We start from the raw sequence: 57,387 nt of genomic DNA, 5'->3' as shown, positions 1-57,387 counted from the left end.
CCCGGTGCTGGGCTTCTTGAACGAGAAGTTGGACGAATTGGGTACCTATTCCGCTCGCTTTCCCGCAAACATCCGGTCGAAGTCCTAGTCCTAAACGTGTCACCCCAACAATAGGGAAGAATTGAACGAACCCAGACAATATTCCGTTTTCATCCAACACGGCTCGATACTGCTCAGCTCGAATTTGTGGGTCAGCGAATTCAGCTTGTTCATGAAGCATAGTCTTCCAAGGAGACCAATTGTATAAATCGTATGGAGGCGAATACTTCCAAGTGCAAAGTTCACGGCAATTCGCTTCCGTTAGGGGAACGACGCGCCACGGTAAGTTTGCATGTATCTTTTTGTTCGTAGTTATCATCCTTTCATCTATTGGTTGGAGGTTCAAATGGATTGGTATAGTCATATTCCAATTGGCACAATAACTCTATTTTCTATGCTCGTGTTGGGACTAACCCTATTCAGAATCTCGTTGAAAACAAAATGGCCGATTGTGCTGCTTGTTTCCTTCGTGATTGCGTGTGTATCTAGATTATTTTTATCCCAGAAGTGGGCGGAGAGCTTGCAACCTATGCTCATTATTGTAACGGAAGCGATCTTTATTCACTACATATTTCGCCTGCGCAAACTGCATGCGCTCATGGTAGCGTTTCTCGGCTCTCTTGGCTATACGATTTATTTGGCCATTGTTCTATTTATCATGCCGCTCATTACGCATATTTCTCTGGTTACTTATTTTGAGGGGCTTGATTCCTCTTATCGTGCTTTGAAAATGGTTGCCGCATCGCTTTCGTACCTCACAGCTTTGGTACTGGTTAAGAAACGCTTAGGTTTTACCGTTCGAATCGAGTTAAGCTCGAAAAGTGCTTGGCTTCCACAGAAAAATGTCCTGCTGCATGTGTTTCTCTTGGCATTTGTACTGTTCTCATTGACTTATTATGGGGTTACGTTGAAAATAACCTTCATATTCTATTTCACAGCAGGCTTAAGCCTACTACTAGGATGGATCATTTATCTCCTGTATCGGAAGGAAATGGAAGACATTTAACCGAGATTACCTTTCATCATAAAGGCAAGATTTGGGGTACAATGATTATATAGACTTAATAGGAATAGGAGGTCACCCTAAATGACCCAAGTTACGATTCGTGAAGCGGTAATGCAAGATATTCCGCAGTTGAAAACGTTGATGCTCGCTTATATTGTGGACTTCTACCAGTATCGACAACCCGAGGATGAGAAATTGAACGGATTGATTCACCAGCTGCTTGAGCAGAAGGAAGGTATTCAATTCGTAGCGGAGACGGAAGAGGGGACGCTGGTTGGCTTTGCGACCTTATATTTTACCTTCAGTACTTTGCGTGCTTCCAAAATAGCGATTATGAACGACCTATTCGTCATCGAGGCTGAGCGTGGTCAGGGTGCGGCAGCGAAACTATTTGCTGCTTGCAAAGGATATGCCGCGAGAAATGGATATGCCAATTTAACATGGACAACAGCCAAAGATAACTTCCGCGCCCAAGCATTTTACGATAAAATGGGTGGAGATCGCAGTGATTGGCAGACGTACTCCGTTAATCCAACGAGTGGAATTGGCGATTAATCGAATGACGAAAGATGGTGGCATGAAACTGTGGAAAATATCGTAAGTCAGACTTGGCTGCTAGGACAGCTTGGCGATGCGAACATCGTGATTGCGGATTGCCGCTTTGCGCTAGGACAACCAGAATCAGGCAGACAGAATTATGAGAAAGACCATATAACAGGCGCTGTGTATGTAGACTTGGAGAAAGACTTATCCGGTGCCAAAATGGCGCACGGAGGCCGGCATCCGCTCCCTGATCTAGGAGCCTTCTCTATCCTCGTGGGCAACCTCGGGATCGATGGTACGAAGACCGTCGTGGCTTACGACGATCAAGGCGGAGCCATGGCTTCGCGACTATGGTGGATGCTGAAATTCCTCGGTCACTCCGAGGTATACGTATTAGACCAAGGGTATACAGCATGGAAAGCTGCTGGCTACCCGGTTACCGATGAAGTGTCCACGGTGTTCCCGCGGACCTTCTCACCGAAGGTGCATCGCGCCATGCTTGCGAGCATGGACGAGGTCAAGGACAAGCTCGGCCGTCCAGGCACCGTGCTCGTTGACTCGCGCGAGGAGCGTCGCTACCTCGGCTTGGAAGAGCCGATCGATGCGGTGGCTGGCCACATCCCGAGCGCGCGCAACTTCTTCTGGAAAGGCGTTCTCGGTGAGAACGGCGCCTGGTTGTCAGCTGCGGAGCAGGAGCAGCACTTTGCCGCGCTGCGCGATGCCGATGAAATCATCGTCTATTGCGGCTCCGGCGTGACGGCGTGCCCGAACGTGCTGGGCCTTAGCGAAGCGGGCTTCGATAACGTGAAGCTCTATAGCGGGAGCTGGAGCGATTGGATCTCGTATGAGGACAATCCGATTGCGAAGGGCGAAGAGTAAGAATTGGGAAGCCGCGTCGCACGCGGGTTTGAGGGCTGTGACAGGTTGCCGAGAGGTGGGCTGTTGCGGCCCTCTTTTGGTTTGTAGAGTAATATACATGATCAGAGAATGATCATGTATCCGCTTCTACGTTGGAGAGTGCGTATGAAGATAACCGTGGAGTCAATGCCAGATGACGATGATATTACTTCTTGACGAACAGCCTATTCACATTCTAATATTCAATTAATGAATTGAATATGAAAGGACGAACGATCATGGAATTTGTACCCGAGGCAACCACTTCCGCAAAAGAATTTAAAAATGAACTGTTTCAGCAGTTAGCCCGGGTGGGGAAGTGCCTATCCAGCGACAAGCGGCTTGAAATCTTGAGTTTGCTTGCTCAGGGGCCTAAGTCGGTAGAGAAGCTGGCCCAAGTCACGGAGATGAGTGTGGCTAACGTATCTCGCCATCTGCAGGTTTTGCTCGATGCCAGACTAGTGAAGTTTAGCAAGAAAGGTACATATGTCATCTATTCGTTGGCTGACCCTTCCATTGGCGCGTTTTTGTTTGCTTTGTGGCAGATAGGCGAGAGTCAGCTTGCGGAGGTTGCGCGGATTAGACAGGAATTTTTACACCACTATGAGGATGTGAGGACGCTTTCTTTGGAGGAAGCGAAGGCGAAGATAGAGGCCGGAGAGATCATCCTGCTCGATGTACGATCGAGGGACGAATATGAGGCTGGTCATCTCGCGGGGGCCATTTCCGTACCGATGGAGGAGTTGGAACCGTATCTTCACAATCTGTCTAGGCCCGTTGAAGTTGTGGTGTATTGCAGAGGCCCCTACTGCATCAGTTCGACACAGGCCGTTGCCAAGTTGCAGCGGGAGGGGATCACGGCATACAAGCTGGAGGGGGGAGAGCATGAATGGCTGAAGGAAGCGAATTGATTAAAGAATACATTCATTCTCCTGAGAGACAGCAGCAGCTCTATCGGAGATCACTAACGATCGTGATCATCGCCCAACTATTCGGCGGAGCGGGACTCGCGGCAGGCGTCACGGTCGGAGCGCTGCTTGCTCAGGATATGCTCGGGACGGATAGCTTAGCTGGGGTTCCTTCGGCGCTGTTGACGCTAGGCGCGGCCTCGTCGGCATTGCTTGTCGGAAGACTTTCACAACGTTTCGGCCGTCGAGTAGGCCTAACCGCTGGCTTTCTTGCAGGGGGGATCGGCGCGATCGGAGTCGTATTTGCAGCCATCGCTAATAATCTTCCGCTTTTGTTCGCTTCGATGCTGATCTATGGCGCCGGCACGTCGACCAACCTGCAGGCGCGTTATGCGGGAACCGACTTAGCTCAGCCTAAGCAGCGTGCGAGAGCCGTCAGCTTAGCCATGGTATTCACGACGTTTGGCGCAGTTGCGGGGCCGAATCTGGTGGGGGTCATGGGACGATTCGCGACATCTGTCGGCGCTCCTGCTCTTTCGGGCCCGTTTATGCTAGGCGCGGTCGCTTTTATTCTCGCGGGACTGGTGTTGTGGGCGTTGCTTCGTCCAGATCCGTATCTCGTAGCTAAAGCCATCGCCGAAGCGCAAGAAGCGAATTCATCCAAAGCGATGGTTGATGCGAATCTCATGGCGCCAGCTGTCCGTAACCGGGGAATCATCATCGGGACGACCGTGATGGTCTTGACGCAGGTCGTGATGGTCGCCATCATGACGATGACGCCGATACATATGAAGCATCACGGACATGGGTTGAGCGCGGTGGGCATGGTGATCGGCATTCATGTCGCGGCGATGTTTCTACCTTCCTTGATAACGGGAGTTCTCGTGGACAAGGTCGGGCGTACGTTCATGTCCTGTGCAGCGGGTTTCACGCTGCTGCTCGCGGGATTGCTTGCCGCATGGGCGCCGGCCGATTCGATGGTCTGGCTCATCGTCGCTCTGGCACTGCTTGGACTCGGCTGGAACTTCGGCCTGATCAGCGGCACCGCGCAGATCATCGATGCGACATCCCCAGCCACACGTGCCAAGACACAAGGAACCGTGGATGTCCTGGTATCATTGGCGGGGGCATCGGGGGGAGCGTTGTCGGGCATGGTCGTCGCCAATTCCAGCTTTGCCGTCCTCTCTCTGGCGGGCGGGTTCCTGTCTCTGCTGTTGATCCCGGTTATGATCTGGTTGCGCAGGGATCGGTCGATAGATCAAAACGAGAAGAGATTAGCACAGTGATCTAGTGTTATAATCACGCTAGACTGACGGAATTAGAAGGGTGATTAGTATGAGTGTAATTCGTTTGGAGAACGTCACAAAGAAATATGAAGATTCACTGATCTTTCGCGATATCTATTTTCGCGTGACCCAAGGAGAGCGTATCGGCCTAATCGGGCGGAACGGTGCCGGTAAGTCGACGGTTTTTAAGCTGATTATGGGTAAAGAAGAGCCAACGTCCGGAAAAGTGGAAATAGATCCGCAAGTTAAAGTAGGGTACTTCTCCCAATTCTCGGAAATGCGAGGAAGCCTGTCCCTTCAGCAAGAGCTGGAAATGTGCTTCGAGCAGGTTGTACTTATCGAACGGGAGCTGCAGGAAGTTGGAGAAAAGCTGGGATTGGTCACCGAAGACAGTGAAATGGATCGGCTGTTGACGAGGCAGGCGGAGCTATTCGAACAAATGGAGCATTTGGACGGCTGGAACGTATCTGTCGAGATTAACACTGTTCTTACGAAGCTGGGATTCAATGAGAGGTCGCGCAATCAGCCTATCGATGAGTTGTCCGGAGGTTGGAGAAACCGTGCTGCGCTCGCCAAGATGCTAATCGAGCTGCCTGATGTTGTCTTGCTCGACGAACCGACGAATTACTTGGATATGGAAGGTATAGCGTGGTTGGAGCAATGGTTGTATCGGTTCAAAGGTGCTATGATTCTGGTGTCACATGACAGGCAATTTATTGACAAAGTAGTCACGCGAACGATCGAGATCGAGAACTATCATTTTCAGGAATATGAAGGGAATTACACCGACTATATCCGCAAAAAGAAGATGCGCAAGAAGGAATTGGACCGCCAGTTCGAGTGGGAGGAAGAGCTTCTTCTCATGGAGTCAGAAGCCATTGATAGCCGTGCAAGCAAGAAATCTTCAAAAGACCGTCTGTCCCGCCAATTGGCGGATAACAAAAAGCGGATAGAGCCGCACCCCGTAAATGTTCTAATCACTGATATTTATGAGAAACTGCGCTTTCCGGACAAGCTATGCGAAGTCAAGAAAATCGGGCAGACCTACGATGATCGGCTGATCTTTCAGAACGTCAGCTTCGACATTCAGAAGGAAGACCGCTTAGTCATCGTTGGTCCAAACGGAAGCGGGAAGTCCACGCTCATTAAGGTGCTTACGGGTCAGGAGAAGCCTGAATCCGGCGAGGTGATCTGGGAGAAGGGCGTCAGCTACGCTTACTTCAACCGGATGTGGGAGGAGCTCAATCCTAAGGATACCGTTAGCCACGCAGTGAATACGTACGGTTTGGGATTGGATGCCCCCCGGAAAAAGGTGAACAAATTTCTAGCCATGCTGCAATTTTCGGAGATGGATCTAAGCAAGTTCATCGGGAACCTATCCGGCGGACAGAAGGCCAGGGTCGCGCTAGCGAAATGCCTTCTCTCCGGTGCCGCGGTCATTATATTGGATGAGCCAACCAACCATCTGGATTTAACTAGCATTCAGGTTATGGAGCAGGCGTTGATCCATTTCCCTGGTGCCGTAATTACGGTAAGCCATGATCGGTTCTTTATTGACAAAATCGGGACGAAAATGCTGGTTTTCGACCCGATATTAGGAGTAAGCGAGCAGAATCTATAGGAAAGACGTTTCTCATTTGGAAGGTGAGAAGTAAAAGATGAAAGACCGCGTCGGACGCGGGGTTGAGGGCTGTAACAGGTTGCGATGAGTGCCTGTTGCGGCCCTCTTGTGCGCTTAGCAGCGCAACCGACTAAGGAGTGAAAGTTTCCAACATACCGAGAGGTGGGAGAAGTGCATAGCCTTGATCTTATATTACACTAGTGTTATATTACATATATGAAATATATAAAAGGAGGTAAATAATGAGTCGTCTTTCCAACGTGGAATTTATGCTGCTGCAGATTATTTCGGAATCCAAACAAGCGTCGGGGTACCAAATCAATAAGTTGATAGAGCTTAGAGGCTACAGGGAATGGGCGAATATAGGTACTACTTCTATATACGCCGGTTTGCAGAAGCTGAAAGACAAACAATTGATCCGATCCGAAGATGCCGGCCATAAGTCCGGCAAAGGACCTTTGCCGTCCACGTATGTCATGATGGAGGCCGGTATAGAAGCATTGAAAGATGAAATCATCATAAGCCTAACTTCTGCGCGGGAACGGGATAACCGTTTCGATCTTGGGCTCGCTGGTCTCCCTTTTATAGGGAAAAATGAAGCCGTGGAAGCGCTGCGGAAACGGCAGAGCTTTCTTGATGAGACATTGAGGAACCTAGGGCAGAAATATGAAGCGCAAGGCGGCTATCAATTGCCGTTGCATGTTAGAGCTCTTTTTCTTCACCCGATGAGTCTCATCGAGAATGAACAGACATTTGTCGCAAATCTGATCAACGAAATAACAGAGGAACTGGAGGGACATGCCCATGATGATTGAAGGTTTTACTCTTTTTCAAGGAGAACACTGCGAGACGACAGCGATGGGTAATCTCCTTCAACATGAAGGTGTTCGTCTATCCGAGCCGATGTTATTCGGTATTGGGCAAGGTTTGGGATTCATTTATTGGGATTCGAAGGGAATGGATTTCCCTTTTATTGGGGGTAGGTCGAAACCTGATGAAGTGTCTGCTTGCATAGCATCTCGGTTCAATTTGAACATCAAAGTGCAAGAGACCTCATCTGTTCCAAAAGCATGGCAGAACGTACAAAACTACATAGATCGGGGAATTCCTGTTGGCCTTAAATTGGATTCGTATTATTTAGATTACTTTACGAACAAAATACACTTTGCAGCCCACTATGCGGTGATATATGGAATGGATGATGAATTCGCCTATATGGCAGACACAAGCCAACAAGGCGGACTCGTTACGACGCGATTATCCAATTTGACTTTGGCAAGAAACGCAAAGGGACCCATGAGCTCCAGAAATCGCTCCTTTACGATAGAGCAAACGAGTGCCCTTCCACCGCTTGTACCGGCCATACGTTCATCTCTTATCAACAATGCTCATGACTATTTGAATCCGCCTATCCGCAATATGGGGAATAAAGGAATAAAAAAAATGAGCGATGAAATCCTGAATTGGCCTTCTAGAAGCAAGGATTTAGAGAAAGATCTGTGTTTGACTGCTTTATTGATGGAAAGAGCGGGTACCGGCGGCGCCTTATTTCGAAACCTTTATAGAGATTTTCTAAAAGAATGCGTTGATATGTTTGGTGATTCTAAATTAGAGCAGGCATACTTTCTGTTTGCGGAAATCGCGCCGATGTGGAGTGGTGTTTCGGCGTCAATTGACAAAGCGGGAAGAACTGGAAATCTACAGGAGCTAAATCTTGCATCCGAGCTTTTGGTCGACATTGCGGAAAGAGAACGAGTAGCCATGGAGTTTTTATTGACAATTTAACTTTATAATTGATTCGCAACTCAGAATGAAAAAAGATGACTCCTAATAAAAGGGATCATCTTTTTCAGGTTTATTCATGCATCCTCAACTACCGTACCATGGTCCTCCCGGTCGTACGTTTCTTTTCACCAATGATAAGCTCTGCGAACAACAAATTGGGTATCCAACAAATCCAGGCGATAACGAAGAAAGTATCGTTCGTATCGGTCAGTCCCAGAAATAACGCAGCCAGCGCGGTATATATCCGTAGGGTGATTGCTGCGCAGCTAAGCGCGTAATTTCGTACCATCCAGCGGCCATGATCAGCCGTATCGCGATCGACGATGATGCTCTTTAGACTGCGGAAGAGAGTGTAAAGCCATAGGACTGACAGCGATCCGAAGCCAAGTTGCGCGAACCAACCGCCATTCGCATAAAAAGCTAAGTACAGACCAGTTAAGCCCCCGATTGTAATCATGGTGGAGTACATATAGCCGATCAAACGGTGAATGTTTGGTGCATGATGGCGAAGCTTCTTGATGAATTGAAGCCAGCCTATAGCAAGTGCTATTCCAGCCGAGATGGCATGCGCCCAGAGGATGTTGTACCACAAATCGGGCAAACTGCCTTTTCCCGTTACGAGCGGCTGCTTATGGAGGTCGTCAGGCGTTCCGTACATGACCAAGGCATAAGCGCCAATTGCCAAAGCCAAAAATGCCAACAATCCAAATGCCCAAGCGCGAATTTTAATTCGTCGTACTCCCATTATTCATCCCTCGCATTCGGTCTTTTTTATCGTTGAGTTGATTCTATCATCAAGGTGACCACTTCCAAAAGCGACCTCAGACGGAGTGATGACCCCACCCAAAGTCGGGGATGGAGCTGCCGTGAAGCCCTTCTATTACTTTACCTTGACAAAATAACTTAACACATGTTAATTTATTTACTAAAGTTAATTATAGTTATAGGAGACAACTCATGGATCGGTCAGCTATTTCTTTAAGGGAATTAAAAAAGGCTAGAACCAAAGTGGCATTGTATGAAGCCAGTTTGTCACTGATCGGAGACAAGATGTTTCGAGACATGATGCTGGATGATATTTGCCGGAAGGCGGAAATATCTCGGGTTACATTCTTTAAGTTTTTTCAAAAAAAGGAAGACTTGCTCGTTTATTTTATGCGTGTTTGGTTAACGGAGCGTATCATTGAGATCGATGCGGAGGGTAAACGCGGGTTCTCGGTTATCCAGTATGTGCTCCATAAAGTGGCGGAAGAGGCCGAGGAAAGAGCGGGATTAATGCCAAGTTTGATATCTTTTCTGGCAGAAATGAACATGCATCCTTGCATGCCGGAACTCAGCGAAGCGGAGGTTCATTTGCTGTTCCCTGGTTATGAAGAAGTTGGCGCGCAGACACCTGACATGTATAAACTGTTTCATCGTTGCATGACCGAGGCGGATACGGATGGAAAGCTAAGAAAAGAATTTACGGTGGAAACAGCGGTAAAGGTGTTGTTTACTGTGTTTTACGGAGCATTTTTGACCGCTCAACTATATGGTTCTAAGGATATTAAGGGCTTTTATAACACCCATCTACAATTGCTTGAAAATAGGTAAAAGGAGCGATGAATGCATGAGTAAAGTAATTCCGGGCAGGTTTACGGCGCAGATGGACGGTTCTTTCGTTGTCTTTATCATTGGGATGAGAGTTAACAAATTATGGGCTCTACATAAGTGGCTGCCTGTGGCCAAGGCCATGAATCCGATGCTCCAGGAATTGTATCGCAACCCTGAATTAGGTTTTGTAGATGCCAGCTTTCATCTCTCTTGGCGAGGCGTGACCCTTATTCAATATTGGAAAACGTTTGAGCAATTAGAGCACTATGCTAGGCATGGTGCAACCCATTTAGAAGCGTGGCGTCATTTTAATAAAACGGTTGGAACGGACGGTGCGGTCGGGATTTACCATGAAACCTATCTGATTCCTGAAGGGAATTACGAATGTGTGTATAACAACATGCCTGTCTTCGGTCTTGCAAAGGCTGGAAGTCACGTCCCCGCAGTCGGAAAACGAGAAACGGCAAGCAGAAGGCTGGGGCGGGATGGAGAGCCTGCTGTTCCAACGCCTTCTAATCCGGCATAAGTGATTGCAGTGTGGTTGAGTGGAGGCCGCGATAATCCCAATAGTTAATTTTTTAAGGACTGTGATAGGCCGCCTTCGGGTAGGCTGTTGCAGTTCTTTTTGTCATGGAGGTAATGATTCCTATGTTGGTTGTTAGGGGATATTCCCCTCTCTAGTAAAATTTTGTAGAATCTTGACCTAATTTGTCATCCGAATATGCTAAAATAATAGAAATGTGTGGAAATAATAGGCAGAGGGGCTTCATTTCATGAAAAGCAAAAGTGGCATATTCGTTATTGGTTGTTTAGGCTTTATCGTGATATTGGTATTAATTGCAATTATTAGTGCAGCTATGATTTGGAGTCATCGAAATACGGCTATTGCTCTTGATGAGCAAATTAAATCGCAGCATGTCGCGAATAAGTCGAATTACGATAATATGTGGAAACGATTTAAAGAAATGGCGCAAGTGACGGATATGCAAGCGGATGATATCAAAAAAGTGTATACCGATCTCATTGCTGGTCGTTACAACGATACACAGGTGCTTTTCAAAGTGGTACAGGAACAAAATCCCCAAATGAGCAAGGATTTGTACACGAAACTTCAAAACGAAATTAGTTCCGCGCGTACAGAGTTTGACCGTAATCAAAAGAAAATTGCTGATATAGTCCGTGAATATAATACGCATATTCGAAAACATATCGTTATGAATGCTATTTTCCATTTTCAAACGATGGATGCAGAAAAATTCATCATTACGTCCGATCGAACGACCGATGCTTATCAAACAGGCAAAGATAATGAAGTGAAGTTGAGGTAGCAGATGGTTTATTGGGCAGCGTTCTTTCTTGTTCTGATTGTCGGATTCGCTATAGAGCTTTTGATGGGCCGAAGGTGGGGACGGTTCGTGGGTGTCACGATTATCGCTGTGTTCCTATTCGGCAGTGTGATCGGCATAGATTACTATTTCCGCACCATGGATAGAGAGGTTTGGTCGGGTACAGTTACCGGGTGGGAACACAAAGAGGAATGGGATGAGTGGATTCCGGGCAAGGAAGAATGCACAACGGATAGCAACGGTCGTAAGAACTGCACCAAGGAGCGCGGACATTGGGAGCACCACGAGGCGAAAAACAAAATTAAAACCTCAGACGATGGTTGGATATCTGTGAGCGAATCACTGGATAGGAAGACTCGCTTTAACGATCGATATCCGAACACAACGACGGAGCTTTCCAAACATTTTCCGCTCGGTACGCCATCGGCCTCTAAGCATACTTACACCAATAAGGTGAAAGGATCCTACAGTCTTTTTAAGCATAGCGAGATTGATCCAAAAGATTACCCAGATCTACCAAGCTATCCGGGATATGTGACGAATTATATCAAGGTTGATCGAATTGTCGGTCATGTTCCGAATCAAGACAATGCATTGGATGTTCTTGCTGCTTGGAATTCAAAGCTGAATAAAGATGTGCCAGATCCAGACCAACCTGGGAAAACGAAATCATGGAAACAGGTTAACCTCATCTTTGTTAACGTTGGTGTAGATAAGCCAAAAGAATACGGCTATGCTCTTCAAGATAATTGGCAAAACGGCAATAAGAACGATTTCATTGTTAGCTTCAGCCCAGCACCGGATGGAACCATGAAGTGGGCTTATGCATTCTCTTGGAGCGAGGTCGATATACTGAAGCTTGAGGTTCAAGATATATGGGGGAGCAGAGCCTAACTAAGGATTTTGTCCCGATTATTGATCATGTCGCTCAAATGGTGGCAGATAAGTTCGAACGAAAGCACTTCGCGGAATTTAATTATTTGCAGTACGAACTAAGCGATATTTCGACCATCATTATTTGGGTTCTCGAGCTGCTCCTGCTTAGCATATATGGCTATAAATCCGTCAGATCTTACATTCGTAGTCGAAATTCACATCATAATACATTTGAGTATTAGTTACATCGTGTACAAGTGGGTTTAGTTCGAGGATACCTGGTTGTGAATCGCGAGGAGAAAAGAACGTGAGCCATTATGGGGCGCGGGTTTGCGGGCTGTGAGAGTTTGCCTTTGGGTAGGCTGCAGCAGCCTTTTTTTATGTTACTAAAGTCTTGAATTTCAAGACTCGTTGAATAGCAAAAGAACCCCATAGAAGGGGTTCGAATAAGGGCTATGGTGAAATCATGCGGCCTGATCATTGCATGTCTAAATCCTCTTTTTCGGGTTAATGGGACGACCCTTCTTTAGCTCTAACTCCTCGTTATGGATCAAACGATCTTGCTTGATGAAGAGGAACGGGATGAAAATACAGCCAATAATTAGGAGTGCTCGTTTCACGTTCCAACGTCTAATGACAAAAGCGTGCACCGCCGTTAAGATGTAAAGCACGAACATCACGCCGTGAAACATGCCGCCGACAAACACGAGTTGAGGCTGGTCCAAAAAGTATTTAAACGGCATGGCTATAAACAGTAGGAAAAGATAAGAAATACCCTCAATATAGCTTGTTAGACGCAAACGCCCTAAGGAAGTGGTAAGTATAATAATCGCTCCAATCTCGTTTTCAACGTTTGAATTAATTTATCAGGTCAAATCGAGCTCCAATATGACAGGACAATGATCGCTACCCAATATATCGCAGTCGATTTTTGCATCAGTGATCTTAGGACCTAGTCTCGTAGAAGCAAGGAAATAGTCGATTCTCCATCCCACATTCCGCGCTCTTACGCCTGGCATATTAGACCACCAAGAGTAGACATCTGTCCGATCAGGGTAGAGATGACGGAACGTATCAATAAATCCCGCATCCAACAATTCCGTCATTTTACCGCGTTCCTGAGGGGTAAAGCCCGAATTATTGAGATTCCCTTTTGCATTCTTGATGTCAATTTCATGATGGGCCACATTCAAATCGCCACAAACGATAACTAGCTTTTGGGCGTCCAATTGCAAGAGGTAGCTTCTAAAGCGATCTTCCCACTCCACTCGGTAATCCAGCCTAGAGAGATCACGTTTCGCATTGGGTGTATAGACGGTCACGAGGTAGAAATTGTCGAACTCCAACGTGAGTATCCGACCCTCAGGCTCTTCGTTCTCCTCCATACCATATCTCACCGAGAGAGGTTGAATTCTTGTAAAAACGGCGGTGCCGGAATACCCTTTTTTAACTGCATAATTCCAATATTGCGTATAGGCTTCGCCCAGTTCTAGGTTAATTTGCCCTTCCTGCAGCTTCGTCTCTTGAAGACAGAATATATCTGCCTCCGTTTGCCCGAAATAATCAACAAACCCTTTATTTACACATGCTCTCAACCCATTAACGTTCCAGGATACAAGTTTCATCTTCATCTTTTCCCCTTGCTGCTTACAGTCATATATAATTCAGTGTACCATAAGTTCATCGGCGTCGGCGATTTATGAAGATCTGAGAAATCTTACTACTCTCAATACTCACTACATACCCATACCCATACCCATACTCATGCCCACCTACTCATTACTCATTACTCACTACTCACTACTCACTACTCATTACTCATTACTCACTACTCACTACTCACTACTCACTACTCACTACTCACTACTCATTACTCATTACTCACTACATACTACATACTACATACTACATACTCATGCCCATTACCCATGCTCGTACTAATGCTCATACTCATACTCTTTCTCTTTCTCATACCCGTACACACTCCTTATATACTCTAGCACACTATCACTTACAACTTTTACTATCTAAAATCAACTCCCACATCCCCTTCCATTCGCACCTCCACTACCACCATTGGATTATATACAACAGAAACTCCGATTCCTATACGAAATCGGCCATTTGATTGGACAAAATCCACTCAAATGCTCAGAAATCGAGGTCTTGAGTCAAATTCAGACGGTTCCATTGGAAATATCCAATGCAGCAGCCCATCCCGCTCTCAATTTTGGGAAACCACTGTATTTAATCCAATAGAATGGACGTGAAGGTGGGAAAGAGGATTCTAATGAAGAATGAGGATGCGTAGGAGGAAGCGGGGAACAAATGTGCAATGAAGACTGGAATGAGGATTGTAATAAAGATGCATATGAAGAAGTGAGAAATCTAGATGTGTAAGAGAAAATGGGGATATAGGTAGGTATGGGAAGCATTGAAATCAGAAAGCAGGGAATGGGCGAGAAGAAGGGCTCATGAGAATGTAAAGAATGAAAGTGGGAGATGAAATGGTATCTGAAATCGGATATGCCAAGTCACTTCTCCCTATATGTGCTCCAACGAACCCTCTTTCAGTTCATAATAACGAATGTCCTTCCCTCTAGCGATAGGAGACAGACATCCCTTCTGTACCAGGGAGCGCAGCCACTTGCGCGCTGTTCGAAAATCAACGTCCAGATGGTCGGTGACATCTTTTGGACGAATCCACCTGTTTAGCCTCCAAGCTAAACGCAGCACTTCTTTTTCCATAACAGCGGCTGAAATTGCGGCTGAATTCGTTGTGACATTTCGGATCATGCAAGGACCGATGACCATTTGCAGGAGCATCCGGCATACCTCGGGACGATTCTGTATATCATCGAAGGAGAAATGCATCATTTTCCAACCCATAGCGGTTAGAAAGGTTTCGCGATTCAGCGAGTAACTAAACTTCTCGCGATCCATATCTTTGACATGACTCTGGAAACCGTCACATTCAATACCAAAACGGCCAAAGGGTGTTATGTAAGCGAAATCGATAAATTGGGACTTGCGATTCCAATCATAGATTTCATACTCCGGATGCAAGTGGTCGAGATGACCAAACAGAGGATACAGACATTCTGGAGAAAAAGCTTTTCTGCGAATAAATGTCCCCGAATGAGGCGCCCCTTTCTTTCTCCGCTTCGGAGAGCGGCGTGACAATCAATGAACGTTTGGTGCATAAGTTCAAAATTCAATAGCGAATACCTCCCCTGAAAAAGTAAAAAAACGCCCTTCGCCAAAAGGCTAAAGGACGTTCTTCGTCTACGATTATTATACCAAATAAGCATAATATAAGAAAATAGCATACCTATCTATCAGCATTATTGATTTATTTTTTCACTCGCATGCATGATATACTGTATTTATCCGATTAAGTTCATAGGTTTAATATTTAAATAGAAGGCGAGGTTTTCTTATGACGAAAATTTATAGCAATTTGACAGAGTTAATCGGTAATACGCCGCTGCTTGAGCTCTGGAATTATAATAATCGGCATGGACTTGATGCCAAGGTTGTCGCGAAGTTGGAGTATTTTAACCCGGCTGGCAGTGTAAAAGATCGTATCGGATTCGCTATGATTAAAGAGGCTGAAAAATCCGGTAAGATCAATAAAGAAACTGTCATTATTGAGCCTACCAGCGGAAACACAGGAATCGCTCTTGCTTTTGCGGCGGCTGCACTAGGGTATCGGTTAATCATTATATTGCCTGATTCTTTTAGTATTGAACGTAGGAAATTATTAAAGGCCCTGGGTGCAGAACTCGTGCTCACGCCATCCTCTGAAGGAATGTTAGGGGCAATTAAAAAAGCAGAGGAATTGGCTGCAAAGATGCCAAACTCATTTATACCTCAGCAATTTAGTAATCCAGCGAATCCGGAGATTCACAGAAACACCACTGCCGAAGAAATATGGAAAGATACAGACGGTAAAGTCGATATTTTCATCGCGGGAGTTGGTACGGGAGGGACGATCACGGGTGTAGGTGAGATACTGAAACAGAGAAATCCATCTGTCCAAGTGATAGCCGTGGAGCCATCCGATTCACCTATTTTGTCAGGTGGCAGTCGTGGCGTTCATCATATTCAGGGTATCGGTGCCGGGTTTGTTCCAGATAATTTCCACAGATCAATTGTAGATGAAATATTTACTGTGACCAATGAAGATGCTGTAACGGCGGCCCGTGAACTGGCCAAAACAGAAGGTCTGCTGGTCGGCATTTCATCCGGCGCGGCAGCTTACGCAGCAAGAGAAATTGCGAAACGACCTGAGAATAAAGGGAAGACCATCGTTGTTATCCTGCCAGATACCGGTGAGCGGTATTTGTCTACGAATCTATTTGATGAGTGATAGGTTAAAACGCAAAAGAAAGACCAGGAATCCGCGGTGGATCTCTGGTCTTTCTCTGCTACACGGCTTATAGGCACTTGCCTTAATGCGTTGCGGTCACGAACGTTTCTTTATCCGTTTCTATCACGAGCTTCTCTTTGCTCATGGCAAAAGCGGCAGCTAAAGCGAGCACTGCAGGGATAAGTCCCCACGCAAAAGTGGCCACGATGGAGGAGGAGAGTCCTTCTGATATTTTCCCAAGCACTTGCTCCGGAATTTGAGTGCGAGTAGCCGGATCAAGCAGAGCGTGCGGATCCTTAAAGTCTAGACCCTGCGGCATTGCGGATTGGCCGCTCCCTGTAAAGGCATCCGATAAATGCCGGGTTAACGAATGGCTTTGAATAATGCCGAAGACGGTGATTCCGATCGTCATGCCGAGTGAGCGAAGGAAATTCAGCGTTGAGTTCGCTGCCCCTCGTTGACTGGCAGGTACGGAATGTATAGCAGCGTTACTTAACACGGAAAATGAAGCGCCAATTCCCAAGCCGACTAATATCATATAGAAAGTGATAATCAAACGCGATGAATCTGGTGTCAACGTAATTAACAGTCCCATACCTGCCACAAGCAGAATGAGGGTGGAGATCAGGATGGCTCGATATGAAAATTTACTAATGAGGAAACCGCCTGCGGTAGCTGTAACGACAGTGCCGAGCATCATAGGCAGAAGTACGAGGCCTGAGTTCGTTGCACTTCCTCCGAGAACACCTTGAATGAAGATCGGAATATAGACAGATGCCGTAATGAAGGCTGCTCCGCTTAACATCGCGATCGCATTGCTTGCCGAATAGAGGCGATCCCGGAACATCCGGAAGGAGATAATCGGTTCCTCTGCTCGTGTCTCCACATAGAGGAAACTAACAGTGAGAAGAGTAAAGCCAGTAAATAAACCAATAATCTGAGCGGAGTTCCACGCGAATTGTTTACCGCCAAGCTCCATGGCGAACATTAGGCAGACGATGGCACTTACAAGCGAGAATGCGCCGGCCCAGTCAATACGCTGTTTAGCATGCTGGCGGGATTCCTTATAGAAGATGGCAATCATCAGGAAGGCAATCAGTCCTAGTGGTAAATTAATGTAGAAAATCCATTCCCATTTGATATAGTCGGTCATATAAGCGCCAAGGAGCGGCCCGAAGATGCTGGACATACCGAAAACTGCTCCAAACAATCCCATTAGCTTGCCTCTACTTTCCGGTTTAACCGCATCGAACATGATCGTAAAAGCGATGGGTACCAAAGCACCGCCGCCAATGCCTTGTATGGCCCGGTATAAGCTTAACTGCACGATCGAGGTGGCTGTTCCACAAAGAGCGGATCCAAGCATAAACACCAGGATACCAAAGATGAAAAAACGTTTGCGCCCATACATATCCGATAGTTTACCGAAAATCGGCATCCCTGCCATTTCAGCGACCATGTAAGCCGAAGTTACCCAAACGAATTTATCGAGTCCTCCGAGGTCTGCGATAATGGAGCCCATAGCTGTCGCGACGATGGTATTGTCCATCGAAGCCATTAGAATAGCTAGCAGTAATCCGGCTATAACAATGCCGGTTTGATTCGTTGATTTCGTCATGTGATCATTTCCCTTCTTCAATCCTTAATTTGTATAATTTGATTATAAACAAACAACCCTGACAAGTGTCTGTCAGGGTTGAAACCATGTGTTGAAAAGAATTTTATCTAGAAGCAATCTATGAAATCGCCTTATGCTCCGGAAAGAACATTCGGTAAAGCAATAAATGAATAGTTTGCAAAAATAAATAGATTGGTATGGAATAAGTGAGCTGATACCCATGTTTGTAATGAAAAATACCAACGAGTACGCTAAGCCACTCGACTCCTATGCCCATAGACGTCCAGAGTAAGATGTAGGGTATCGTGTAAAAACCACGAACACCCCATTTTTTGTAAAAATAAATAAATATATAACCAAATGGTGCATACATCGTATAGGAGAAAATATCAAAAAGCTGATAACGGGATTCGTCACCTACATCGTACAAATCAAAGGGGGGGACAGCGATGGTGTGATCAAACATGAGACCAAAAACGACCCCAATCAATAAATTAAACAAGCTCTGTGTTAAGGTAAACTTTTTTGGTAATATCCAAATCGCAAGGATCCCTACGACAATCATCGCAATGACGAACCATTCATTTCCGTTAAATCTATTATCGTAAATGGTTACGTCGTTCATAGTGATTTCTCCTTTTGCTGTAGATGAATTAATAAGCGGCCAAACCAATAAGTTATAATCATTAGTGAGATGATTAATAGGCACTCATAGAAGATATTCCATCTCTCATAGGTTATTGCACCATTGAATCTTAGGAATTGGCCTATGCACATGATAAAAGAGAATGTATACAGAGATATGCCTATTTTTGTGCTTCGTTTCAACGTAGTCAGATAGACATTAGCAAAAGTGAGAAGGGTTATTGAAAAGGTGAAGTCCCTATGTAAAATAACCGAAAGGAATTCAGGCACCTTTTTGCTCAGATGGAAAACTCCTACAGTGTCACTTAAAATCGTTAATTTGTTAATGTCCACGATAGCTAAGAGCATGTAAAGCAGCACGTTCGTAATGACAGACAATTTATTGGGCAGGTAGGCGAATATATGGATACTAAACCAAACAAAAATCAGGCAAATGACGAGTATCAAGGCAGGGCTCCTTTGCGACAAAATAATCGAATAGCGTAAGTAGATGCAAATAAGTATCGTCTCCTATTTTTACCTTTATTGAGTTGTTTAAACCTTCCTCTTAGGAGGGACAGCTGACCTCTAAGCAAAAAAAATAAAGATTGCCTCCTACCCGGCCATTCTGGTCAGGTGGTTGGCAATCTTTTTCAGATCGGACAAAATCCCGGAGTCTGGGCGTATAACTGCTGCGTGAAGCGGGGATCCAGCTTGGCAAGTTCAGCAAAATAGTTGCTTATCGCGTGGTTAGCGGAGACGGAGCCCCCTTGATAAGTTAATTCAACCCCATTTTTCACATGAATATAGTGGTAAACCTTATCCGTTCGAGGGGATCTATAGATGAAAGGCGGAAGCAAAGGGACGAGGTCGTTGGTATTATAAATCCGATAGTGAGGCCCGGTCCTGCGGTTGAAAAGACTAGCGAATGCCTGATTTCCAACACGAGGTGAGGCATAAGTATACACGGAAGGATTTCTAAATTTAGTGTTTGTGGAAATATCGGCGGCGCATAAAGCAGCGAGAGCTCCTCCAAGACTGTGCCCTGTGATGTACAACGTTTTCTCGGAGGAAAGTTTGTTTAGCGCGGTCACAATCGATTTGCGAGCTGAACGGTAAATGTCGAGAAATCCTTCGTGTACGAGGCACTGCTCTTTTGTGTAAGGAAACTGGGTTTGTCTGGCAATGGCATCGGAGATCCAATCGGATGTTGTATGCGTGCCTCGAAATACGATGACAATTTGAGCATCGGATTCGGCAATAAAGCCGAAAAACTCTTTTTCACTCAGGATGGAAGTTGCCTTGAAGGAAGAAACCATCCGGTAGTTGTGTGGCATAATCACGCTTTCGGGACCATTTTCAAGTAGGATATAGCTTTGGCTGCACATAGCTGCTAGAAAGATTGCCGTCCGTGTATCTAATGAGTTGCTGAGCATAAGTCCATTCCTCCATACACACAGGATCCGTTCTCCTATATATATGAAAATAGTGGACAGCTGTCCTCCGACAATCGCCTATTTTCTAGGAGGCTTTCAGCAGGCTGATCCTATCAGGTATAATAGGCGAAGGAAGGTGGAGATACACGTGTTAAAACGCTTTTTTTCGTATTATCGGCCCTATAAGCACTTATTTATTTTGGATTTTACCTGTGCAGTCGTGGCTGGGCTCCTAGAACTGGGTTTCCCACTTGCTGTTAATCAGGTCGTCGATAAATTGCTTCCTGCCGGGAATTGGATTTGGATTCTTTGGGCTTGCGCGGGTTTGCTTGCAGTCTATGGACTCAACACGGTGCTAAATTTCATAGTCACATATTGGGGACATAAGCTAGGGATTAATATCGAAACGGATATGCGGAAAAAGATGTTTGATCATCTGCAGAAGCTCTCATTTCGGTTCTATGACAATAACAAAACGGGTCAATTGATGTCCCGTATGGCAAACGATCTACTAGAAATTGGTGAAGTTGCGCATCATGGCCCAGAGGACTTATTCATTGCGGTAATGACGCTGATCGGTGCACTCCTGCTTATGCTTCATATTAATACGAAGTTGGCGCTCCTCACCTTCGTTATTGTCCCATTCTTGCTATGGATAGCGGTGTATTTTAATCAAAAAATGACGAAGACGTTCCGTCGAATGATGGGCGACCTTGCCGATATTAACGCAAGAGTAGAAGACAATATTGGTGGGATTCGTGTTGTTCAAGCTTTCGCAAATGAGTCCTATGAGAAGAAGCTGTTTGAGGATAACAATGGAAGGTTCCGGTTGACAAAGCTGCTTTCCTATAAAATCATGGCGTGGAATGTTTCGCTGAGTTACATTTTGATGCGTCTGGTAACGGTTTTCGTTCTTATTTGCGGCACATGGTTCGTGATTGACAAGCAGATTTCCTATGGAGAATTTATTGCTTTCGTACTCTTAACGAACGTTTTTCTGGGTCCCATTCAGAAAATCAATAATGTCATTGAGAGCTACCCCAAGGGAATTGCCGGCTTTAAAAGGTATGTTGAAGTCATTGATACGGAGCCTGAGGTAGCTGATCTGCCGAATGCCATGAAGGTTAGTCATCTCAATGGTCAAATTACGTTCGACTCGGTGTCATTCGGCTATGGGGAAGAAGCCCGTGTATTGAATGATATCAGCTTATCTATTCGAGCTGGAGAAACCGTTGCTTTCGTAGGTCCATCAGGCGCAGGGAAGACCACGATCTGCAGCTTGCTGCCCCGATTCTACGATGTGAGTGCGGGCAGCATTTCCATTGATGGCCTCGATATTCGCAGCATCCAGCTGGAGTCGCTGCGCCGTCAGATCGGCATCGTGCAGCAGGATGTGTTCCTGTTCTCCGGCACCTTGCGGGAGAACATCGCGTACGGCAAGCTTGGCGCGACGGATGAGGAGATCTGGGAAGCTGCGCGGCGCGCGCAGCTAGCAGGTTATATCCAATTGCAGCCGAAGGGGCTGGATACGGTTGTAGGTGAGCGCGGCGTCAAGCTCTCGGGCGGTCAGAAGCAGCGCCTCGCGATCGCGCGGATGTTCTTGAAGAATCCGCCGATTCTCATCCTCGATGAGGCGACGTCGGCACTCGACACGGAGACAGAGGCGGCGATTCAGCAGTCGCTGGCCGAGCTGTCGCGTGGCCGCACGACGCTAGTCATTGCCCACCGGCTGGCGACGATCAAGAATGCTGATCGTATTGTCGTCGTGACGGAGCAAGGCATTACCGAGCAGGGCGGACATGAGGAGCTCATCGCAGTGGGCGGTGTGTACAGCCGCTTACACCAAGCGCAGTTCAGCTCATGATCCCGGGCTGCAGCAAGCTAGCTTAGGCTGGTTCGCTGCAGCCTCTTTTTTTTCCAAAGATAGGATAGAACTTCCAAATGAATCGTGATAAACTATGGAAATGGTTATCTACCAACGGTGAATAATAGAACGAGGTGACGATAGTTGAAATCGATATTTCGGTGGCTGTTGCTTGGGTTATTTACACTCGTGTGCATCTTCTTTCTGAGCAATATCCGTAACGCCTTCTTATCTATGCAGCCGGATCAGATTCGGGTCGCAATAGGTCCAGGCACAAGCATTCAGAAAATAAGTGAGCAGTTGCCTGGCAGTCAAGTACTAAATGAAAAAGCAGGCTTATTGTCTGTTCCTTATGGAAAGTCTTGGGACTATATCGGAAAGACAGTGTCGATCAAAGGCATATTTGGTGCGACCGCTGTTCCACTGGAGCATCCCATTATTTCCTGGCGTTATTATGGCTTTTCGATAAAAGAGCAAATTAAAGGTTTCGCGCATGGTGATTTTGGCAAATTCCGCAGTCCTTTTAATAGGAAAGAGGTGGCTGTTCTTGGGGAGCTCCCCAACATGCTTCTTCGGACATGCACTTATTTCATTCCTGGTTTACTGCTCGCGATTGTGCTAAGTGTGCTATTTGCGATGACAGCATCCATGTTCCGCCGATTAGGTGCCTTGATGGATGGAATGCATGGCTTGCTTGTTGGCTTGCCTGATTTTTTCTTAATCGTTCTCATCCAATTGGGGGCGGTCTATGCGACGAAATATTTGGGACACTTTGTGCTGCTCATTGTTCAAGTCGGTGATAAGACGCCTTTCCTCATTCCGTTTCTCACGATCGCGCTGATTCCCTCGGTCACCATTTACGGCACACTTCGCATCGCGATCGCGCGTGAGCTGGGACAGGATTATGTCGTTACCGCACTAGCCAAAGGGTTAACCCGCAGAGAGGTGCTTATCTCTCACGTTATGCGAAATGTCATGGCTGATTTGCTGGCGATCTTGCCCAAAGCGACCACACTGGCACTGGCCAGTATGGCTGTTGCAGAAGCTATCTGCGGAATCTCCGGTTTGGGTGGATTTATCGTCTCCCCAGCATTACAGAGTGTCTCCTCCATGTCGGCTATCTGTATGGCACTTGCGCTAGTCGCCATGGCTTTTCATGTATTCTACGCATTGCTGCGCAAGAAGTTTATTGTTCAGACAGGGGAGGTGGTTTGACGATGATGAAACGCTCATCAACTGCTTACTACTGTTCGATTGCCATCATCGTGCTCATCCTGCTTGTGATGATATTCGGCACTTGGCTGATGCCCCATGGGATTGCACCGGAAGACAAGATTAATATGCTCCAATATCAAGAAGACGGTAAAACGAGATACAGTATTCCGCCATACGCGCCGAACAGCACCTTCCTGTTGGGCACCGATCATAGGGGCTTTGATGTGCTGAGTTTATTGCTGAATGGGTTGAAATATACATTAGGCACGGCGCTAGCGTTGACCTTGTTTCGCTTTGTGTTTGCCCTCCCATGGGGATTTTGGAGCGGGAGCACTGGCAGAGGAGGGGGCATTCTTCGCTCCATGCAGTGGGTCGTTTCCTCTATGCCTGCGTTTATATTCTTGTTCCCGCCTTTAGCAGGCATGTACTTTGGGCTGCGGCTTGATCAGGGGTTGAAGGCAGACCCGCATTACCAGCTGTTGTTCTCGGTTACTTTTGTTAGTCTAGTCACATTCATTGGGATATTCCCATTAGCCCATCAGATAGCAGATCGGACACGTTATTATAATGAACGACTATTTATTGAAGCTTCACGTTTGATGGGCGGTTCTGTGTTCCATCGAACGATGCGACATTTGGTTCCCTGTATGAGAAATGAAATGTTGTTCATCTTCCTTAGCGAGTTCATGCAGGTGCTCTTCTTGTTAGGGCAGTTGGCTGTATTTAATATTGTACTTGGCGGGGTTGAGACAATTGGTGATAGTGATGCAGGCTATTCAATCGCCATCACAACATCGGGTGAATGGTTATCGCTAATCGCCTATGGCTCTAGGTACATTAGACTGCATCCATGGATTATTCTGAGTGCAGGAACCAGCTTCGCAGGACTTTTTCTGGCGCTGCAGTTTTTCTTGAATCAGCTCAAACGCCGCTACGGCAGTGAACGTCAATTAATGTGAAGCAAAAAAGGTCGGGGTTCCATCCTGAGGATGGGCTCCGACCTTTTTCCATATGAATTATCGACGTAATGAGCTGAGTTGGATGTCCAATCTAGCTGCTACGCCAGCAGGCGCTGCGTCACTACGAGGTCCACCAAAATTAAAAGCGATGATGACGATGTCATTACGACCCTGTCTCAAGAAGCGACGTACGTTGAAGGTGCGACCAGTGTTGTAGAATGGAGGGGTATTCTGCGGTGCATCATAGACCACTGGCACTCCGTTAATGATCACAACAGCGTAATTGTCGACCGACAAGAAGAGGGATGCGGCGAGAATGGCTCTCCGCTGCGAGAGCGAGAATCGTGTCGAAATGACGGCATTCTCAGCGCTCAGATTGCCGGAGTACCACACATAGTTGGCGTTAGTAACCGGTACCCATGCTGGATTACGAGGGATAATCTGGGCGTTGAACCAAGAGTTATCGGTTCCGATCGAGATGATACGCTGGCTCAGGAAGCGGCCTGCTCCCAATCTGTTGTGTTTCTTCAATTGGGCATGGTACATCAGCAGGGCTTTCGTTTTTGGTAAGCCTGAACATCTAGGTAGTCTAACAATTTTAGTGGGTCTCCCTGCGATACGTTGTTTCTTAATCATCTAACCATCTCCTATCAAGTTATGAATATACTTGCTTAGTATTCTATGTTTGATAGAGAGATTTGCGAGGGTGAAAGCTGATAGAGTTCTAGAGAAATAGCCCCAAATTTGCACCTTTGACATAAAAAACGTAAATTAAATGTTATTATAACACATAATATATGTTAAAATAATGAAAAAACATGAGGGGGACACCTACGTGGATGACAAAAATGATAAAACCAAAAGACTCTCCGTTTACTTACCGGAGAAAGTAAAGTTGGATCTGGAGCAAATGGCCGACGAAACGGGTCTGTCGATGACACAGTTAATTGTGATGGCCACGCACGGCTTGCTAGCCAACTACTCCGCGCAGGGTGGCGCTATTTTCGCTGATTTATTGGCAGCCAGACAACGAATTCTCCACGAAGTGAAGGATAAGCATCAGCTTATAAACGAAGAAAAAGTGAAAATGCAAGAATACTACGGTGCCCGAGCGGAGGAGTATGAACGGATTTACCATCGGGAGGACGGGGAGTTCCAACAAGAGCTTGGTCTCTTAAGCGAAATGGTGAAGAAGCAGGTGGAAGGTCGCAACGTTCTTGAGGTAGCCTGTGGGACCGGGTATTGGACCGAAATTGCTGCGAGTACGGCTAAGCACATTGTAGGTGTTGATATTCGTCCTGAAGTGCTGCAAATTGCTAAGTCGAAGCCTTGGCCAGCTTCCAATGCAGCATTTGTTCTGGGGGATGCGTACCAGCTCTCCGAAGTGACAGGGGCATTCGATTTTGGTCTAGCCAACTTCTGGTTCTCGCATATTCCGAAGAATCGAATCGAGTCATTTCTGCAGAGTTTCCACCAACGTTTAGGCACAGGTGCTCGCGTCTTTATCGCCGATAATGTTTACGTACCCGGGAGAGGCGGAGAGTTGATAACAAATGAACATAGTGAGGATACCTACAAAAGACGCGAGTTGGCTGACGGATCCATGCATGAAATTATCAAAAACTACTACACATATGAGGAACTGAACGACATTTTCAAGCCTTTATCTCAGCATTTGCGAATATTTGTGGGAAGCAGCTTCTGGTATGTCAGTTACACAGTTGCTTGAAATAGAAATGGATAGGTAAAATATCCATTGACCGAATATGTTACTTGAGTTACATTTGTTATTAAAGTAACATATTCGGAGGGGTTAACAATGAGCATTTTTTCGAAAATATGCAATTGGTTTATGGCAACATCAACTTGGATTCAAGCATTGACATGGTTTGTTGCCTCACAAATCGTGTATTTTACTATGTTGTTTGTGACCATTCCAGCCATTCAGAATAAGGCAAATGGCATGAAAATGTTTGACTTAATGACTACGGGTTATTCGCCGCAATACGTTACATCTTTCCTAGAGGCGATTGGGGAGACGGGGCGGAAGTTATACTTAACGAATCAAATGCCATTGGATCTTATCTATCCAAGTTTAATGGCCATTACTGGCGCACTGTTCATTGCTTTATTTTCAAAAAAAATCAACCATCGTTTAGGTGTTATCCTGTTTATCCCTATTTTCGGAGCTGTGTTTGACTATTTTGAAAATATTATGGTAGCCGTGATGCTGCTTTCCTTTCCTAATATCCCAAAACCGATCGCCTTGTTTGCTAGTCTATTTACGGTTTTGAAAACTATTCTTGATACTTTATACTTAGTGCTACTAGTAGTGTTGTTCGTTATATTCCTATACAAAATTATACGTGGAAAAAGGAAAATTGAAGGCAGGAGTGCAAATTCTAAGTAAGGTGGTCAAATGGATAATAATCTTCCTTTAAGAGAACGAAAAAAATATCAAACGATGTTAAGTATTCTAGATGAGTTTTTACTTTCGCTTGAAAGTCATCATTTTGATGAAATCCATATTGAAGATGTATGTAATCGGGTAAGTATTTCGAAGGTAACTTTTTTTAGGTACTTTACTTCCAAAGAGGAAGTTCTCGACTATTTTGTGCTGCAATGGTGTTATCAAAGAAGTGTTGAGATAGATAAGGGAACCTATTTCGGAATAGATGGCATACGTCAAGTTTTTAGAACTGCAGCAGAAATACCTCATGCTAAGAAAATTCTGATTGCCATCATTCAATACTATTCTAAATTAAAAGCTGCACCAACGAAAAAGGAACTCAGTGAATATGAGCGCTATATTATCTCGCAAAACTCAATAGAAGGAATTCATATTCAAATTCTTCCTTTAGAAGCTTTATTTCATGTCTATTTATCGCAAATAGAGAACTTGTCGGAATCGAAGATATTGCTCTTTTCGCGTCAGTTGGTATCACTTTTCTATGGGATTCCGTTTCAGGTTCATATTCAAATGTTGGAATCTAAGACATTGATAGAAGCATATATGGATAGTGTAGACAGTTTATTGGTAGCAATTACTCATGATATCCATTAGGCCAACAAAAAAAGCTTAGTCAAGGCCCGCGGCTGCTTTCTGACTAAGCTTTTCTCCATATTATTATTTATTATTTTCATTTTCATTTTGTCGTCTTTTCATTACGTTATTCACTAAGTTTTGAGTTGCGTCTTGTGTGGATCCAGTTACGTTTTCAATGGCGTTTTGTACATAATTCGTTGCGGATTGAACTCCGTTTTTAAAGATACTGGTTTTGTTAACATCAACGTTATTCGGATTACTCGTATTGTTTGACATCGTTCATTCCTCCAATGATATTCTAGAGAGACTGTCGTTTGATTAATTATGCTTTCTTACAACTGGTACACATAACTTCTACAACATCGTTCAACTGCGAATAGGGATTCACTCATCCAGCAACCTCAACCTAGCATATATGACGATTGATCCCGATTTAAGACACCTGCATGTAGAGCAAGATTGGTTGAATGAATCGACGGTCTCCTAGATGTAATATTTGAACTCTCGTTTGACCTTACCTATTGATCTCATCGTCTTCCGTAGTCTCGTTTAACTCCTGCTCGGCATCCATCTCAGCGGCGGCATCGAAGACATTCTCTTTCGGCACCTGAGTTATATCTTCCTTTTGCTGAACCCAGTAACCAACGTTACGGTACCAATATTGAAACGAATCGTCCAATTGCAGCTCTCGGTTGCGATCCTCGTTAACATCGGAGTCAACTTCTAACCCCTCTACGAGGAATCCGTCTTCACGATTCTGTTTTCGATTGATATCATCAGGTGTATTCACGTTAAGTTTCCCTCCTAAACATTCTTATCATAACGCTCCTCCATCCTTGTAAGGATTAATCTGCATAGATAGGGAACGATTTATACAAAATCTCTAATGCCCAGAAGTAAATTTAAGGCCGAGAACGCCAACTAGGATCAGAATCATGAACAAGATCCTTGTTAAACTAATGGGTTCATCTAGAAAGAGGGTGCCGATTATAATCGCGCCGACAGCACCAATTCCGGTCCAAGCCGCGTATGCTGTGCCTATAGGGAGAGTTTTTGTTGCTACCGCTAAAAAATAGAAACTTACAATCATCCCTGCGATCGTGACGAGGGAAGGAACTAAACGTGTAAAACCATTCGAAAATTTCAACGAGATCGCCCAAAGTACCTCAAATACACCTGCAATAACGAGATATAACCATGCCATGATGAATCACTCCTCTTAAATTTCTTATACGTACCTATTATGCCGCAAAAAAGGAAAAAGCCTGGAAGTTATATCGCTAAAGCGATATGACTCCCGGGCTTTTTCCCCTCCGTGACCACAGCGTATTCGCTGCGTGTTTCCCCTCGGACCAGTCTGACGATGAACGCCACGGAACCCTAGAAAACAATATGCCGTTATTATAGAACGGCTAACATACGATGTCAAGTTACAAGATTTGCAAATGAATAAAAGCCCTGAAAGCTGCTCTTTCGAGCGGGGCTTGTCCGGGCTTTATTCATGAGTCTTGCAGAGTTTACTTGGATTCAGCAGTTAGTTGATTGTAGATATCATCCCACAGAACTCGTCTGGCTGATACATACCGCTTCGCGTAATAAGATTGGCTAAGTTTGCTTTTCACTATACCTTCATCGGAAGCAGAGTGAATGAATTCACCGTTTCCAAGATAGATACCAACGTGAGAAATGCCATTGCCGCCGCTTGTGTCAAAGAACACAAGATCACCTTTACGAAGATCTTTTTTGTCAACCCAGAAGCCTTCTTTATTTTGAGATGATGAGCTATGAGGAAGATCAATGCCGAATTTGTCGAAAACGTATGAGGTAAAACCAGAGCAATCAAAGCCCTTTGTGGTTGTTCCTGCCGTTCTGTACGGAATTCCGAGCAATCCGTCAACCGTTTCATCCAAAGTGGATTGGGCCGCTGACACGCTTCCTAAACCGATACTCAAAAACAAAACAAGGCTAAAAACAAGAGCAACAATCTTTTTCAACTGCTTGTCTCCTTCCGGTGCCTACGAGGTTAGCTGGAGGGTTCGGTTGAAGGTTCCCTATGATCCCTGTCTTGCAAGATCAATTCACCCGGTGTGGTTCCCCCGTTTCCCCAAGAAATGAGGAATTCGGCATGAAATATTTGGTTTTTTTTGATGCTAGTCCTTGTAATTCGTCATAAACATTTAAAATCCTCCTTTTCTATGAGTCTACTCATTAAAATATGCAAGTTTATTAGGGAAATAAACAAAAAAAAGCCCCTTTTGCAAGGGGGGAGAAGAAAATGTGCTAATTTCAGCTTATTTATATGCACTTAGCCGTTCATTTTGGCAGATAGAAGCTGATATTGGGAAGTTATGGCCCACATTTGGAAGAAAATGTGGAAAAGCGGAAAGAGCTGATAAATGATTAGTGCTACCAGACCTGCCCAAATGTAAGTTGCAGTGACTGTGACCCCTGCCAATAGTCCTGAGGCGATTAGGAGGATAAGTGCAAGCCCGATAATAGGAAGCAAAGAGCGAACGAAAGTGATGACGGTGGATAAAATGCCAAGTTTGGCAGCAATCGCGAACTGCACGTACATAAAAAGAAGATGTAAGAGAAAGCCATAGACGAGCATGCCGAGAAGCCAAGGCAGTAATTGGAGGGCCGCTTGCTCATACGATGTGGTATGTGCGAATTGTTTTTGCGCTTTAGGAAACAGCCATATGAGCGGCAGCAAAGAAAGCGAGATTCGAACGACATATGCGATTAGGAATGGGAGCATAAGCTCCTTTATGCCTCGGAAAAAGCGATAGCCGGCATTTTGCTGGGAATGGGTCAGCGAGTAGTAGACGCCGCTATTCAATATTGGAGTGAGCAGCATGCGAACAACAAGTAGAGCAGCCAGCCACCAAAGGTAGGAATGGCTAAGATCGGTTTTGACAAGTTGGAACTGTCCTTCAGCTAGAAATAGCTGCAGCGCTTGCTTCGGTTGCTCGCCACCAGGATAGCGGTGCATGAGAGGGACGAGAACACCCTGTACAAGCTTATACAGCAGGATGCCCCAGCCCATCTGATACAGGAACAAGACGATCGTGGCGAAAGGTTGCCGTAAAGCCGCCCTGAAGCCAGACTTGATATAAGTTGCCACAGTTGTCCCTCCTAAGAGTTTTCCGTAGGAAAACTTTCTTCGTAAGCATGTGCACTAGAGTTTTGCTTTAGCCGCTTACCAGGCGACCCAGCCGAAAATGGCTTGCAGGAATTGAATGAGACCGAGATTTAGGCGGATTTTCCACTTGGTATTCACTTGCGTTTGCATAAAATTATTAATATGTTTATTTTCCAGCACGAGCGAGTAATTAGGATCAATTCGAACCCAGTCTACAGGAGTCTTGTGGGTTAGTTTGAATTCGATACTGCTTTCTTTCCCGTCCCATGTTTTATCAAGCACTGTGCCGTCAGAGAAATGGAACTGGATCGGCACCTCGGGCGAATTGCCGCCTCGTTTGGAGATGAGAACGGCACTTTCGTAGGACTCTGCCCCTTTGCTGCCCACGGATTTGACGCGAATGCTCTCCACGGTGTAGTCCATCATCATGGCGCCATATACATATTGATTAAAGAAATCATCCCACTTCGTTTTGCTCACTTCTTCGACAACGTTCTGAAAGTCCTTTGTAGAAGGGTGTTTAAATTCCCAACGTTGGAAATAAGTGCGCATAATGCGGTCCATCGTTTTGCTGCCAACCTGCTTCTCAATGGCTTTAAGCACGAGCTTACCTCGTGTGTACACATTCTCTGCGTATTGATCATGTCCCGTATAGGCCCACGAGTTCTGCTGTAGAGTATGTGGAGATGTAATAAAGCTGGATTCGACAGGTAAATTAGGGGACACCCCGTACTCCGCTTCCATGACTTTATCCTCCGCATAGGAGGTAAAGCCCTCATCCAGCCAAGCTTCTTCGAATTCATTGCTCGCTACGAGTCCGTAGAAGAACTGATGTCCAATCTCGTGAACAACGACACGTTCTAGCTCTAGATCTGGTTTCTTGTCGCTAGCATCCCACGACGTTACCAAAGTTGGATATTCCATACCGCCAACACCATTGCCTCCTGGGGGAGGTACGACAATCGAAAGGGTTGAATAAGGATACGATCCGTACCATTGGCTGTAGCGGGAAAGTGCCTTTTTGGCAGCGTACATATAACGGTCCTTCAAGTCCTGATGATTGGGATCGAGATAGAGCTTGATCTTGACCCCGGGTATTTGTGCGGTCGAGTAGGGTTCTTCCACATAAACGAAATGAGGCGATGCCGACCAAGCGAAGTCATGCACATCATCCGCATAAAATTGGTACGTCTTCATTCCGTTGTCGGTTACAGCAGGCTTAACCGGGAAACCGGTAGCTGCTACGATGTAGTTCGCCGGCACTTGAATTTTCACGTCATACATCCCGAAATCGGCATAAAATTCCGAATTTCCATGGTATTGGTGGAGATTCCACCCTGGCTCTGTACGTCCTCTTGTTCCAACCCTTTCATAGGCAGCAACTTTAGGGAACCATTGTCCGGCCATGACGAATTCATCCACATAGCCCATTCTTGCGAAGGCGGCAGGCAGCTTGACGAGGAATTCCGTCTTGATCGTAACTTTCTCCCCGGCTCCTACCGGCTTAGGCAGCGGGATTTTGAGCAGCGTGTGATCGTCCTTGTTGCCGTCATCGGGCTGCACGAATGCCATGCGCATACTGAGATCCTCTCCGTCAACCGTTTTTACAGAAAGCAACTTCATACTGCCACTGCTGTCAGCCTTGGCTTCATCTTCACGCAGCTTACCACCTGATTCACGCATAAACGTCGTTTTCTTTGAGGCGAACGCATTAGGATACAGATGAAGGTAAAGCTCTTGCACAGGGACGGTTCCCGGATTTTCCCAAGTCAACGTTTGCTGCCCATTGAGCTGCCTCGTTTCGGGCGTATAAGCAACGCTCATGTGATACTCCGCAATTCGATAGCTAAGCGCAGTTGGTGCTTGCTTCTCTAATGGCTTGCCGCTATCTGCAGGCTGCATGTCCGGCGCCGGAGCAGACTTTTCATCCATAGAGACGACTGGAATGGCTAATTTACTTGCAGATGGGAGCAAATTTTCAGACAGCAGGACAGCGCCTGCTGCAAGGAGCATGACAACGAACCATTGAACCTTGCGGTTTTTGAATAGAACACTCATGATATCCACCCCGCCTAAACAAGCATCTACAGCATGTATATGTAGACAACCTAGGGAATATTTCTGAGGTTGGAAAAGAATTGTTAGAAGGAGGGGGAACGAAGTGGCTAAATAAGGAGTCTATAAGGTATAAGGGGTGTGGAAATCGATGAATAAATTTCGAAAAGTGATTGTTGTTTTGAGCTGCTTCATTGGTCTGATTGTTCTCATTGCTTTGCTCTCACAATTTTCTTGGTTTCCCAAAGCAGTTAAAGTACAATCTCCGGAACAGGTTGCGCCGGCAGCGGAGCTAGATAAGGCCAAGGTAAGTCCACTTTTTCAAAGTGGCAGCTATCATTTGCAAGGTGAGAAAGGAAAGATCGGCCTCCTGAGTCCAGGTGGTTATAAGGTCAATACGCCTAACAAGTATATGTGGCACATATGGAAGCAAGGCGAGCCTCTGACAGGGAAGAAGTTCCGCGTTGAAGCAGTTAGTGCTGCGACCGGAGAGAAACGGCAGGTTCTACTGCAGGATAATGCTCTAGTCGGGGAAATGAATTGGCCGGGAACGGCACCGATGAATGGGGCTGATGCGGGTTTCCCCACGCTGATGAGGTTTGATGACGCGGGGGTGTGGCGTTTGGATGCTTTTATAGATGAAAGAGCAGTCGGCAGTATCACGGTGGAAGTGAAGTAGAAAAAGACGGTAACGAGTAAACGTTCTCCACACTAACAACAACCAGACCTTGTTCTGGAGGATGACTTTAGCTACAATGAGAGCAAAGCGTCATTTTAACATTACGAAGACTGGAAGGTGCCCTCATGGAAGCGGATAAAAAGAAGCTGGCCTTAAATATAGTAAGTTCCAAAGTGAACCATAAAGGATTCGGTGCCGGAGCGATCGATCTAAGCAACGTATCTGGTGTCATTATTGACGGAGATGAAGCCTACCTGGACGAAGGTACACTTCATGCCAAAAGTAAGATCGAAAAAGGCATTAAATTCTCAATAAACAAAGAAGATGTGCCTAATGGCCGTAAAGCTTGGATCGTTTGGGTGGCAGTAGACCGTACGGAAGAAGGAGCTTACTACGCTGGTATGACAGCTTGCGAAATGTTGATTGACACAGAAGCTCGCAGAGGGTGGAAAATTCTAGCCGAGCATGTGAACAAGATGGATGCTGCAATGAAGCGTAAATTCATCTTCGACGGCTTGGATGACAAGGAGCGGGCGCTGCTCAAAAATCAGCTGATCGCACACAACGAGGAATGGTGGAATCGCTCGGATCAAGCATTGAGAGATGCACTTTCATAAGCGATTACACGCATAAATCGAGATTATGAACATTATGTGTCATCCATTGTTACGTTTGGGTGAACCGAGTATACTAGACCCTAGTGTATGTTACCTCATATACTAGGACAGCAAAAAGGCAGACTAAGACGCGCTTAGTTCTGCCTTTTTGTGTAGATAAGAAAGTATAGGTTTTATACTTTTGCTTCGCATCTACCTTGACAAACGCGCTCGTCCCAGAAGGACGACGGAGTCGTTTATCCTTGGTTCTCTGGAAACAGGTGGATTAGTCGTTCCACCAGCGTTTGATATCATTCCACCAAGAGCCGTTTTGACCTTTGGGGGTGCCCTTTGGATCATCGTTCGAAGCTGGCTTCGCAGGTTTGCCTGTGCAGAACGTTGTCGGCTCCGTGCCAACCAGGAAAGCCTCCATATGTGAGTTCGGACAGTCCTCATTGGACAGCTTACCGCTCACCGGATCAATATAGACACTGGTTACCCCTTCAGGAATCGGGAACAACTTTGGCGGTATCGCCTCTAACGTTTGTTCCGTGAATTCTGCGAAAATGGGAGAAGCCAAATGAGACTCAACAGTGGAAATATCCCTACTCTTATCATAGCCGACCCATACAGCAGTTGCGAGCTCCGGTGTGAAGCCAACCAGCCACGCATCGGTGTCGGTCGTACCGGTTTTGCCGGCTATCGGACGCTTAATCGTACTGGCTACGCGGTTACCGGTTCCGCCCTCTTCGAACACGCTCTCCATCAGATTCGTCATTACATATGCGACAGCAGGATCAAGTACAGGCTCCACTTTGGGGCTCGCTTCATATAAGATTTGACCGTTCGCATCCTCAATACGCACAATCGCTGTCGTCTCCTGATGAACGCCTTGATTCGCAATTGTACCGAACGCTGACGCCATTTCGAGAGGGCTTACGGGGAAGGACCCCAGAGCCAGTGACGGCAGCGGCTTCATCGGAGATGCAATGCCCAGCTTGCGGGCCAGTTCGATAACCTTCGCAGGACCGACATCCAGAATCGTATGCACCGCATAGATGTTGTCCGACTTCGAAATCGCCTGCCGCATATCAATATTTACATTGGCATACTGATCATTGAAGTTTCTGGGTGTGTACCGTTGACGGCCTTCATCGTAGGTGAATACCGTCGGCTCACTTTTTACCTGCGTCACAGGTGTATAACCATTTTGCAGAGCGACCATATAAACAATGGGTTTAAAAGAGGACCCCGGCTGTCTCGTATTCGAGAGTGCACGGTTGAACTGATTCTCGGAATAGTCGCGACCGCCGACCATCGCTTTAATTTCTCCCGTCCTTGGATCGATTGCCACGAGAGCGGCTTGAAGGTCTGTTTTACCCGTCAGTTGTTTCGTAATCACGCTCTCGGCAATCTGCTGAGCATTTTTATCCAGTGTTGTGAAGATACGAATGCCGCCCTGATCGAACTGTTCCTCCGATATGCCCAGCTTATCCGTTGCCAGTGCGCGCACATAATCCCGGAAGTAGGGGGCTGCGGCGGGCTTCTTCTTCGTAAGCGGCTGAATCGTCAGCTTCTCTTTGCCTGCGGCGTCAGCGGCGCTTTGTGTAATGAAGCCACTTCGCACCATCGTCTGCAGCACCACTTTTTGCCGATCCATCGCATTCTTCAGATCATAATACGGCGAGTAGTAGCGTGGACCTTTGGGGACACCAGCGATCATCGCGCTTTCCGCCAACGTTAATTCACTGGCATGCTTGCCGAAGAAAAGCTCGGAAGCCGTTTCAATCCCATACGTCGAATGACCGTAATAGATCTGATTCAAATAATTCGTTAGAATTTCATCCTTCGTCAACTGCATTTCCATTTGGACAGCGAACACGGTTTCTTTGATTTTACGCGACCAAGTCCGATCATGATTTAAATATAAATTCCGAGCTAATTGCTGTGTTATCGTTCCTGCACCTTGCACCTTAGCCATGGCTTGTACATTGACAACAGCGGCCCTGGCAACGGCCTTCACATCCACGCCAAAATGATCATAGAAATGCTGATCCTCCACAGCGAGCGTCGCTTTAATGAGATAAGGCGATATTTCGTCCAGTGAGACGACTTGTCGATTCTGCCCGGAATAAAAGGTGTCGATCAGTTCGCCATGTGTATCGTACATTTGTGAAGTTTGCAGCATTTTGGTGACAGGCAGTGTTTGAGCACGCAAATAGACGAGACAGCCAGCGGCCACGATGAGGAGCAGAACGCAGGAAGTGAATAGGAATGAGAACATTTTCTTGATACGGCGCATCCAACGCATAGACGCAGGTACCTCTTTCTCCCTAGGTGCTTGTGGTGTGCCTGTGGATGGCTGACGATGGTTCTCGTTCTCGGACATCTCTTCTTACCTCCTTTCTCCATGCTCTAAGGCATTACTATCCAGTATGGAAAAGCATGGCAGTCCGTATTCAACGAATTGTAAATATTTTTTATTAAATGTCCAAAAAACCTAGGAAAATATTGCATTTTGGGGGTAATGAACTATAATACAATTTGTGCGTATGAGGGTGACTGGAAATTACAACACTGCTTCGCATGACTTTTCCAACTGGTGGAACACTGTTAGAGACAACGAATGTCAGGATTTATTCATCCAAATATAGCAGCGAAAGAAGGTATAAACATGGAACTGTGGTACACAGAGAAACAAACCGATAGCTTCGGCATTACAGCAAAAGTAAAAGAGACATACGTTAGAGAACAAACGGACTTCCAAGACCTTTCGATGATCGAAACCGAAGAATGGGGAACAATGCTTACCCTGGACGGTATGGTTATGACAACGGTAAGAGACGAATTCGTCTATCATGAAATGGTAGCGCACCCGGCGCTAGTTACCCACCCGAACCCAGAGTACGTGCTTGTAGTAGGCGGCGGCGACGGCGGAGTAATCCGTGAAATCATGAAGCACCCGAAAGTGAAAAAGGCAGTTCTTGTTGATATCGACGGCAAAGTAATTGAGTACTCCAAAAAGTACCTGCCAACCATTGCCGGCGAACTGGACAACCCACGTGTAGAAGTTATTGTTAACGATGGCTACATGCACATTCACGATCACAAAAACACCTACGACGTTATCATGGTCGATTCCACTGAACCTGTTGGTCCAGCTGTTGAGCTGTTCTCCAAAGGCTTCTACCAAGGTATCTTTGATGCGTTAAAAGAAGACGGTATCTTCGTTGCACAAACGGATAACCCTTGGTTCAAAGCAGACCTGATCCAAACGGTTAACCGGGATGTCAAAGAAATCTTCCCAATCGTACGTGTTTACAGCGCGAACATTCCTACGTACCCAAGCGGTCTCTGGACCTTCACAATGGGCAGCAAAAAGCACGATCCACTGCAAGTTGAGGAATCAGCAATCCCAGAATTCCCAACGAAGTACTACACACCACGCCTACATAGTGCGGCATTTGTACTGCCTAAATTTGTTGAAGATTTAATTAAGTAAGACTCCATTAACGTCAACATAGTAAAGTCGTCAGCTAATCTCGATATTTAGAGGAGCTGACGGCTTTTTTTGGAATAAACTTCATAATAACTTTAGAATACTGTCATACCGTTGTCAGTCAATCCAAGATATACTAGAAACAAATAACAGTAGGACAGGATGAAGAATCACCTAATGGGAATCCAGCCAATCCTGTACCACCCATGGAGGTAATAGTGATGTTTGCTACGGTAGAAAGTTTTATTAAAGAATATCAGCAAGAATCCGCTACGACGCAACAACTGCTTGATGCCTTAACGGATGAATCTCTGCAGCAGCCTCAAGCCGAAGGCTATAGAACGCTTGGGTTTATAGCGTGGCACTTGGTTCACAATGATAAGGGTATGCTGCATATGGCTGGTTTGAAGTTTGAAGCGCCATCTGCGTCCAGCGAACCACCATCACATGCCGCTGCGATTGCGGACGCCTACCGAGCTACTTCACAAGGGATTATCGAAGCAGTTCGCACACAACTTACTGACGCAAAGCTGCAAGAAGTTGTTCATATGTTCGGTATGCAGTGGACGATCAGCGAGACGTTGTACAACTACGTTAAGCATGAGATTCACCACCGCGGCCAGCTGACGATACTTATGCGCCAAGCGGGTGTGCCTGTCATTGGGGCATATGGTCCAGCGAAGGAGCAATGGGCAAACGTAGGAATGCCGATTCCTGCTTTTTAAAAGTGCAGATAAAATTGAATAGGTAGAGATGGGAAGCCTTTAAATCCGCTTTACAGTGGATAGGGGCTTCTTTTCGTTAACGATGACAACGAACTAATCTCTTCCGTACATTGAATTCGGCGAACCTTTCATATAAACTAATACCTAACTTGCCTTATCTGACATAAGGTGCAAACAGGTATTGCAGAATAGGAGAATGACGGACCATGACGGCTAAGCAACGTGTGCGGATCCGAATTGAAAGTCGAAGCGGGAGCGAGACAACCGTGCAGAAAGCGCGAGGGGATCTTTATCGTAAAGGCAATCACACGTACATCCGCTATGAAGAAGAGCCTAACGAGCTTGGACGAACAGTGACGCTCATTAAGCTGGAAGACAATCAGATACGAATCGTCCGCCAAGGAGATGTGCAAGCAGAGCAAACATTTCTACCCGGAGAGAAGAGGATTGGCTTTTATCAAACACCTCAAGGTAGATTGGAACTCGAAATCGAGACACATGAGCTAACCTCGGAAGCCGTACATGGCATCGGTATCACAAGGTGGAGCTATGATTTATATGCATCAGGCACTCATGCGGGAACATACAGGATCAAGTTGTTAATTCAGGAGGAGTAAGACGAATGGATGTACTAAACGAAGTTAAAGCCATTGTTAAACAAGCCATTATTGAAGCAGTTACAGCTGCAGGTATTGTGGACGCGGCGCAAATACCGGAGATTATTCTAGAAGTCCCGAAAGAGAAGACGCATGGGGATTTCGCAACGAATATCGCGATGCAGCTTACCCGAATTGCTAAGCAGAACCCAAGACAAATTGCCGAGCAAATTATCGCTAGCCTGCAAAAGGATAAAGCCAATATCGCAGAAGCGGAAATTGCGGGTCCTGGTTTTATTAATTTTAAAATGAACAAAGTGTACCTATACCCGGTTATTGAAAATGTTCAAAAACTAGGTGATCGGTACGGTGCGACGAACGTCGGTCAAGGGCTTAAAGTGCAAGTGGAATTCGTAAGCGCGAATCCAACGGGTTCTTTGCATCTGGGACATGCTCGTGGAGCGGCAGTGGGGGACGTGCTGTGCAACGTGCTTGATCTGGCTGGATATGACGTATCCCGAGAGTATTACATCAATGATGCTGGTAACCAAGTGGTCAATTTGGCCAAATCGATCGAAGCCCGCTATCTGCAGGCACTCGGACAAGAAGCAGAGATGCCGGAAGACGGGTACTTCGGTGAAGATATCAAAGGCTTTGCCGCGGATCTTGCAGCGGAAGAAGGGGATCGCCTTCTCAGCTTGCCAGAAGATGAGCGTCGTGCTTATTTCCGTACCTATGGACTCAAAAAAGAACTCGACAAAATCAAACGCGATTTGGGCCGCTTCGGTGTTCATTTCGACAATTGGTTCTCCGAAACATCGATTTATGAAGATAACCTCATTCCACCCGTTCTCCAAGAGCTGCGGGATAATGGACACATATATGAAGAAGAAGGCGCGACTTGGTTAAATACAACACCACTGGGTGACGACAAGAATCGCGTTCTGATTAAGAATGACGGGTCCTTTACTTACCTTACTCCCGATATTGCCTACCATCGCAATAAATTTGGGCGCGGCTTTGAGCGTTTGATAAATATTTGGGGCGCGGATCATCATGGCTACATTCCACGGATGAAAGCAGCTATGACAGCGCTTGGTTTTGAATCGGATCGACTCGTTGTATTAATTGCCCAAATGGTGAGCCTTTTCCAAAATGGGGAAAAGGTGAAAATGTCCAAACGGACTGGCAAAGCAGTTACGATGGAGGATCTTATGGACGAAGTCGGCGTAGACCCGATTCGTTATTTCTTCGCGATGCGCAGCATGGACTCGCATTTGGACTTTGACATGGACTTGGCGGTTTCTCAGTCTAATGAGAACCCTGTGTTCTATGTGCAGTACGCACATGCGCGGATTTGCAGCATCTTCCGTCAAGCCGAAGAGCAGAACATCCAGGTGCTGCCGCTGGAGCAGGTAGACCTTAGCCAGCTTACGTCGGAAGCTGAGTTCGACTTGCTGCGCAAGATGGGCGAGCTTCCGGAGGAAATCGCCATTGCGGCCGATCAATATGCGCCGCATCGGCTTATCCGCTATGTCTATGAACTGGCAAGCCAGTTCCATAGCTATTACAGAGGCCACTATGTCATCACGGATGACGCGGCCTTGACCCAGGCACGCCTCGCCTTGCTCGGCGCGCTTCGCATTACCTTAGCCAACACGCTTCGCGTGGTTGGCGTATCCGCCCCAGAGCGGATGTAGCATCTGCTCCACAAAACCGAAGGGACGATCCCCATGTCTACGTAGACATGAGAGATCGTCCCTTTTTTTGTTAATACCAGAAGTATAAGTCATGGTGGACTTAACTTGTGGTGTATCTACTTTGACAAACGTTTCGCACCACGAAGACGGTTATCCTGCCATTTTAGAGTGTGAGCACTTCACAGTGTAATGCAACCCCTAGCGCATTTTTTCTAATTTGTTAGGCCCCTTATTCCTGGCATGCGAGTGGGATTGTTGTAAAACGTACAACAATTTCCCTATTATTTTGCTCCAAACGGAGAAATGTTGTATTCCGTGCAACAAAATAGCAGTATTTCATCCAAAGTGGCCATTTCTGGGCGAAAATGTTGTATTTTGTGCAATATTCGCAGGAATATCGGAGATTAACCTGACTAAAGTTGTACTTTGTACAACTTCTACACCAACCGCCGAAAGCGCCGGCGGGTTCCGCCTATAACTCTTGCTTCCGCACTTGCTCTCGCACTTGCTTCCGCACTTGCTCCGCACTTGCTCTCGCACTTGCTCTCGCACTTGCTCCGCACTTGCTCCGCACTTGCTTCCGCACTTGCTTCCGCACTTGCTCCGCTCTTGCTTCCGCACTTGCTCTCGCACTTGCTCCGCACTTGCTTCCGCACTTGCTTCCGCACTTGCTCTCGCACTTGCTCCGCACTTGCTCCGCTCTTGCTTCCGCACTTGCTCTCGCACTTGCTCCGTTCTTGCTTCCGCACTTGCTCCGCTCTTGCTTCCGCACTTGCTCTCGCACTTGCTCCGCTCTTGCTTCCGCACTTGCCCTTCGCCCCTGCTCCAACCACAGCCCAAGCATCCACCCGCCTCAGCCCTGCCGCGCCGCCCGGATCGCCCGCCGTGCGTTCAAATACCCGGGCTTCCAACGCGTAGTCTCTCGCTTGTTAAGGCCAACCGCGCAGCGGCGCAGCGCGCTTTTAATCTGCAGCGGCGACATCGGCTTGATCGATAACATCAAGGCGATGACGCCGCTGACATGGGCAGTGGCCATTGAAGTGCCACTTAGCTCGTTGTATTTGCCGTTAAGCCAGGACGAGTAGACCCGTTCGCCTGGTGCGTAGATATCAATTTGCTTCCCTCGGTTGCTGAAGGGAGCGATTTTGCCTAACCGAGTTGTAGCTCCAACGGAGACGACCTGGGGGAAACGGGCGGGGTAATCGACCGATTTCTTTTTGCCGTCATTGCCGGATGAAGCTACGATGACTTTACCTCTGTAATACGCGTTCATGACAGCTTGCTCGAGAGAACGGTTGTATGATTTCATACCGAAACTCATATTGATAATATCGAGGTCGTTATGAACACACCAATCGATACCGGCAATAATGTCCGAGACATAAGCGCTTCCAGCATGGTCAAATGCTTTTACCGGATGAATGATGGCTCTTGGAGCGACACCGACAATCCCTGAATGACGGCCAGCTGCCGCGATAGTTCCGGCGATATGTGTGCCATGTCCATTGTCATCATAGGGCAGCATGCTGCGGTTTAATAAATTGATGCCCCGTGATATCGAATTTCGTAAGTCAGGATGATTGTAATCAATTCCGGTATCGATGACCCCGATCCGAATATTCTGACCTACCGATTTGTTCCAGACTTCAGGCGCGCCTACTTGATCGATACCCCAAGGTATCGTGTGAGAGCCCGATAAATGGCTGGATCGTCTGGAGGTCATTTTGTTGCCCATCGCTTGGTGAACGGTTATTTTGGTATCCTCTACGATGTTCGGCACACCGGAGATACCTCTGAGCTTAGTATCGGGACGAAGCGTGCAGGAGAAGGCGTGAATGATACTTAGATCGCGGACCTTGGCAAGGTTTACGAACTGAGACTTCATCCGTTTCAGTGCTGATTTGCATGCGTAGTAGTCCTTAGCCGACGAGAAATGGATGAGATGCTTCTTGCCAGAATGCTTGGTGAGACCGATTTCCTCATGAAGCAAATGAAGAAAGGTGGCTATATCCATCGTGCCATCCCCCCATGACAGCTTAGAATCGAATCTCCCCTATCATATGTACAGGTCACCCCGTATGACCGTGTCATTGTCTCTACAGAAATAAATGGGTGCGAAGCCGTGTCAGATGCGTAGGTTTTACATAGGATAAATAGAGAGGCGCGGGCAGGAGTGTCTCTTTCTCAGGTAGTGGAAACGGCTGTGATTCATTCACACCGCTTCCTTAGGATACAGTCGCAAGCGGAGGGGGACCTTCGCTTGTATTCATTTTAGGGGATCGCTTTCTTCCCTGCGAAGGGGTGTATAAGGCATCTGCTCTAGAGGATTCTAAGTTGAAACGAAAGTATAAATTTAACTCTTGCTCCGCATCAAACTTGACAAACAAGTCCATACTCAGGACGATGGAAATAGTTTATCATTAGGGATAGTTGCATTTTTAGAAAAAATAGGTTTTACTTAATGAAGATATTGGATAAGGTAGATAGAAGAACTGAAGAAGACGATCACGATCGAAAAGGATGTGCCTTAGATGAGTAGCGAATACACACTCAAAATCACCACAGAGCAAGCGCGCGAAATGCCCATGGTGGATTTGGCGTTTGAATTACTGAAGTCGGCGAATACGCCGTTTTACTATCGTGACCTGATGGCTGAAATTGCTAAAATAAAAGGGCTGTCCGAGCAGCATGTTATGCAAGTGATTGCCCAACTATATACGGAAATCAACATCGATGGACGTTTTGCTTGCGTGGGTACGAACCTATGGGGTTTGAAACGCTGGTATCCTGTCGAGAAATCAGACGACGCGGTTGGTAACGCGAAGCGTCCAAGAATCATTAACGACGAAGATGACGATCTGGATGAAGACATCTACGCTGAAGAAGAAGATACATACGCAGAGGAAGATGAGTACGATACATTTGGTACCGAAACCGAAGAGGAAGAGGCGGAAGAGGATACTGAATTCTTCGAAGATGAAGAGATCGAAGAGGATCTTGGTGAAGCGGGTATTGAAGAAACAGACGAAGATAGTGAAGACGATTTAGATGAGGATTCCGATGAGGAAGACGAAGAAGACGATTTGGATGAAGAGGCTGAAGACGACAAATAACTTGTCTTGACAGCCCCTATCTGTTCAGAGTAAACTATTGCATGGGCTTTAAAAGAATCTTAACATTTCGCTCAAGCGTTCAAAAAGTGCCCCGTCACTACGGGTGTCACTTTTTTTGTTTTTTTTAGTGTTTTTTTTGTGTTTTTTCACTTTATTTTCATGAAAAGCCTTATTTAGCAGAAGCTAATGCTTACAAAGTCATTCTTCTGGCAAAAGATAAGCTTATGCCTTACGACGTAAGTTTCTTATATTACAAAACCATACTAAAACTCTAGGAGGCGTACATAGTGACAAAATACATTTTCGTTACGGGAGGCGTAGTTTCATCCCTTGGCAAAGGAATTACAGCAGCGTCCTTAGGGAGATTGCTCAAAAACAGAGGTTTGAAAGTTACCATTCAAAAGTTTGACCCGTACATTAACGTGGATCCGGGGACTATGAGTCCTTACCAGCACGGTGAAGTGTTCGTAACCGACGATGGGGCAGAAACGGATTTGGACTTAGGTCATTATGAGCGTTTTATTGATATTAACCTTTCCAAAAGTTCCAACGTAACCTCAGGTAAAGTATACTCCTCCGTCATTACCAAAGAGCGCAGAGGCGAATATCTGGGTGGTACGGTACAAGTTATCCCGCACATTACGAATGAAATTAAGGATCGCGTCCTTCGTGCAGGCCGTGAAGCGCAATCTGACGTCGTTATTACAGAAATTGGCGGCACCGTGGGCGATATCGAGAGCTTGCCTTTCTTAGAAGCCATACGTCAAATGAAAAATGATATCGGCCGCGAGAATGTCATGTACATTCATGTTACGCTGATTCCTTATATTAAAGCGGCTGGTGAAGTGAAAACGAAACCTACACAGCATAGTGTAAAAGAACTACGTGGTCTAGGTATTCAGCCTCACGTTATCGTTTGCCGTACGGAGCATTCCCTAACGGAAGATATGAAACGTAAGTTAGCTTTATTCTGTGATATCGATCCTACAGCTGTTATTGAGTGTAAGGATGCAGAAACTTTATACGAAGTTCCGATGATGCTTCGCGAGCAAGGGCTTGACGATTATGTGGTTAATCACCTGAAACTACGGACAAACGAGCCGGACATGAAGGAATGGGAAAGCCTTGTTCGTAAAGTTAAATCATTGACGAAGAAGACGGAAATTGCGATCGTAGGGAAATACGTTGCACTGCATGACGCTTACCTAAGTATTGTTGAAGCACTAGGTCATGCCGGCATCGATAATGACTCCGAAATTAATATCCGTTGGGTGAATGCAGAAGAAATTTTTGAGCATAATGTCCATCAGCTTCTTTCAGGTGTTCAAGGTATTCTTGTACCTGGTGGATTCGGTGATCGCGGTATTGAAGGTAAAGTGGAAGCGATCCGCTATGCCCGTGAAAAGGAAATTCCGTTCTTTGGGATTTGTTTGGGTATGCAAGTTGCTGTCATTGAATATGCGCGTTCCGTTACAGGCTTGGATGGTGCGAACAGCTCCGAGATTAATCCTACAACAGCTTATCCGGTTATCGATCTACTGCCAGAGCAGAAGGATATCGAGAATTTAGGCGGTACAATGCGTCTTGGTTTATATCCTTGTAAGGTTGTTCCGGGCTCTCTTGCTGAACAGTGTTACAATGATGAGCTTATCTATGAGAGACATCGTCACCGGTATGAGTTTAACAATGAATACCGCGAATTGATTGAATCTGCTGGTTTGCGCATTTCCGGTACATCACCGGACGGTCGATTGGTTGAGATGGTCGAGCTTCCAGGGCACCCTTGGTTCCTTGCTGTTCAATTCCATCCGGAATTTACATCGCGTCCGAATCGTCCGCAGCCGCTTTTCCGTGAATTCGTGAAAGCCGCTCAATTGATCGCTCGTTAATTCATGATATAACGGTTGTCCCTCCAGATAACCAACTTATTTGTAAAACTTTTCAATTAGTTTTGTCCCTCAGAAGGAAATCGAAAATGAATAGCGAATAACTTTAGAAACATATACATGGGAGTTTGTTATTCGTTTTCGGGAGGGAAATAGGCTGATGAAGAAAAAGGTATTGATTGTCGACGATCAAAATGGAATTCGTGTACTACTTATGGAGGTATTCAGTAACGAAGGGTACGATACCTATCAGGCTTCGAATGGCAAGTTGGCCTTGGAAATCGTGAAAAATTCTTCGCCTGATCTAATACTACTGGATATGAAAATTCCTGGTATGGACGGTCTGGATATTTTGAAACATGTTAAAGCCATTGATGCATCGATCAAAGTCATTATGATGACAGCTTATGGCGAGCTCGATATGATTAAAGAAGCAACGGATTTGGGTGCGATTATGCACTTTACGAAGCCTTTTGATATTGATGAATTACGTATGGCGGTTAATATGCAGCTTAATAATGAATCAAGCAGTGGTTTTGCAGTGGGATCCTAGTCATAGGGTCTTTTTTGTTGCCAAAAAACGAGGGCTTGGTTATCATTTGAAAATTTATGTGCTATAATAACTCAGGTATGACAAAGAGCGGTATGCGCATCTACTATAGGTTCTAGGAGGAAGAGAAACATGGCATTGGTTTCAATGAATGAATTTTTACCTAAAGCAAAAGCGAACAAATTCGCGGTGGGTCAATTTAATATGAACAACCTTGAATTCGCTCAAGCGATTGTGGAAGCTGCAATCGAATTAAAATCCCCGTTCATTTATGGTGTTAGCGAAGGCGCACTGAAATATATGGGTATCGAGTTTACAGTAGCAATTGCTGAAGCTGCAGCTAAAAAATCCGGTCTGCCGATCGCTTTACACTTAGATCATGGCAGTTCCTTTGAAGTAGCAATGAAATGTATCCGTGCAGGATTCAGCTCCGTTATGTTCGATGGTTCCCACTATTCTTTCGAAGAAAACATTCGTTTGACGAAAGAAGTTGTAAAAGCAGCTCGTGCAATGGGCGTATCCGTTGAGGGTGAGCTTGGAACAATTGGCGGCGTTGAGGACGACATCTCTGTTGATGAAGAGCACGCTAACCTTGCAAAACCAGAAGAAGCTATCCGTTTCTACGAAGAAACAGGTGTTGACTGTCTGGCTATCGCTGTAGGTACTGCACATGGTATGTACGCAGGCGAGCCTAACATTCACTTTGATATTATCGAAGCGGTTTCCAAAGCGATTCCAGTTCCTGTTGTTCTTCACGGTGGATCCGGCGTTCCTGACGAAATGATTCGTAAATCTATCGCGGCAGGCGTTGGCAAAATCAACGTTAACACAGAGAACCAAGTGGCTTGTACAGAAAATATCCGCGCAGCTCTGGCTAAAGATGCTAAAATTTATGATCCTCGTAAATATCTCACCCCAGCACGTAACGCTATGATCGAAGTAGTAAAATCCAAAATTCAATTGTTCGGAAGCAGCAACCAAGCTTAATTCCAATTGTATAGACAGGGTAGGAAATGCAGTAAGGCACAGACGGAAGATAGACGAAAGAATGTCGTCCGTCTGTGTCATTACGAGCGTTTCCTTCTTCTATTTTTTTGCGCTTATGTTCTCTGAGAGAACCATAGCTATTTTAGTTTTGTAAATGGTCGCTTTTTTATATGGATTTATAAGAAATTATTAATTTTATACGCTCGTTCGCTTGATTTTTGACGATCGCTAGTCTTAAAGGACGCGGTGGAGTCGAATATCTTTGGTAGTAGTTTGTGTGGGGTTAGGTTGTATTGGTTGTTCTAATTGTTTTGATTTACTACTTAGTAAGTAGGCACCTGGTTTAGGGGGAGAATCATGTTGGAAAAATTAATGGTGGTCGGGGGACGTCCACTACGGGGAACAGTTCAAATTAGCGGGGCTAAGAATAGTGCAGTTGCGCTTATTCCGGCCGCTGTACTTGCTGAAACATCGGTTACTTTGGATAATCTGCCTCATCTGAGTGATGTGGCTATATATACAGAAATTTTGACGGATTTAGGGGCTACTATTGACTGGAACGAAGATCGGATGACGATCGACCCAAGTCGGATGAAATCACTTCCTATGCCGAATGGCAAAGTAAAGAAGCTTAGAGCATCCTACTATTTAATGGGAGCGCTGCTCGGAAGATTTGGAGAGGCGACGATTGGTCTGCCAGGTGGTTGTAACTTCGAACCGCGTCCGATTGATTTGCACATAAAAGGTTTTGAAGCTTTAGGTGCCGAGGTTAGCAATGAGAATGGTGCTTTAAAGATACGCGCCAAAGAGCTGCGCGGTGCCAAAATATACTTAGATATGGCGAGTGTTGGAGCGACTATTAACATCATGCTGGCCGCCTCACGCGCTAAGGGCGTTACGATTATCGAAAATGCGGCCAAAGAGCCTGAAATCATAGATGTGGCAACACTTTTGAACTCGATGGGTGCCAAAATTAAGGGCGCTGGAACAGAAACTATTCGTATCGAAGGCGTAACTGAGATGCATGGTTGCCGCCATTCCATTATTCCTGACCGTATCCAAGCAGGTACGTACATGATTGCTGCAGCGGCTACACGCGGCGATGTGACCGTCGACAATGTCATTCCTAAACATATGGAGGCTCTGACGGCAAAGCTTCAAGAAATGGGCGTTCATATTTATGAGATGGATGAGTCGATTCGTGTTGTGGGTCAGCCTGAATACGAAAGCGTCGACGTGAAAGCATTAATTTACCCAGGGTTTGCAACGGATCTACAATCTCCGATGGCGAGCTTACTTTGCCAAGCTAAAGGAGTTAGTATATTAACGGACCACGTTTATAGTAATCGTTTCAAGCATATTCCTGAGCTTGTGCGTATGGGAGCAAAGATGAAGGTCGAAGGACGCTCAGCCATTATTGAGGGTTCACAACTCAGTTCTGCCAAAGTGAGAGCAACGGACTTGAGAGCAGGAGCTTCTCTTGTGCTTGCGGGCCTTAGTGTAAGAACAGGTGGCATCACAGAAGTATCTGGGGTTGAGTTTATTGATCGTGGTTATGAGAACTTGGTATTCAACTTATCTTCACTGGGTGCTGAGGTTTGGCGCGAGAGCGAGGAATAAAGTACCAAGTAACAGGCAATGCTAGAATCCAATTGAAAATTTAATAGTTTGGTGGTTGAAACATGAGCATGCAGCTTGCTGAGCTTGAAGTACTCAAGCTTACTGAATTATATAAACTAGCTAAGAAACATCAGATCCAATACTACGGTACGCTGAAGAAAAAAGAACTCATCTTTGCAATTTTACGTGCACAAGCTGCTGAGAGTGGTCTAATGTTCATGCAAGGTGTTCTCGAGATCCTTCAGGAAGGCTTTGGATTCTTGCGTCCAATTAATTACCTTCCAAGCTCAGAGGACATTTATATTTCCGCTTCCCAGATTCGCAAATTTGATTTGCGGTCCGGGGACATTGTATCGGGCAAATGTCGTCCGCCCAAAGAGAATGAGCGCTATTTCGGACTTCTTCAAGTTGAAGCGGTGAACGGAGAGAAGCCGGAAACTGCTGCGGAACGACTTCATTTCCCAGCGTTGACACCTCTTTATCCAGACACTCGGATTACACTTGAAACTGAGCCTAACAAAGTTTCCATGCGAATTATGGATTTGCTTGCCCCTGTTGGATTAGGCCAACGCGGTCTGATTGTAGCGCCTCCTAAAGCTGGGAAAACATTGCTGCTGAAAGAAATAGCGAACAGCATCTCCACGAATTATCCAGAAATTGAACTCTTCGTTCTGCTTATCGATGAGCGTCCGGAGGAAGTTACCGATATGCAGCGTTCCGTTAAAGGCGAAGTAGTTGCTTCTACCTTCGATGAACTTCCAGAAAATCATATCAAAGTCGCTGAGCTAGTTCTAGAGCGTGCGATGCGTCTAGTTGAACATAAGAAAGATGTTGTCATTCTCATGGACAGTATTACCCGGTTGGCTAGAGCCTATAACCTTGTGGTTCCTGCTTCTGGCCGGACGTTAACGGGTGGTATAGACCCTGCTGCCTTTCATCGACCTAAACGTTTCTTCGGGGCCGCCCGTAATATTGAAGAAGGCGGCAGCTTAACAATTCTTGCTACTGCACTTGTAGAAACAGGCTCACGTATGGATGACGTCATTTATGAAGAGTTTAAAGGTACAGGTAATTTAGAGCTTCATCTGGATCGTAAAATGGCGGAACGCCGTATCTTCCCTGCGATTGATATTCGCAAGTCAGGTACTCGCCGCGAAGAAGCACTTCTGGGTAAAGATGAACTCGAGAAGGTATGGGCGCTTCGCAGAGGGATGAACGATTCGCATGAATATACAGAATCCTTCATTAAGAAGCTTGCTGATACGAAGACTAATCAAGAGTTTTTGGATTCTTTGGCTTCACCTTCGGCAGGATCTACAGGTGTTAACAAAGGTAAAGTCAAAAATTCAGCTTCCTAAGCTTCAAATAATAATCTGCTTCGCATCAATCATGACAAACACAGTCGTCCATAAGGACGACTTAGTCGTTTATCCGTGACGCACAAAGAGGAGTACCGTTATGAACTTGGTTTATTCGGATTTACAAGGAAACGTTTTTGATCATCCTGATTTCTTGGCACTTGGTCGAAACGCTGAAATGATAACAGAAATTTTGGAAGATGAGTTAATTCCTCTGCCTGAGGGATCAACATTAGTCAGTCTTCCGTTTACTCGTCCGGTAGGCATTGATGCCGCAACAGGCGATATGAAACTGGTTGAGGGAGATTATCACGCCGTTGGGGCCTTGCTCCCGCAAGGCTTCACTAGGCTTCTGCTCCCTGGCTATGTGAAATCAGACAAGTCTAAGGCGCTGCCCCTTTTCGGATATACGGCCGTCGTATGGAAAGATGACGGTTTCTATGTAGCCGCCCGATTGACAGATAATCCTTATTACTGGAATCCCGTTCATTGTGACCCGACTGAGCTTGAGGTAGAGGTCAAACGACTGGTTGCTAAGTATCCGGATAATCGGTTATATGCCCACTTGTCCAACTGTGCACTGGGTTATGAATGTCTGACTGCTTCGAATACGTTCCTGCAACGTTGGGAGGGTGCCGTTCCGGTTTCCTATTCCTGCAACGCGGGATGCTTCGGCTGTATTTCCGAACAACCAGATGAGAGTGGCTTCGTAGCACCGCAGACTCGTATGAACTTCAAGCCTAAGGTCGAAGAGATCACCCAGATCATGCTCGAGCATCTGCGGACGCCTGAGAGTATTATCTCCTTTGGACAGGGCTGTGAAGGGGAACCTAGCACGCAGGCTGTGATTATTATCGATGCCATCAAGCAAGTGCGTGAGCAAACGAAGATGGGCTTCATTAACATCAACACCAATGCAGGTCTCACGGATCATATCCGCGGCATTGTTGATGCTGGACTTGATCTCATGCGGGTTAGTACGATTAGCGCGCTGGATGATCACTATAACGCCTATTATAAGCCAAGAGCTTATACGCTCAAAAATGTTGAGAAGTCTCTCCGTTACGCCACGGATAAAGGAGTTATCACTTCGATCAACTATCTCGTATTCCCAGGTGTAACCGATCGAGAAGAAGAGATCGAAGCGATGATTGAATTCGTGCGAAGAACAGGACTAAAATTGATTCAATTGCGCAACCTGAATATTGATCCCGAGAGTTACCTTGGCATTATCCCCAAAGCAAGAGGTGAACTGCTTGGGATGAAGCAAATGATTGAGATTTTCGAGCAAGAACTTCCTGATGTGGTGCTGGGTTCCTACTCGCATACACCGAAGTTCTATACGAGTGACCGAACGGTCACTACGGTGCTCTAAAAGGAAGCCGTCTACAGTCTTTTTTCCATTGCATCAAGACTTCCGAATATGATACAATGCATAAGTACGTCCATTAACTCTGTTTCAGCAAATGATTCAGGGCGGAAAGAGGTGAACCATCATGAAAGCAGGTATTCATCCTACTTATCATGCAACCACAGTGACTTGCGCTTGTGGTAACGTGTTCGAAACGGGTTCTATTAAGCAAAATCTTCGTGTTGAGATTTGCTCTAATTGCCATCCTTTCTACACAGGTAAACAAAAGTTTATCGATGTAGGCGGCCGTGTCGACAAGTTCAAAAAGAAATACGGAATCTAATTGGCATCAATTACTTTGCTGCCAATCAGCATAAGACAACCTCCCTTGGTCATCCTAAGCTTAGGCTTAGAGTCCAATGGGAGGTGTTTTTATGTTTAAGGGTATGCTTAAGTTTGCGGGAGCTATCATGCTCATCATAAGTTTAATCGGCTGTGGCATTAATTCTGGTAATAAGAACCCGCCTCAGACCAATGATGCAAATTATAAAGCCCAGCATTACAAGCAAGACGGTTACCTAGGAATTACGAGTGTGAATCCGAACGACCCGCTTAACCCTACGTATCATCACTATGAGGATGATTCGAATTTAATGAAGGCTGTGCTTTCACAGCTGCAAGGTATTGAGAAAACCAATATCTCCATTAACGGACCGACCGCTAAAGTGAAAATAAAACCAAGACCATCTTTGACGCCAGCGCAAGTGGAGGAGCTTCGTTCACAAGCTCAAATGGCACTGAACACCAACATGCCGCGCTATAATGTAATCGTAAAAATGGTTCCCTAACAGGTAGATTTTCCCCTCGGTTGCTATTTGTAATTGAATCAGCTATACTAATTTTACCGTGCTAGATGGGGAGGTAGCGGTGCCCTGTAACTCGCAATCCGCTGTAGCGAGGTTGAATTCCTGTTAGCGGTACTGTGATGTGAGGTCTGGCTTTTACACGTGGTGTTGAGAGTCGGGTCCTTCGCAATGAATGCTCATGAACCCGGTCAGGTCTGGAAGGAAGCAGCCGTAAGTGAGATGTTTCATGTGCCGAGGGGTTGCCTGATTTGAGCCAACGGTAAGAGTTCGCTTGTATCACTTTATCAATAACAGGTGCACGGTTTTAATGATTTTATGTGAAATTTCATAATGACACCTAACAAAACGCCAGTAACTAGGGCGTTTTTTCTTTTTTTCAAGGGAAGGAAAATTCTTGCTCTAGAGAGAATGGTTATAACATGTAGATTCATGTAACGTTTGCGCATTTTGCGATTGAATAGAGAGAAAGTGAAGGTGTTGCTTAAATGTCCATTCATGACCCTCAAGATTACATGGTATCCATCGATGAAATGCGGAAGCTATTCAACCATAGCGTACAAACGGGTATGCTCGTTGTGGATGAGGATGGCAAAATCATTTTAGCAACAGATCAAGTTTTGAAATACTCGGGCTATTCAGCCGAGGAAATTACGTATATCTCATTCCCTCAACTTTTTAAAGTGAGGGCATCTTTGCGTGAGTTGTACGAATTTTATTTTAAGAACGATTCCAGTCCAGGGGAATGGCCCCATGGATTCCTAGTAGGCAAGAATGGTGAAACGATGTTTTATCAATTCTCGATGTTGAAGCTTATGCGCGGTGATAAATTTATGTATCTCTTGACTATGAAGCATCAGGATAGCTCGCAATTAAGCTTGCTGCAGCGGTTCTCGGACGCTTTTTTGAAAGATATTAATTTAGGTGTTTTATTGATAAGTGTGAATTTTACGCTTGTTGACGTCAGTGATCGAGCATGCCAGATTCTAGGAATGGATCGGGAGCATATTCTTAATAAGTCATTAGATGAGATCTTTGCTACGATTCCGAGTCAGCATAAGCTTGTCCAACGAACGATTCTGAATGGTGCTGTAGTCCGCAATCATGCGGTTTCATGGACGAATAATGAAGAGCGGTTTGAGTTGCTGTTGGATTCAAATGTCCTCAAAGATAATCAAGGTAACATTGTAGGGGCTTATGTCATCTTCAAGGATGTCACGAATATGCGCTCGCTGGAAGAAATGGTTCAAAGAAGTGATAGGCTTGCTATGATTGGACAAATTGCAGCTGGTACAGCTCATGAAATTCGTAATCCGCTAACTTCAATCAAAGGGTTTCTTCAGGTGCTTCGGCGCACTTTTGAAGTGAAAGGGATGGAGAGAGAGCAGAGTTTCACGGTAGTCATGCTGGAGGAAATCAATCGGATCAACGAGTTGGTAAACGAATTCTTGCTGCTAAGTAAGCCGAAGCATGTTTCATATGAGAGGATCGATGTGACTGAAGTGCTGCGAGGGATCTTGCCTATTATCAATAATGAAGCTATCTTGTACGATGTGAATCTTCAATATGAGGCCTCGTACCATTTGCCGGAAGTGATTGCTGATAAGGAGCTGCTCAAGCAGGTATTCTTAAATGTTTGTAAAAATGGCATCGAGGCTATGGTGGATGGAGGGGTTTTAACGATTTCAGAGAAAGTAGACACGGTGGAACGAAATGTCTGCATTGATATTCATGACACAGGTTCTGGCATACCGATGTTCGTGATTGACAAAATTTTTGATCCATTCTTCACAACCAAGGATACGGGTACTGGATTAGGCTTGTCGGTGTGCCAACGAATCATTCACGATATGGGGGGGGCGATACGTGTTTCTTCCAAGGGCTTTGGAACGACGTTTACGATATCGATTCCTTATACTTGATCGTCTATTTCATCCCTAGGTGCGTTATAGTATAATGGATTCAGTTATTCCATGCAGGGATTATTGGAGAGGAACACTATGGCACATATCGCTCTGTACCGAACGTGGAGGTCTCAGACGTTTCGTGAAGTTGTCGGTCAGAAACATATCACGCAGACGCTGCAGAATTCTTTGCGAGAAAATCGCCTTACTCATGCTTATTTGTTCAACGGACCTCGAGGAACAGGTAAGACCAGTACGGCCAAAATATTAGCCAAGGCAATCAATTGCTTAAACGGTCCGGCGGAAGAGCCGTGCAATGCTTGTTCAGCATGTGAACGAATCACAGAAGGTGCTGTCATGGACGTTGTCGAAATCGATGCTGCCTCCAATCGTGGTGTAGAAGAAATTCGGGATATTCGTGATAAAGTAAAGTATGCCCCTACAGAAGTAAGGCAGAAAGTGTACATCATTGATGAAGTGCACATGCTCACGACTGAAGCTTTTAATGCCCTTTTGAAGACGCTTGAGGAGCCTCCGGCGCATGTCATGTTTATTTTGGCAACAACGGAACCGCATAAGATACCGGCTACAATTATTTCCCGCTGTCAACGCTTTGACTTTCGGAGAGTTTCGATGGAAGATCAGGTTCTGCGGCTGCAATATATTTGTGATCAAGAGCAGATCTCGGTTAGCGAGGAAGCGCTCCATTATATAGCTAGACTATCGGATGGCGGGATGCGGGATGCACTCAGCCTGCTAGACCAGGCAGCGTCCTTTGCGACAGGTGAAGTTCAACTATCAGACATTTTGTCCATTACCGGTGGTGTCGCTTCCGATCAATTCAAGAAGCTTGTTCTTTACATCAAAGAGAAGAATCTTGGAGCTGCGCTTGAGCTCATTGATACTTTCATGCAGGAAGGTAAGAGCGCTGACAAATGTATTGAAAATTTGATTAATTACTTCCGTGATTTACTCATGGTTCGCATGGTGCCGAATTCACCTGTGATTACAGAACGTGTTTTTGATATGGGTGACCTAAGGGAAGTAGCGAATCACTTCTCACCGAGTGAAATGATGGCTATGATTGAGACGTTGAATCATTACCAAAGCGAAATGAAGTACTCTGTACAGCCTCAGACCCTGCTAGAAATATCGATTATGAAAATTAGCGGTGGTCACAGAGGAGCAGAGAGCAGTTCGACTGTCAGTATCCCGGCGGAAGTTGGAGGGCGTTTGCCTCAAGGTGATCTTTTTGCCCAAATGACCCGGAAACTTCAACAACTTGAAGAACAGATAGCTTCACTGGTAAAATCGGGAGTAACGGGTGCAGCAGCCGATTCCAATGCTAGGCAAGCAGCCTCTGCCAAAGTGCCGGTGGCCTCAGCCCCTTCGAAGAAATCGGGCATCAAGCTGGATGGTTACTTGAAAGCGGCGGAGGGTCCAGAAACTAAAGCTGCTCTCATGAAGTGGAGTCAAGTGTTAGGCGATGTCAAAGAAAAGAAGATTACCGTACATGCTTGGTTCGTTAATGGTGATCTGGTGTCTATGCTTGATGATGTCGTACTCGTGGCTTTCAAGAATGAGATGCATCGCAATACAACGGAAAAGCCAGAAAACAAAGTCATTATCGAGCAAGTGCTTACCTCGGTGCTTGGCAAGCCTATGCGTTTACTTACGATTATGCGTAAAGAATGGGACGATGCTAAGAATGACGCGGCTAGCAGCGCTCCAGAAGTGATGGAGCTAGTCGCTGATGGCGAAGGTAACGGAACTGCTTCCAAAGAAGAATGGATTTCGGAAGCGATCCAATTATTTGGGGAAGAGCTAGTGACAATTAAAGAAGACTAAATATGAAGGAGCTACCTGATATGAATAACATGAACCAAATGATGAAACAAGTGAAGAAAATGCAAGAACAAATGATGAAAGCCCAAGAAGAACTAGGTACGAAAATGATCGAAGGTACTGCAGGCGGCGGTGTTGTCACTTGTATCATCAACGGACACAAAAAAGTGCAAAGCATCACAATTAAGCCTGAAGCTGTTGATCCGGATGATGTTGAAATGCTGCAAGATCTCGTACTTACGGCAGTAAATGACGCAATGTCCAAAGCAGAAGAAATTGCTAACAAAGATATGGGCAAATTCACAGGCGGTATGAATATCCCTGGATTGTTCTAAGACAACCAAGTGTAACGATTCTGAATGATGAAGGAGTCTTCCTTTGTATTACCCCGAACCGATAGCCAAGTTAATCGATGCTTTCTCCCGTCTGCCGGGGGTAGGCCCCAAAACGGCAGGCCGCCTAGCTTTTCACGTCCTTCGCATGAAAGAAGAAGAAGTGATTGACTTCGCGAAGGCGCTTGTCAATGTGAAACGGAACCTTCACTACTGCTCCGTCTGTTGTAACATTACGGACGTTGATCCCTGCCGTATCTGTCAAGATAAGAGCAGGGACGGTTCCATCATTTGTGTCGTACAAGAACCTAAGGATCTGGTCGCCTTGGAACGTACCAAAGAATTCGAAGGGTATTATCATGTGCTGCATGGCGCGATTTCCCCGATGGAGGGGATTGGACCGGATCAAATTCATATTGCTGAATTACTCAAACGTTTGGGTGATGAAACGGTGCAGGAATTGATTCTGGCTACCAATCCGAATATTGAGGGAGAAGCTACTGCCATGTACTTGTCCAGGTTAATTAAACCTTTCGGTCTCCGGGTTACCCGTATCGCGCACGGACTGCCAGTGGGCGGAGATTTGGAATATGCCGATGAGGTGACTCTGACCAAAGCCATGGAAGGGCGCAGGGAATTATAAATACTGTATAATAATCAGGGAGCTGCAAAGCTCTCTTTTTTGTTGCCCAAAAAAGTATCTTAAAGTTCTAAAATCTCCGTTTCTCCCATATGGATAAATCAATCCGGTTATATGAGGAATGGAGGTTTGCTTGTGCGACCAGCTTTATTAGGAAAGTACGGGATGAAGAGCCCAAATACGAAAAGCGTTCAAGAAGAACTGAAAAGGGACAAGCAGATGCTGATCCAAGAGATTCGTTCGGCTCATGCGACTTGGGTGTCAGCTCAAGCGCACTTTGAGTTTGCTTTGGACAAGGATCAGATTGATTATGCCATCTATGCGATGGAAGCCGCAGAAAAAAGATTTGAAATGCTTATCAAACAAGCCAAAAAGCTAGGTGTAAGTCTAATTGACAGTGACCGGTTAATGGAGGTGAAGTAAGTGTATCTTAAATATGTTATATGGGGGGTACTCATATTCTCATCTCTCATGCTCGTATTCCTGATATTTCGTAGTCGCGGCGGAGGGAGGGTATTATCTGCACTGGGGTTGAATGTTGTTGTTGCAGCATTTCTCTTATATACATTGAACTTATTGAGTACTTATACACAATTTGAACTCCCTATAAATACGGTCACACTAGGGACGGTTACTGTTCTAGGGATACCTGGGGTCTTACTTCTTGTTGGTTTAAAGCTGACTTTGCTCTAGATGGAAGAACATTCAAATAAATCATGTGTTGACTCGGCTGCAGCATCTGTGGTATCTTATAAAAGTTGCCGCTGAGACATGCGGGAATAAAGAAGTAACTTAAGAAAAACAAGTTGCAAAAGAATTGTTAGTGTGTTATATTGGTCTTCCGGCTTTCGAAAGAAAGTAGGACGAACCATGCAATTGATCTTTGAAAACTGAACAACGAGTGAGTAAGCA

Annotated in this window: 59 protein-coding genes, 1 other RNA gene and 2 riboswitches (1 of these 62 only partly in view); of the genes, 42 read left to right on the top strand and 18 right to left on the bottom strand. The window is 45.7% G+C overall.

The window, feature by feature from the left end; all coding sequences use genetic code 11:
• Window positions 1-358, bottom strand: partial view of a GNAT family N-acetyltransferase gene (locus tag GC102_RS32930; RefSeq protein ID WP_171693230.1) — the 5' portion only. The gene continues 167 nt to the left of window position 1, outside the view; only the first 358 of its 525 coding nucleotides appear in the window; the start codon lies at window positions 356-358; its stop codon lies off the left edge, out of view.
• A gap of 27 nt (window positions 359-385) precedes the next feature.
• On the opposite strand from GC102_RS32930, the gene GC102_RS32925 reads away from it, so the two are divergent.
• The 8 genes from GC102_RS32925 to GC102_RS32890 all read left to right on the top strand — a co-directional run bounded on the left by GC102_RS32925 (window position 386) and on the right by GC102_RS32890 (window position 8,085).
• The gene (locus GC102_RS32925; RefSeq protein WP_171693229.1) at window positions 386-1,045 is read left to right on the top strand and encodes a hypothetical protein; all 660 of its coding nucleotides are present in this window, start codon (window positions 386-388) and stop codon (window positions 1,043-1,045) included.
• Window positions 1,046-1,126: 81 nt separating this feature from the next.
• Window positions 1,127-1,600, top strand: coding sequence for a GNAT family N-acetyltransferase (locus GC102_RS32920; protein WP_171693228.1), 474 nt, complete (start codon window positions 1,127-1,129; stop codon window positions 1,598-1,600).
• 30 nt (window positions 1,601-1,630) lie between these two features.
• Entirely contained in the window at window positions 1,631-2,467 is an 837-nt protein-coding gene (locus GC102_RS32915) for a sulfurtransferase (RefSeq protein WP_171693227.1), read from the top strand.
• 257 nt (window positions 2,468-2,724) lie between these two features.
• Entirely contained in the window at window positions 2,725-3,396 is a 672-nt protein-coding gene (locus GC102_RS32910) for an ArsR/SmtB family transcription factor (RefSeq protein WP_171693226.1), read from the top strand.
• Window positions 3,375-4,679 carry an MFS transporter gene (locus GC102_RS32905; protein ID WP_171693225.1) on the top strand — a complete coding sequence of 435 codons (1,305 nt, stop codon included), beginning with the start codon at window positions 3,375-3,377 and terminating at the stop codon, window positions 4,677-4,679. The genes GC102_RS32910 and GC102_RS32905 overlap by 22 nt, the downstream gene beginning before the upstream one ends.
• 49 nt (window positions 4,680-4,728) lie before the next feature.
• Window positions 4,729-6,300 carry an ABC-F family ATP-binding cassette domain-containing protein gene (locus GC102_RS32900; protein ID WP_171693224.1) on the top strand — a complete coding sequence of 524 codons (1,572 nt, stop codon included), beginning with the start codon at window positions 4,729-4,731 and terminating at the stop codon, window positions 6,298-6,300.
• Between the two features lie 242 nt (window positions 6,301-6,542).
• Window positions 6,543-7,115 (top strand): helix-turn-helix transcriptional regulator, encoded by a 573-nt coding sequence (locus tag GC102_RS32895; protein WP_171693223.1) that lies wholly within the window; start codon window positions 6,543-6,545, stop codon window positions 7,113-7,115.
• Complete coding sequence (locus GC102_RS32890; protein WP_171693222.1) at window positions 7,099-8,085, top strand: BtrH N-terminal domain-containing protein; 987 nt, start codon at window positions 7,099-7,101, stop codon at window positions 8,083-8,085. The genes GC102_RS32895 and GC102_RS32890 overlap by 17 nt, the downstream gene beginning before the upstream one ends.
• An 88-nt stretch (window positions 8,086-8,173) precedes the next feature.
• Here the strand turns inward: GC102_RS32890 and GC102_RS32885 are convergent, their stop codons facing one another.
• Complete coding sequence (locus GC102_RS32885) at window positions 8,174-8,830, bottom strand: DUF2306 domain-containing protein (protein WP_171693221.1); 657 nt, start codon at window positions 8,828-8,830, stop codon at window positions 8,174-8,176.
• Between the two features lie 212 nt (window positions 8,831-9,042).
• Here GC102_RS32885 and GC102_RS32880 point away from each other — a divergent pair, with 212 nt between their 5' ends.
• From GC102_RS32880 to GC102_RS32860, 5 genes are all read left to right on the top strand, one after another.
• The gene (locus tag GC102_RS32880) at window positions 9,043-9,678 is read left to right on the top strand and encodes a TetR/AcrR family transcriptional regulator (protein WP_171693220.1); all 636 of its coding nucleotides are present in this window, start codon (window positions 9,043-9,045) and stop codon (window positions 9,676-9,678) included.
• A 16-nt stretch (window positions 9,679-9,694) separates the two neighbouring features.
• Entirely contained in the window at window positions 9,695-10,204 is a 510-nt protein-coding gene (locus GC102_RS32875) for a DUF4188 domain-containing protein (protein WP_171693219.1), read from the top strand.
• 247 nt (window positions 10,205-10,451) lie between these two features.
• Window positions 10,452-11,006: a hypothetical protein gene (locus GC102_RS32870; RefSeq protein WP_171693218.1), complete on the top strand. Its 555-nt coding sequence runs from the start codon at window positions 10,452-10,454 to the stop codon at window positions 11,004-11,006.
• Window positions 11,007-11,009: 3 nt separating this feature from the next.
• Window positions 11,010-11,918, top strand: a complete 909-nt coding sequence (locus GC102_RS32865) for a hypothetical protein (RefSeq protein ID WP_171693217.1) — start codon at window positions 11,010-11,012, stop codon at window positions 11,916-11,918.
• Window positions 11,900-12,142: a hypothetical protein gene (locus tag GC102_RS32860; RefSeq protein ID WP_171693216.1), complete on the top strand. Its 243-nt coding sequence runs from the start codon at window positions 11,900-11,902 to the stop codon at window positions 12,140-12,142. Before GC102_RS32865 ends, GC102_RS32860 begins: the two co-directional genes overlap by 19 nt.
• A gap of 246 nt (window positions 12,143-12,388) precedes the next feature.
• Here GC102_RS32860 and GC102_RS40420 read toward each other — a convergent pair whose 3' ends face one another.
• From GC102_RS40420 to GC102_RS32845, 3 genes are all read right to left on the bottom strand, one after another.
• Window positions 12,389-12,700 carry a DUF3817 domain-containing protein gene (locus GC102_RS40420; RefSeq protein WP_216628245.1) on the bottom strand — a complete coding sequence of 104 codons (312 nt, stop codon included), beginning with the start codon at window positions 12,698-12,700 and terminating at the stop codon, window positions 12,389-12,391.
• A 66-nt stretch (window positions 12,701-12,766) separates the two neighbouring features.
• Window positions 12,767-13,525: an exodeoxyribonuclease III gene (locus GC102_RS32850; RefSeq protein ID WP_171693215.1), complete on the bottom strand. Its 759-nt coding sequence runs from the start codon at window positions 13,523-13,525 to the stop codon at window positions 12,767-12,769.
• A 919-nt stretch (window positions 13,526-14,444) separates the two neighbouring features.
• On the bottom strand, window positions 14,445-15,083 hold the full coding sequence (locus GC102_RS32845) for a putative endonuclease domain-containing protein (RefSeq protein ID WP_312883444.1): 639 nt from the start codon (window positions 15,081-15,083) through the stop codon (window positions 14,445-14,447).
• 256 nt (window positions 15,084-15,339) lie between these two features.
• Here GC102_RS32845 and cysK point away from each other — a divergent pair, with 256 nt between their 5' ends.
• On the top strand, window positions 15,340-16,272 hold the full coding sequence (gene cysK, locus GC102_RS32840; protein WP_171693214.1) for a cysteine synthase A: 933 nt from the start codon (window positions 15,340-15,342) through the stop codon (window positions 16,270-16,272).
• An 82-nt stretch (window positions 16,273-16,354) separates the two neighbouring features.
• On the opposite strand, the gene GC102_RS32835 is transcribed toward cysK, so the two are convergent.
• From GC102_RS32835 to GC102_RS32825, 3 genes are all read right to left on the bottom strand, one after another.
• The gene (locus GC102_RS32835) at window positions 16,355-17,890 is read right to left on the bottom strand and encodes an MDR family MFS transporter (protein ID WP_171693213.1); all 1,536 of its coding nucleotides are present in this window, start codon (window positions 17,888-17,890) and stop codon (window positions 16,355-16,357) included.
• Window positions 17,891-18,008: 118 nt separating this feature from the next.
• Window positions 18,009-18,515, bottom strand: coding sequence for a hypothetical protein (locus GC102_RS32830; protein WP_171693212.1), 507 nt, complete (start codon window positions 18,513-18,515; stop codon window positions 18,009-18,011).
• 652 nt (window positions 18,516-19,167) lie between these two features.
• Window positions 19,168-19,950 carry a lipase family protein gene (locus tag GC102_RS32825; protein ID WP_246321248.1) on the bottom strand — a complete coding sequence of 261 codons (783 nt, stop codon included), beginning with the start codon at window positions 19,948-19,950 and terminating at the stop codon, window positions 19,168-19,170.
• A 148-nt stretch (window positions 19,951-20,098) separates the two neighbouring features.
• Between GC102_RS32825 and GC102_RS32820 the strand changes: the two genes are divergently transcribed.
• The 3 genes from GC102_RS32820 (at window position 20,099) to GC102_RS32810 (ending at window position 23,988) form a co-directional block, all read left to right on the top strand.
• Window positions 20,099-21,814, top strand: a complete 1,716-nt coding sequence (locus GC102_RS32820) for an ABC transporter ATP-binding protein (protein ID WP_171693211.1) — start codon at window positions 20,099-20,101, stop codon at window positions 21,812-21,814.
• Window positions 21,815-21,958: 144 nt separating this feature from the next.
• Window positions 21,959-23,029 (top strand): ABC transporter permease subunit, encoded by a 1,071-nt coding sequence (locus tag GC102_RS32815; protein WP_171693210.1) that lies wholly within the window; start codon window positions 21,959-21,961, stop codon window positions 23,027-23,029.
• Between the two features lie 2 nt (window positions 23,030-23,031).
• Window positions 23,032-23,988: a hypothetical protein gene (locus GC102_RS32810; protein ID WP_171693209.1), complete on the top strand. Its 957-nt coding sequence runs from the start codon at window positions 23,032-23,034 to the stop codon at window positions 23,986-23,988.
• Between the two features lie 57 nt (window positions 23,989-24,045).
• On the opposite strand, the gene GC102_RS32805 is transcribed toward GC102_RS32810, so the two are convergent.
• Window positions 24,046-24,624: a hypothetical protein gene (locus tag GC102_RS32805; RefSeq protein ID WP_171693208.1), complete on the bottom strand. Its 579-nt coding sequence runs from the start codon at window positions 24,622-24,624 to the stop codon at window positions 24,046-24,048.
• Between the two features lie 199 nt (window positions 24,625-24,823).
• Here GC102_RS32805 and GC102_RS32800 point away from each other — a divergent pair, with 199 nt between their 5' ends.
• From GC102_RS32800 to GC102_RS32790, 3 genes are all read left to right on the top strand, one after another.
• The gene (locus GC102_RS32800) at window positions 24,824-25,717 is read left to right on the top strand and encodes a methyltransferase domain-containing protein (protein ID WP_312883443.1); all 894 of its coding nucleotides are present in this window, start codon (window positions 24,824-24,826) and stop codon (window positions 25,715-25,717) included.
• A gap of 90 nt (window positions 25,718-25,807) precedes the next feature.
• Window positions 25,808-26,398, top strand: a complete 591-nt coding sequence (locus GC102_RS32795; protein WP_171693207.1) for a hypothetical protein — start codon at window positions 25,808-25,810, stop codon at window positions 26,396-26,398.
• A gap of 9 nt (window positions 26,399-26,407) precedes the next feature.
• A complete protein-coding gene (locus GC102_RS32790) occupies window positions 26,408-27,052 on the top strand; it encodes a TetR/AcrR family transcriptional regulator (protein WP_171693206.1) in 645 nt (214 codons plus the stop codon).
• A 63-nt stretch (window positions 27,053-27,115) separates the two neighbouring features.
• Here GC102_RS32790 and GC102_RS32785 read toward each other — a convergent pair whose 3' ends face one another.
• The 6 genes from GC102_RS32785 to GC102_RS32760 all read right to left on the bottom strand — a co-directional run bounded on the left by GC102_RS32785 (window position 27,116) and on the right by GC102_RS32760 (window position 32,234).
• Window positions 27,116-27,310 (bottom strand): hypothetical protein, encoded by a 195-nt coding sequence (locus tag GC102_RS32785; protein ID WP_171693205.1) that lies wholly within the window; start codon window positions 27,308-27,310, stop codon window positions 27,116-27,118.
• 238 nt (window positions 27,311-27,548) lie between these two features.
• Window positions 27,549-27,824 carry a hypothetical protein gene (locus tag GC102_RS32780; RefSeq protein WP_216628243.1) on the bottom strand — a complete coding sequence of 92 codons (276 nt, stop codon included), beginning with the start codon at window positions 27,822-27,824 and terminating at the stop codon, window positions 27,549-27,551.
• A 93-nt stretch (window positions 27,825-27,917) separates the two neighbouring features.
• On the bottom strand, window positions 27,918-28,238 hold the full coding sequence (sugE, locus tag GC102_RS32775) for a quaternary ammonium compound efflux SMR transporter SugE (RefSeq protein WP_171693204.1): 321 nt from the start codon (window positions 28,236-28,238) through the stop codon (window positions 27,918-27,920).
• A gap of 88 nt (window positions 28,239-28,326) precedes the next feature.
• Window positions 28,327-28,429: riboswitch (guanidine-I (ykkC/yxkD leader) on the bottom strand.
• Between the two features lie 122 nt (window positions 28,430-28,551).
• Window positions 28,552-29,028, bottom strand: coding sequence for a C40 family peptidase (locus GC102_RS32770; RefSeq protein ID WP_171693203.1), 477 nt, complete (start codon window positions 29,026-29,028; stop codon window positions 28,552-28,554).
• Window positions 29,029-29,031: 3 nt separating this feature from the next.
• A riboswitch (cyclic di-AMP (ydaO/yuaA leader) is annotated at window positions 29,032-29,170 on the bottom strand.
• 169 nt (window positions 29,171-29,339) lie between these two features.
• Window positions 29,340-30,158: a hypothetical protein gene (locus GC102_RS32765; RefSeq protein WP_171693202.1), complete on the bottom strand. Its 819-nt coding sequence runs from the start codon at window positions 30,156-30,158 to the stop codon at window positions 29,340-29,342.
• Between the two features lie 75 nt (window positions 30,159-30,233).
• Window positions 30,234-32,234, bottom strand: a complete 2,001-nt coding sequence (locus tag GC102_RS32760) for a M1 family metallopeptidase (RefSeq protein WP_171693201.1) — start codon at window positions 32,232-32,234, stop codon at window positions 30,234-30,236.
• A gap of 148 nt (window positions 32,235-32,382) precedes the next feature.
• Between GC102_RS32760 and GC102_RS32755 the strand changes: the two genes are divergently transcribed.
• On the top strand, window positions 32,383-32,910 hold the full coding sequence (locus GC102_RS32755) for a DUF4871 domain-containing protein (protein ID WP_171693200.1): 528 nt from the start codon (window positions 32,383-32,385) through the stop codon (window positions 32,908-32,910).
• 125 nt (window positions 32,911-33,035) lie between these two features.
• Window positions 33,036-33,527, top strand: coding sequence for a YwhD family protein (locus GC102_RS32750; RefSeq protein WP_171693199.1), 492 nt, complete (start codon window positions 33,036-33,038; stop codon window positions 33,525-33,527).
• Between the two features lie 265 nt (window positions 33,528-33,792).
• Here the strand turns inward: GC102_RS32750 and GC102_RS32745 are convergent, their stop codons facing one another.
• Window positions 33,793-35,895, bottom strand: coding sequence for a transglycosylase domain-containing protein (locus tag GC102_RS32745; RefSeq protein WP_376769428.1), 2,103 nt, complete (start codon window positions 35,893-35,895; stop codon window positions 33,793-33,795).
• 285 nt (window positions 35,896-36,180) lie between these two features.
• Here GC102_RS32745 and speE point away from each other — a divergent pair, with 285 nt between their 5' ends.
• The 4 genes from speE (at window position 36,181) to argS (ending at window position 40,026) form a co-directional block, all read left to right on the top strand.
• The gene (gene speE, locus GC102_RS32740) at window positions 36,181-37,008 is read left to right on the top strand and encodes a polyamine aminopropyltransferase (protein ID WP_171693198.1); all 828 of its coding nucleotides are present in this window, start codon (window positions 36,181-36,183) and stop codon (window positions 37,006-37,008) included.
• Window positions 37,009-37,226: 218 nt separating this feature from the next.
• On the top strand, window positions 37,227-37,730 hold the full coding sequence (locus GC102_RS32735) for a DinB family protein (protein ID WP_171693197.1): 504 nt from the start codon (window positions 37,227-37,229) through the stop codon (window positions 37,728-37,730).
• A gap of 206 nt (window positions 37,731-37,936) precedes the next feature.
• Entirely contained in the window at window positions 37,937-38,347 is a 411-nt protein-coding gene (locus GC102_RS32730; protein ID WP_047682791.1) for a YwiB family protein, read from the top strand.
• A 5-nt stretch (window positions 38,348-38,352) separates the two neighbouring features.
• Window positions 38,353-40,026 carry an arginine--tRNA ligase gene (gene argS / locus GC102_RS32725; RefSeq protein WP_171693196.1) on the top strand — a complete coding sequence of 558 codons (1,674 nt, stop codon included), beginning with the start codon at window positions 38,353-38,355 and terminating at the stop codon, window positions 40,024-40,026.
• Between the two features lie 437 nt (window positions 40,027-40,463).
• On the opposite strand, the gene GC102_RS32720 is transcribed toward argS, so the two are convergent.
• Together GC102_RS32720 and GC102_RS32715 are read right to left on the bottom strand one after the other, a co-directional pair.
• The gene (locus tag GC102_RS32720; protein ID WP_171693195.1) at window positions 40,464-40,937 is read right to left on the bottom strand and encodes a hypothetical protein; all 474 of its coding nucleotides are present in this window, start codon (window positions 40,935-40,937) and stop codon (window positions 40,464-40,466) included.
• Window positions 40,880-42,040, bottom strand: coding sequence for a S8 family peptidase (locus tag GC102_RS32715; RefSeq protein WP_171693194.1), 1,161 nt, complete (start codon window positions 42,038-42,040; stop codon window positions 40,880-40,882). The genes GC102_RS32720 and GC102_RS32715 overlap by 58 nt, the downstream gene beginning before the upstream one ends.
• Before the next feature lie 517 nt (window positions 42,041-42,557).
• On the opposite strand from GC102_RS32715, the gene rpoE reads away from it, so the two are divergent.
• The 16 genes from rpoE to GC102_RS32635 all read left to right on the top strand — a co-directional run bounded on the left by rpoE (window position 42,558) and on the right by GC102_RS32635 (window position 57,168).
• Window positions 42,558-43,139 (top strand): DNA-directed RNA polymerase subunit delta, encoded by a 582-nt coding sequence (gene rpoE, locus GC102_RS32710; RefSeq protein ID WP_171649669.1) that lies wholly within the window; start codon window positions 42,558-42,560, stop codon window positions 43,137-43,139.
• A 287-nt stretch (window positions 43,140-43,426) separates the two neighbouring features.
• Window positions 43,427-45,028 carry a CTP synthase gene (pyrG, locus tag GC102_RS32705; protein WP_171693193.1) on the top strand — a complete coding sequence of 534 codons (1,602 nt, stop codon included), beginning with the start codon at window positions 43,427-43,429 and terminating at the stop codon, window positions 45,026-45,028.
• Window positions 45,029-45,185: 157 nt separating this feature from the next.
• The gene (locus tag GC102_RS32700) at window positions 45,186-45,578 is read left to right on the top strand and encodes a response regulator (RefSeq protein ID WP_029197213.1); all 393 of its coding nucleotides are present in this window, start codon (window positions 45,186-45,188) and stop codon (window positions 45,576-45,578) included.
• Between the two features lie 129 nt (window positions 45,579-45,707).
• Window positions 45,708-46,562, top strand: a complete 855-nt coding sequence (gene fba / locus GC102_RS32695) for a class II fructose-1,6-bisphosphate aldolase (protein ID WP_047685406.1) — start codon at window positions 45,708-45,710, stop codon at window positions 46,560-46,562.
• Between the two features lie 360 nt (window positions 46,563-46,922).
• A complete protein-coding gene (murA, locus tag GC102_RS32690; protein WP_057304515.1) occupies window positions 46,923-48,182 on the top strand; it encodes a UDP-N-acetylglucosamine 1-carboxyvinyltransferase in 1,260 nt (419 codons plus the stop codon).
• A 62-nt stretch (window positions 48,183-48,244) separates the two neighbouring features.
• Entirely contained in the window at window positions 48,245-49,540 is a 1,296-nt protein-coding gene (gene rho / locus GC102_RS32685) for a transcription termination factor Rho (RefSeq protein ID WP_171649671.1), read from the top strand.
• Window positions 49,541-49,640: 100 nt separating this feature from the next.
• Entirely contained in the window at window positions 49,641-50,915 is a 1,275-nt protein-coding gene (locus GC102_RS32680) for a radical SAM family protein (RefSeq protein ID WP_171693192.1), read from the top strand.
• A gap of 121 nt (window positions 50,916-51,036) precedes the next feature.
• Window positions 51,037-51,234 carry a 50S ribosomal protein L31 gene (rpmE, locus tag GC102_RS32675; RefSeq protein ID WP_029197218.1) on the top strand — a complete coding sequence of 66 codons (198 nt, stop codon included), beginning with the start codon at window positions 51,037-51,039 and terminating at the stop codon, window positions 51,232-51,234.
• Window positions 51,235-51,325: 91 nt separating this feature from the next.
• Complete coding sequence (locus GC102_RS32670; RefSeq protein WP_171693191.1) at window positions 51,326-51,739, top strand: hypothetical protein; 414 nt, start codon at window positions 51,326-51,328, stop codon at window positions 51,737-51,739.
• 56 nt (window positions 51,740-51,795) lie between these two features.
• An RNA gene (gene ffs, locus GC102_RS32665) (signal recognition particle sRNA large type) lies at window positions 51,796-52,059 on the top strand.
• Window positions 52,060-52,242: 183 nt separating this feature from the next.
• Window positions 52,243-53,676, top strand: coding sequence for an ATP-binding protein (locus GC102_RS32660; protein WP_312883441.1), 1,434 nt, complete (start codon window positions 52,243-52,245; stop codon window positions 53,674-53,676).
• A 78-nt stretch (window positions 53,677-53,754) separates the two neighbouring features.
• On the top strand, window positions 53,755-55,506 hold the full coding sequence (gene dnaX / locus GC102_RS32655; RefSeq protein WP_171693190.1) for a DNA polymerase III subunit gamma/tau: 1,752 nt from the start codon (window positions 53,755-53,757) through the stop codon (window positions 55,504-55,506).
• 20 nt (window positions 55,507-55,526) lie between these two features.
• Window positions 55,527-55,838 (top strand): YbaB/EbfC family nucleoid-associated protein, encoded by a 312-nt coding sequence (locus GC102_RS32650; RefSeq protein ID WP_028555044.1) that lies wholly within the window; start codon window positions 55,527-55,529, stop codon window positions 55,836-55,838.
• Between the two features lie 43 nt (window positions 55,839-55,881).
• Entirely contained in the window at window positions 55,882-56,478 is a 597-nt protein-coding gene (recR, locus tag GC102_RS32645; RefSeq protein WP_047685391.1) for a recombination mediator RecR, read from the top strand.
• A 132-nt stretch (window positions 56,479-56,610) separates the two neighbouring features.
• Window positions 56,611-56,898: a DUF2508 family protein gene (locus GC102_RS32640; RefSeq protein WP_312883439.1), complete on the top strand. Its 288-nt coding sequence runs from the start codon at window positions 56,611-56,613 to the stop codon at window positions 56,896-56,898.
• Window positions 56,899-56,946: 48 nt separating this feature from the next.
• On the top strand, window positions 56,947-57,168 hold the full coding sequence (locus GC102_RS32635; RefSeq protein WP_171693254.1) for a pro-sigmaK processing inhibitor BofA family protein: 222 nt from the start codon (window positions 56,947-56,949) through the stop codon (window positions 57,166-57,168).
• Window positions 57,169-57,387: the final 219 nt, after the last annotated feature.

Origin of the sequence: Paenibacillus germinis (assembly GCF_013141785.1) — a bacterium.
GTDB classification, from domain to species: Bacteria; Bacillota; Bacilli; order Paenibacillales; family NBRC-103111; genus Paenibacillus_E; species Paenibacillus_E phytorum.
The sequence above is the reverse complement of the archived record's forward strand: the minus strand, read 5'-3'. Positions and strand labels throughout refer to the sequence as shown.

What these genes read in the sequence shown, in the direction of transcription:
- GC102_RS32755 (WP_171693200.1), top strand. Translation starts at nt 32,383, where the DNA reads ATGAATAAATTTCGAAAAGTGATTGTTGTTTTGAGCTGCTTCATTGGT.
- fba (WP_047685406.1), top strand. Translation starts at nt 45,708, where the DNA reads ATGGCATTGGTTTCAATGAATGAATTTTTACCTAAAGCAAAAGCGAAC.
- GC102_RS32875 (WP_171693219.1), top strand. Translation starts at nt 9,695, where the DNA reads ATGAGTAAAGTAATTCCGGGCAGGTTTACGGCGCAGATGGACGGTTCT.
- GC102_RS32810 (WP_171693209.1), top strand. Translation starts at nt 23,032, where the DNA reads ATGATGAAACGCTCATCAACTGCTTACTACTGTTCGATTGCCATCATC.
- GC102_RS32830 (WP_171693212.1), bottom strand. Translation starts at nt 18,515, where the DNA reads ATGAACGACGTAACCATTTACGATAATAGATTTAACGGAAATGAATGG.
- sugE (WP_171693204.1), bottom strand. Translation starts at nt 28,238, where the DNA reads ATGGCATGGTTATATCTCGTTATTGCAGGTGTATTTGAGGTACTTTGG.
- GC102_RS32635 (WP_171693254.1), top strand. Translation starts at nt 56,947, where the DNA reads ATGCTCGTATTCCTGATATTTCGTAGTCGCGGCGGAGGGAGGGTATTA.
- GC102_RS32835 (WP_171693213.1), bottom strand. Translation starts at nt 17,890, where the DNA reads ATGACGAAATCAACGAATCAAACCGGCATTGTTATAGCCGGATTACTG.
- argS (WP_171693196.1), top strand. Translation starts at nt 38,353, where the DNA reads ATGGATGTACTAAACGAAGTTAAAGCCATTGTTAAACAAGCCATTATT.
- GC102_RS32785 (WP_171693205.1), bottom strand. Translation starts at nt 27,310, where the DNA reads ATGTCAAACAATACGAGTAATCCGAATAACGTTGATGTTAACAAAACC.
- GC102_RS32925 (WP_171693229.1), top strand. Translation starts at nt 386, where the DNA reads ATGGATTGGTATAGTCATATTCCAATTGGCACAATAACTCTATTTTCT.
- rho (WP_171649671.1), top strand. Translation starts at nt 48,245, where the DNA reads ATGAGCATGCAGCTTGCTGAGCTTGAAGTACTCAAGCTTACTGAATTA.
- GC102_RS32910 (WP_171693226.1), top strand. Translation starts at nt 2,725, where the DNA reads ATGGAATTTGTACCCGAGGCAACCACTTCCGCAAAAGAATTTAAAAAT.
- speE (WP_171693198.1), top strand. Translation starts at nt 36,181, where the DNA reads ATGGAACTGTGGTACACAGAGAAACAAACCGATAGCTTCGGCATTACA.
- GC102_RS32865 (WP_171693217.1), top strand. Translation starts at nt 11,010, where the DNA reads ATGGTTTATTGGGCAGCGTTCTTTCTTGTTCTGATTGTCGGATTCGCT.
- GC102_RS32805 (WP_171693208.1), bottom strand. Translation starts at nt 24,624, where the DNA reads ATGATTAAGAAACAACGTATCGCAGGGAGACCCACTAAAATTGTTAGA.
- GC102_RS32870 (WP_171693218.1), top strand. Translation starts at nt 10,452, where the DNA reads ATGAAAAGCAAAAGTGGCATATTCGTTATTGGTTGTTTAGGCTTTATC.
- dnaX (WP_171693190.1), top strand. Translation starts at nt 53,755, where the DNA reads ATGGCACATATCGCTCTGTACCGAACGTGGAGGTCTCAGACGTTTCGT.
- GC102_RS32920 (WP_171693228.1), top strand. Translation starts at nt 1,127, where the DNA reads ATGACCCAAGTTACGATTCGTGAAGCGGTAATGCAAGATATTCCGCAG.
- GC102_RS32905 (WP_171693225.1), top strand. Translation starts at nt 3,375, where the DNA reads ATGGCTGAAGGAAGCGAATTGATTAAAGAATACATTCATTCTCCTGAG.
- cysK (WP_171693214.1), top strand. Translation starts at nt 15,340, where the DNA reads ATGACGAAAATTTATAGCAATTTGACAGAGTTAATCGGTAATACGCCG.
- GC102_RS32860 (WP_171693216.1), top strand. Translation starts at nt 11,900, where the DNA reads ATGGGGGAGCAGAGCCTAACTAAGGATTTTGTCCCGATTATTGATCAT.
- GC102_RS32715 (WP_171693194.1), bottom strand. Translation starts at nt 42,040, where the DNA reads ATGGATATAGCCACCTTTCTTCATTTGCTTCATGAGGAAATCGGTCTC.
- rpmE (WP_029197218.1), top strand. Translation starts at nt 51,037, where the DNA reads ATGAAAGCAGGTATTCATCCTACTTATCATGCAACCACAGTGACTTGC.
- GC102_RS32700 (WP_029197213.1), top strand. Translation starts at nt 45,186, where the DNA reads ATGAAGAAAAAGGTATTGATTGTCGACGATCAAAATGGAATTCGTGTA.
- GC102_RS32890 (WP_171693222.1), top strand. Translation starts at nt 7,099, where the DNA reads ATGCCCATGATGATTGAAGGTTTTACTCTTTTTCAAGGAGAACACTGC.
- GC102_RS32735 (WP_171693197.1), top strand. Translation starts at nt 37,227, where the DNA reads ATGTTTGCTACGGTAGAAAGTTTTATTAAAGAATATCAGCAAGAATCC.
- GC102_RS32885 (WP_171693221.1), bottom strand. Translation starts at nt 8,830, where the DNA reads ATGGGAGTACGACGAATTAAAATTCGCGCTTGGGCATTTGGATTGTTG.
- GC102_RS32900 (WP_171693224.1), top strand. Translation starts at nt 4,729, where the DNA reads ATGAGTGTAATTCGTTTGGAGAACGTCACAAAGAAATATGAAGATTCA.
- GC102_RS32670 (WP_171693191.1), top strand. Translation starts at nt 51,326, where the DNA reads ATGTTTAAGGGTATGCTTAAGTTTGCGGGAGCTATCATGCTCATCATA.
- GC102_RS32745 (WP_376769428.1), bottom strand. Translation starts at nt 35,895, where the DNA reads ATGTCCGAGAACGAGAACCATCGTCAGCCATCCACAGGCACACCACAA.
- GC102_RS32660 (WP_312883441.1), top strand. Translation starts at nt 52,243, where the DNA reads ATGTCCATTCATGACCCTCAAGATTACATGGTATCCATCGATGAAATG.
- GC102_RS32730 (WP_047682791.1), top strand. Translation starts at nt 37,937, where the DNA reads ATGACGGCTAAGCAACGTGTGCGGATCCGAATTGAAAGTCGAAGCGGG.
- GC102_RS32680 (WP_171693192.1), top strand. Translation starts at nt 49,641, where the DNA reads ATGAACTTGGTTTATTCGGATTTACAAGGAAACGTTTTTGATCATCCT.
- GC102_RS32760 (WP_171693201.1), bottom strand. Translation starts at nt 32,234, where the DNA reads ATGAGTGTTCTATTCAAAAACCGCAAGGTTCAATGGTTCGTTGTCATG.
- GC102_RS32895 (WP_171693223.1), top strand. Translation starts at nt 6,543, where the DNA reads ATGAGTCGTCTTTCCAACGTGGAATTTATGCTGCTGCAGATTATTTCG.
- GC102_RS32795 (WP_171693207.1), top strand. Translation starts at nt 25,808, where the DNA reads ATGAGCATTTTTTCGAAAATATGCAATTGGTTTATGGCAACATCAACT.
- GC102_RS32750 (WP_171693199.1), top strand. Translation starts at nt 33,036, where the DNA reads ATGGAAGCGGATAAAAAGAAGCTGGCCTTAAATATAGTAAGTTCCAAA.
- rpoE (WP_171649669.1), top strand. Translation starts at nt 42,558, where the DNA reads ATGAGTAGCGAATACACACTCAAAATCACCACAGAGCAAGCGCGCGAA.
- GC102_RS32650 (WP_028555044.1), top strand. Translation starts at nt 55,527, where the DNA reads ATGAATAACATGAACCAAATGATGAAACAAGTGAAGAAAATGCAAGAA.
- GC102_RS32880 (WP_171693220.1), top strand. Translation starts at nt 9,043, where the DNA reads ATGGATCGGTCAGCTATTTCTTTAAGGGAATTAAAAAAGGCTAGAACC.
- GC102_RS32850 (WP_171693215.1), bottom strand. Translation starts at nt 13,525, where the DNA reads ATGAAACTTGTATCCTGGAACGTTAATGGGTTGAGAGCATGTGTAAAT.
- GC102_RS32825 (WP_246321248.1), bottom strand. Translation starts at nt 19,950, where the DNA reads ATGCTCAGCAACTCATTAGATACACGGACGGCAATCTTTCTAGCAGCT.
- GC102_RS32790 (WP_171693206.1), top strand. Translation starts at nt 26,408, where the DNA reads ATGGATAATAATCTTCCTTTAAGAGAACGAAAAAAATATCAAACGATG.